The organism is Arhodomonas sp. SL1 (genome assembly GCF_052060015.1).
Taxonomy (GTDB): Bacteria; Pseudomonadota; Gammaproteobacteria; order Nitrococcales; family Nitrococcaceae; genus Arhodomonas.
On sequence record NZ_JBPODZ010000009.1, the window covers coordinates 54646 to 109440 of the forward strand.

General features: G+C 69.2%; 56 protein-coding genes, 1 pseudogene and 1 riboswitch (2 of these 58 cut by a window edge). Of the genes and pseudogenes, 37 read left to right on the forward strand and 20 right to left on the reverse strand.

Annotation, left to right across the window (positions count from 1 at the left end):
* Together wrbA and ACQ754_RS12960 are read left to right on the forward strand one after the other, a co-directional pair.
* Positions 1-486 carry the 3' portion of an NAD(P)H:quinone oxidoreductase gene (wrbA, locus tag ACQ754_RS12955; RefSeq protein WP_440997453.1) on the forward strand. The gene continues 117 nt to the left of window position 1, outside the view, so only the last 486 of its 603 coding nucleotides appear in the window; the start codon falls outside the window, past its left edge; the stop codon is at positions 484-486.
* Complete coding sequence (locus tag ACQ754_RS12960; RefSeq protein WP_440997454.1) at positions 483-845, forward strand: DUF2069 domain-containing protein; 363 nt, start codon at positions 483-485, stop codon at positions 843-845. The genes wrbA and ACQ754_RS12960 overlap by 4 nt, the downstream gene beginning before the upstream one ends.
* Positions 846-851: 6 nt before the next feature.
* On the opposite strand, the gene hda is transcribed toward ACQ754_RS12960, so the two are convergent.
* On the reverse strand, positions 852-1574 hold the full coding sequence (gene hda, locus ACQ754_RS12965; protein ID WP_440997455.1) for a DnaA regulatory inactivator Hda: 723 nt from the start codon (positions 1572-1574) through the stop codon (positions 852-854).
* Complete coding sequence (locus ACQ754_RS12970) at positions 1571-2611, reverse strand: DUF2066 domain-containing protein (RefSeq protein WP_440997456.1); 1041 nt, start codon at positions 2609-2611, stop codon at positions 1571-1573. Before ACQ754_RS12970 ends, hda begins: the two co-directional genes overlap by 4 nt.
* 102 nt (positions 2612-2713) lie before the next feature.
* Here ACQ754_RS12970 and purM point away from each other — a divergent pair, with 102 nt between their 5' ends.
* From purM to ACQ754_RS12985, 3 genes are read left to right on the forward strand one after another with little or no spacing between them, the layout of a single operon-like run.
* Positions 2714-3775, forward strand: coding sequence for a phosphoribosylformylglycinamidine cyclo-ligase (gene purM, locus ACQ754_RS12975; protein ID WP_440997457.1), 1062 nt, complete (start codon positions 2714-2716; stop codon positions 3773-3775).
* Positions 3772-4482: a phosphoribosylglycinamide formyltransferase gene (gene purN / locus ACQ754_RS12980; RefSeq protein ID WP_440997458.1), complete on the forward strand. Its 711-nt coding sequence runs from the start codon at positions 3772-3774 to the stop codon at positions 4480-4482. Before purM ends, purN begins: the two co-directional genes overlap by 4 nt.
* A complete protein-coding gene (locus tag ACQ754_RS12985; protein WP_440997459.1) occupies positions 4479-5207 on the forward strand; it encodes a DUF3108 domain-containing protein in 729 nt (242 codons plus the stop codon). The genes purN and ACQ754_RS12985 overlap by 4 nt, the downstream gene beginning before the upstream one ends.
* Positions 5208-5220: 13 nt before the next feature.
* On the opposite strand, the gene dcd is transcribed toward ACQ754_RS12985, so the two are convergent.
* Complete coding sequence (gene dcd, locus ACQ754_RS12990; RefSeq protein WP_440997460.1) at positions 5221-5790, reverse strand: dCTP deaminase; 570 nt, start codon at positions 5788-5790, stop codon at positions 5221-5223.
* Between the two features lie 69 nt (positions 5791-5859).
* A complete protein-coding gene (gene apbC / locus ACQ754_RS12995) occupies positions 5860-6951 on the reverse strand; it encodes an iron-sulfur cluster carrier protein ApbC (RefSeq protein ID WP_440997461.1) in 1092 nt (363 codons plus the stop codon).
* A gap of 155 nt (positions 6952-7106) precedes the next feature.
* Here apbC and ACQ754_RS13000 point away from each other — a divergent pair, with 155 nt between their 5' ends.
* From ACQ754_RS13000 to ACQ754_RS13065, 14 genes are all read left to right on the forward strand, one after another.
* A complete protein-coding gene (locus ACQ754_RS13000; RefSeq protein ID WP_440997462.1) occupies positions 7107-8258 on the forward strand; it encodes a hypothetical protein in 1152 nt (383 codons plus the stop codon).
* 153 nt (positions 8259-8411) lie between these two features.
* Entirely contained in the window at positions 8412-8930 is a 519-nt protein-coding gene (locus ACQ754_RS13005) for an N-acetyltransferase family protein (RefSeq protein WP_440997463.1), read from the forward strand.
* Positions 8930-9451, forward strand: a complete 522-nt coding sequence (locus tag ACQ754_RS13010; RefSeq protein ID WP_440997464.1) for a shikimate kinase — start codon at positions 8930-8932, stop codon at positions 9449-9451. Before ACQ754_RS13005 ends, ACQ754_RS13010 begins: the two co-directional genes overlap by 1 nt.
* Before the next feature lie 65 nt (positions 9452-9516).
* Positions 9517-9981, forward strand: a complete 465-nt coding sequence (locus tag ACQ754_RS13015) for a PaaI family thioesterase (protein ID WP_440997465.1) — start codon at positions 9517-9519, stop codon at positions 9979-9981.
* Complete coding sequence (locus ACQ754_RS13020; protein WP_440997466.1) at positions 9978-10781, forward strand: alpha/beta fold hydrolase; 804 nt, start codon at positions 9978-9980, stop codon at positions 10779-10781. Before ACQ754_RS13015 ends, ACQ754_RS13020 begins: the two co-directional genes overlap by 4 nt.
* A 60-nt stretch (positions 10782-10841) precedes the next feature.
* Positions 10842-12866, forward strand: a complete 2025-nt coding sequence (gene metG / locus ACQ754_RS13025; protein WP_440997467.1) for a methionine--tRNA ligase — start codon at positions 10842-10844, stop codon at positions 12864-12866.
* A 20-nt stretch (positions 12867-12886) separates the two neighbouring features.
* Positions 12887-13474: an electron transport complex subunit RsxA gene (gene rsxA / locus ACQ754_RS13030; RefSeq protein WP_440997468.1), complete on the forward strand. Its 588-nt coding sequence runs from the start codon at positions 12887-12889 to the stop codon at positions 13472-13474.
* On the forward strand, positions 13471-14016 hold the full coding sequence (gene rsxB, locus ACQ754_RS13035) for an electron transport complex subunit RsxB (protein ID WP_440997469.1): 546 nt from the start codon (positions 13471-13473) through the stop codon (positions 14014-14016). Before rsxA ends, rsxB begins: the two co-directional genes overlap by 4 nt.
* Positions 14016-15545, forward strand: coding sequence for an electron transport complex subunit RsxC (gene rsxC, locus ACQ754_RS13040; protein ID WP_440997470.1), 1530 nt, complete (start codon positions 14016-14018; stop codon positions 15543-15545). The genes rsxB and rsxC overlap by 1 nt, the downstream gene beginning before the upstream one ends.
* Positions 15545-16573 carry an RnfABCDGE type electron transport complex subunit D gene (locus ACQ754_RS13045; RefSeq protein ID WP_440997471.1) on the forward strand — a complete coding sequence of 343 codons (1029 nt, stop codon included), beginning with the start codon at positions 15545-15547 and terminating at the stop codon, positions 16571-16573. Before rsxC ends, ACQ754_RS13045 begins: the two co-directional genes overlap by 1 nt.
* The gene (gene rsxG / locus ACQ754_RS13050) at positions 16566-17306 is read left to right on the forward strand and encodes an electron transport complex subunit RsxG (RefSeq protein WP_440997472.1); all 741 of its coding nucleotides are present in this window, start codon (positions 16566-16568) and stop codon (positions 17304-17306) included. Before ACQ754_RS13045 ends, rsxG begins: the two co-directional genes overlap by 8 nt.
* A complete protein-coding gene (locus ACQ754_RS13055; RefSeq protein ID WP_440997473.1) occupies positions 17303-17983 on the forward strand; it encodes an electron transport complex subunit E in 681 nt (226 codons plus the stop codon). Before rsxG ends, ACQ754_RS13055 begins: the two co-directional genes overlap by 4 nt.
* The gene (gene nth / locus ACQ754_RS13060) at positions 17980-18624 is read left to right on the forward strand and encodes an endonuclease III (RefSeq protein ID WP_440997474.1); all 645 of its coding nucleotides are present in this window, start codon (positions 17980-17982) and stop codon (positions 18622-18624) included. Before ACQ754_RS13055 ends, nth begins: the two co-directional genes overlap by 4 nt.
* A gap of 74 nt (positions 18625-18698) precedes the next feature.
* Positions 18699-19220, forward strand: a complete 522-nt coding sequence (locus ACQ754_RS13065; RefSeq protein ID WP_440997475.1) for a DUF2478 domain-containing protein — start codon at positions 18699-18701, stop codon at positions 19218-19220.
* Between the two features lie 3 nt (positions 19221-19223).
* On the opposite strand, the gene ACQ754_RS13070 is transcribed toward ACQ754_RS13065, so the two are convergent.
* Both ACQ754_RS13070 and ACQ754_RS13075 read right to left on the reverse strand, forming a co-directional pair.
* The gene (locus ACQ754_RS13070; protein ID WP_440997476.1) at positions 19224-20438 is read right to left on the reverse strand and encodes an argininosuccinate synthase; all 1215 of its coding nucleotides are present in this window, start codon (positions 20436-20438) and stop codon (positions 19224-19226) included.
* 67 nt (positions 20439-20505) lie between these two features.
* Positions 20506-21888, reverse strand: a complete 1383-nt coding sequence (locus ACQ754_RS13075; RefSeq protein ID WP_440997477.1) for a sodium:solute symporter family transporter — start codon at positions 21886-21888, stop codon at positions 20506-20508.
* A riboswitch (TPP riboswitch) is annotated at positions 21878-21983 on the reverse strand. Its footprint overlaps the gene before it by 11 nt.
* Positions 21984-22106: 123 nt before the next feature.
* Here ACQ754_RS13075 and pyrC point away from each other — a divergent pair.
* Together pyrC and rnt are read left to right on the forward strand one after the other, a co-directional pair.
* The gene (gene pyrC, locus ACQ754_RS13080; RefSeq protein WP_440997478.1) at positions 22107-23168 is read left to right on the forward strand and encodes a dihydroorotase; all 1062 of its coding nucleotides are present in this window, start codon (positions 22107-22109) and stop codon (positions 23166-23168) included.
* 42 nt (positions 23169-23210) lie between these two features.
* Positions 23211-23876 carry a ribonuclease T gene (gene rnt, locus ACQ754_RS13085; RefSeq protein WP_440997479.1) on the forward strand — a complete coding sequence of 222 codons (666 nt, stop codon included), beginning with the start codon at positions 23211-23213 and terminating at the stop codon, positions 23874-23876.
* A 324-nt stretch (positions 23877-24200) separates the two neighbouring features.
* Here rnt and grxD read toward each other — a convergent pair whose 3' ends face one another.
* Positions 24201-24527, reverse strand: a complete 327-nt coding sequence (gene grxD, locus ACQ754_RS13090) for a Grx4 family monothiol glutaredoxin (RefSeq protein WP_440997480.1) — start codon at positions 24525-24527, stop codon at positions 24201-24203.
* 188 nt (positions 24528-24715) lie between these two features.
* Between grxD and ACQ754_RS13095 the strand changes: the two genes are divergently transcribed.
* Genes ACQ754_RS13095 through ACQ754_RS13105 form a run of 3 tightly spaced genes read left to right on the forward strand, consistent with a single transcriptional unit; the run spans position 24716 to position 27019 of the window.
* Complete coding sequence (locus tag ACQ754_RS13095) at positions 24716-25987, forward strand: DEAD/DEAH box helicase (RefSeq protein WP_440997481.1); 1272 nt, start codon at positions 24716-24718, stop codon at positions 25985-25987.
* Positions 25988-26003: 16 nt separating this feature from the next.
* Complete coding sequence (locus ACQ754_RS13100) at positions 26004-26426, forward strand: acyl-CoA thioesterase (RefSeq protein WP_440997482.1); 423 nt, start codon at positions 26004-26006, stop codon at positions 26424-26426.
* On the forward strand, positions 26423-27019 hold the full coding sequence (locus ACQ754_RS13105) for an ACP phosphodiesterase (protein ID WP_440997483.1): 597 nt from the start codon (positions 26423-26425) through the stop codon (positions 27017-27019). Before ACQ754_RS13100 ends, ACQ754_RS13105 begins: the two co-directional genes overlap by 4 nt.
* Here ACQ754_RS13105 and ACQ754_RS13110 read toward each other — a convergent pair.
* A complete protein-coding gene (locus ACQ754_RS13110) occupies positions 27016-28389 on the reverse strand; it encodes a sigma-54-dependent transcriptional regulator (RefSeq protein WP_440997484.1) in 1374 nt (457 codons plus the stop codon). The two genes, ACQ754_RS13105 and ACQ754_RS13110, sit on opposite strands and share 4 nt — an antisense overlap.
* Positions 28386-29846: an ATP-binding protein gene (locus tag ACQ754_RS13115; protein WP_440997485.1), complete on the reverse strand. Its 1461-nt coding sequence runs from the start codon at positions 29844-29846 to the stop codon at positions 28386-28388. Before ACQ754_RS13115 ends, ACQ754_RS13110 begins: the two co-directional genes overlap by 4 nt.
* A 171-nt stretch (positions 29847-30017) precedes the next feature.
* On the opposite strand from ACQ754_RS13115, the gene ACQ754_RS13120 reads away from it, so the two are divergent.
* The 6 genes from ACQ754_RS13120 to ACQ754_RS13145 all read left to right on the forward strand — a co-directional run bounded on the left by ACQ754_RS13120 (position 30018) and on the right by ACQ754_RS13145 (position 35619).
* Entirely contained in the window at positions 30018-30371 is a 354-nt protein-coding gene (locus tag ACQ754_RS13120; protein WP_440997486.1) for a DUF4168 domain-containing protein, read from the forward strand.
* A gap of 314 nt (positions 30372-30685) precedes the next feature.
* Entirely contained in the window at positions 30686-31336 is a 651-nt protein-coding gene (locus tag ACQ754_RS13125) for an invasion associated locus B family protein (protein ID WP_440997487.1), read from the forward strand.
* A gap of 99 nt (positions 31337-31435) precedes the next feature.
* Positions 31436-32113, forward strand: coding sequence for a TIGR00153 family protein (locus ACQ754_RS13130; RefSeq protein ID WP_440997488.1), 678 nt, complete (start codon positions 31436-31438; stop codon positions 32111-32113).
* 29 nt (positions 32114-32142) lie between these two features.
* Positions 32143-33396 carry an inorganic phosphate transporter gene (locus ACQ754_RS13135; RefSeq protein ID WP_440997489.1) on the forward strand — a complete coding sequence of 418 codons (1254 nt, stop codon included), beginning with the start codon at positions 32143-32145 and terminating at the stop codon, positions 33394-33396.
* Between the two features lie 146 nt (positions 33397-33542).
* Positions 33543-35009 (forward strand): glyceraldehyde-3-phosphate dehydrogenase, encoded by a 1467-nt coding sequence (locus tag ACQ754_RS13140; protein WP_440997490.1) that lies wholly within the window; start codon positions 33543-33545, stop codon positions 35007-35009.
* A gap of 64 nt (positions 35010-35073) precedes the next feature.
* Entirely contained in the window at positions 35074-35619 is a 546-nt protein-coding gene (locus tag ACQ754_RS13145; protein ID WP_440997491.1) for a DUF2058 domain-containing protein, read from the forward strand.
* Here ACQ754_RS13145 and ACQ754_RS13150 read toward each other — a convergent pair.
* Positions 35589-36521: a DMT family transporter gene (locus ACQ754_RS13150; protein WP_440997492.1), complete on the reverse strand. Its 933-nt coding sequence runs from the start codon at positions 36519-36521 to the stop codon at positions 35589-35591. The genes ACQ754_RS13145 and ACQ754_RS13150 overlap by 31 nt on opposite strands.
* Positions 36509-38161: an acyl-CoA dehydrogenase family protein gene (locus ACQ754_RS13155; protein ID WP_440997493.1), complete on the reverse strand. Its 1653-nt coding sequence runs from the start codon at positions 38159-38161 to the stop codon at positions 36509-36511. Before ACQ754_RS13155 ends, ACQ754_RS13150 begins: the two co-directional genes overlap by 13 nt.
* A 165-nt stretch (positions 38162-38326) precedes the next feature.
* Here ACQ754_RS13155 and ACQ754_RS13160 point away from each other — a divergent pair, with 165 nt between their 5' ends.
* Entirely contained in the window at positions 38327-38653 is a 327-nt protein-coding gene (locus tag ACQ754_RS13160; RefSeq protein WP_440997494.1) for a DMT family transporter, read from the forward strand.
* Between the two features lie 28 nt (positions 38654-38681).
* Here ACQ754_RS13160 and ACQ754_RS13165 read toward each other — a convergent pair whose 3' ends face one another.
* Positions 38682-39128 (reverse strand): EF-hand domain-containing protein, encoded by a 447-nt coding sequence (locus ACQ754_RS13165; protein ID WP_440997495.1) that lies wholly within the window; start codon positions 39126-39128, stop codon positions 38682-38684.
* 203 nt (positions 39129-39331) lie between these two features.
* Between ACQ754_RS13165 and ACQ754_RS13170 the strand changes: the two genes are divergently transcribed.
* On the forward strand, positions 39332-39841 hold the full coding sequence (locus ACQ754_RS13170; protein ID WP_440997496.1) for a hypothetical protein: 510 nt from the start codon (positions 39332-39334) through the stop codon (positions 39839-39841).
* Between the two features lie 64 nt (positions 39842-39905).
* Here the strand turns inward: ACQ754_RS13170 and ACQ754_RS13175 are convergent, their stop codons facing one another.
* The 6 genes from ACQ754_RS13175 to ACQ754_RS13200 form a co-directional block, all read right to left on the reverse strand.
* Positions 39906-40886: an FAD:protein FMN transferase gene (locus tag ACQ754_RS13175; protein WP_440997497.1), complete on the reverse strand. Its 981-nt coding sequence runs from the start codon at positions 40884-40886 to the stop codon at positions 39906-39908.
* A gap of 31 nt (positions 40887-40917) precedes the next feature.
* The gene (locus ACQ754_RS13180; RefSeq protein ID WP_440997498.1) at positions 40918-43125 is read right to left on the reverse strand and encodes a PepSY domain-containing protein; all 2208 of its coding nucleotides are present in this window, start codon (positions 43123-43125) and stop codon (positions 40918-40920) included.
* 11 nt (positions 43126-43136) lie between these two features.
* Positions 43137-43607 (reverse strand): DUF2271 domain-containing protein, encoded by a 471-nt coding sequence (locus ACQ754_RS13185; protein WP_440997499.1) that lies wholly within the window; start codon positions 43605-43607, stop codon positions 43137-43139.
* 45 nt (positions 43608-43652) lie between these two features.
* On the reverse strand, positions 43653-44261 hold the full coding sequence (locus ACQ754_RS13190; RefSeq protein WP_440997500.1) for a hypothetical protein: 609 nt from the start codon (positions 44259-44261) through the stop codon (positions 43653-43655).
* Between the two features lie 130 nt (positions 44262-44391).
* Positions 44392-45072, reverse strand: coding sequence for a response regulator (locus tag ACQ754_RS13195; protein ID WP_440997501.1), 681 nt, complete (start codon positions 45070-45072; stop codon positions 44392-44394).
* A 27-nt stretch (positions 45073-45099) separates the two neighbouring features.
* Positions 45100-46485: an ATP-binding protein gene (locus tag ACQ754_RS13200; RefSeq protein ID WP_440997502.1), complete on the reverse strand. Its 1386-nt coding sequence runs from the start codon at positions 46483-46485 to the stop codon at positions 45100-45102.
* A 127-nt stretch (positions 46486-46612) separates the two neighbouring features.
* On the opposite strand from ACQ754_RS13200, the gene ACQ754_RS13205 reads away from it, so the two are divergent.
* The 3 genes and pseudogenes from ACQ754_RS13205 to ACQ754_RS13215 all read left to right on the forward strand — a co-directional run bounded on the left by ACQ754_RS13205 (position 46613) and on the right by ACQ754_RS13215 (position 48582).
* A complete protein-coding gene (locus ACQ754_RS13205) occupies positions 46613-47164 on the forward strand; it encodes a cytochrome b (RefSeq protein ID WP_440997503.1) in 552 nt (183 codons plus the stop codon).
* 271 nt (positions 47165-47435) lie between these two features.
* Positions 47436-47489, forward strand: a pseudogene (locus tag ACQ754_RS13210) (hypothetical protein); the annotation flags it as partial.
* Between the two features lie 52 nt (positions 47490-47541).
* Positions 47542-48582: a ferredoxin reductase family protein gene (locus ACQ754_RS13215; RefSeq protein WP_440997504.1), complete on the forward strand. Its 1041-nt coding sequence runs from the start codon at positions 47542-47544 to the stop codon at positions 48580-48582.
* 73 nt (positions 48583-48655) lie between these two features.
* Here the strand turns inward: ACQ754_RS13215 and ACQ754_RS13220 are convergent, their stop codons facing one another.
* Complete coding sequence (locus tag ACQ754_RS13220) at positions 48656-49666, reverse strand: histone deacetylase family protein (RefSeq protein ID WP_440997505.1); 1011 nt, start codon at positions 49664-49666, stop codon at positions 48656-48658.
* A gap of 154 nt (positions 49667-49820) precedes the next feature.
* On the opposite strand from ACQ754_RS13220, the gene ACQ754_RS13225 reads away from it, so the two are divergent.
* Together ACQ754_RS13225 and ACQ754_RS13230 are read left to right on the forward strand one after the other, a co-directional pair.
* Positions 49821-50756 carry an AEC family transporter gene (locus tag ACQ754_RS13225; RefSeq protein WP_440997506.1) on the forward strand — a complete coding sequence of 312 codons (936 nt, stop codon included), beginning with the start codon at positions 49821-49823 and terminating at the stop codon, positions 50754-50756.
* A 129-nt stretch (positions 50757-50885) separates the two neighbouring features.
* Entirely contained in the window at positions 50886-53624 is a 2739-nt protein-coding gene (locus ACQ754_RS13230) for a bifunctional acetate--CoA ligase family protein/GNAT family N-acetyltransferase (RefSeq protein ID WP_440997507.1), read from the forward strand.
* A 69-nt stretch (positions 53625-53693) separates the two neighbouring features.
* Here the strand turns inward: ACQ754_RS13230 and ACQ754_RS13235 are convergent, their stop codons facing one another.
* A protein-coding gene (locus ACQ754_RS13235; RefSeq protein ID WP_440997508.1) for a S9 family peptidase crosses the window boundary here: on the reverse strand, positions 53694-54795 show its 3' portion. The gene runs 989 nt beyond the window's last position; only the last 1102 of its 2091 coding nucleotides appear in the window; the start codon falls outside the window, past its right edge; the stop codon is at positions 53694-53696.

A 54795-nucleotide genomic window follows, 5' to 3' on the forward strand; every position in this document is an offset into this window, starting at 1 on the left:
CCCCCGGTATCCACGGTCTGCGAGGCCGTCGCCGACGACATCCCGGCCAGCGGCCCACCCTACGCCGAGCGCGACGACTTGCTGGCCTGCGACGGCCTCGCCCTCGGCAGCCCCACGCGGTTCGGTAACATGGCGGCACCGCTGAAGTACTTCCTGGATGGCACCTCGGACCTATGGATGAGCGGTGCCCTTGCGGGGCGGCCGGCGGCGGCGTTCACCTCCACCGCCTCGCTGCACGGCGGCCAGGAGGCGACGCTGCTGACCATGATGCTGCCCCTCCTCCACCACGGCATGTTCCTCGTCGGGTTGCCCTACACCGAGGAGACACTGCGCTCCACCACCACCGGCGGCACGCCCTACGGCCCGAGCCACTACGCCGGTGCCGACAGTGACCGCCCCGTGGATGAGGACGAGGCCCGTCTGTGCCGGGCGCTGGGGCACCGGCTCACCGAAGCGGCGCTGCAGCTGGCCCGGGGGCGCCGGTGACCGCGGAGACGGCCTGCTACCGGACCCTGCTTGCCACCTGGACGGCGCAGTTCGCGCTGCTCATGCTTTGGTACCTATGGGTCGCGCCACCGCCGGAGTCGCTGCGCGCGCCGGTGCTCGTTCTCTTGATAGCCCCCTGGCTTTTGCCGCTGCGCGGGCTTCTGCGCCGGCGCCGCTACACGGTGGCCTGGAGCAGCCTGCTGGTGCTCGCCTACTTCATCCACGCGGTGCTGGCGGCAGCGGGGCCGGCGCCGGGACGCTGGCTGGGGCTCGCCGAGCTGGTGATCACCCTCACCTACTTCACGGCGGCCATGGGCTTCGTGCGACTGGGCCGGTACCGGGGTACGGCGGCCGGGTGAAACGGCTCACTGGTCGGCAGGGCCAAGCACGCGCTTGAGGAACGGGATCGTAAGGCGGCGGCGGGCCTGCAGTGAGGCCACGTCCAGCTCCTCGAGCAGGCCGAAGAGATACCGCGTGCGCCGCGGGTAATGGGCCAGCAGATAGCGGGCGGTCTCCTCGGGGAGCTCCATGCCGCGGCTGTGGGCGCGCCGCTGCAGGGCCACCAGCCGGTCCTCGTCGGAGAGCTCGCGCAGGCAGAACACCAGGCCCCACTGCAGACGCGAGACCAGGTCTGGCAGCGTCAGACCGATGCGACCGGGGCGCTGGTCGGCGGCGACGATCAGCTGGCCGCCGGCGTCGCGCAAGCGGTTGAACAGATAGAACAACGCCTCCTGCCAGGCGGGCCGGTCACGCAGGCGATGGAGGTCATCCAGGGCCACCAGGGAAACGTTCTCGAGGCCGTCGAGCAAACCGGCGCTCCACTCGAGCATCTCGCCCAGCGGGAGATAGACGGCCGTCCGCCCCGCGGAGGTGGCCAGCGTACAGGCCGATTGCAGCAGGTGCGATTTGCCGGTCCCCGGTTCGCCGTAGAGATAGACGGGCTGGCCGGGCCGCACCGCCGCCCGGCGCACCGCCGCCACCGCCTCGGCGTTGGGACCGGGGACGAAGGCGCCCAGCTCGGCCGACTCGTCCCAGCGGAAGTCCAGGGCCAGCTGGCGCCAGCCTCGACCCTCCCGGAGCCCGCTCATCCGCCGCCCCCGGTGCCGGCCCACTGGAGGTCCGCGCCCCCACTCCCGTCGGCGCCCCGGCGCCAGCGCGGGCTGCGAATCAGGAGGTCATTCAGCCGCCCGGCGCTCACCTCCGCCTGGACTCGAAACCGCGCCTCGTCACCCTCAATCACCTCCAGCCGGACGCCGGTCACGCCCGCGGTGCCCGCGAGGGTGCGCTCGGCGGCCGCGAAGTCCGCCAGTGAGGTGAGCCCCTGCACCCGCAGGGTCAGCGCTTCACCGGCGCCGCCGCGGCTGGTGTAGTCCTCCCGCAGGCGCTCGGCGATACGCCCCCAGAGCGGACTCGACAGGGCCGCCGGCTCGGCGTCGCGGAGCTCACCGCCGCCGATGCCGCGGCCGTCGGCGATGAGCTGCCAGCGCAGCCGCCAAGCACCGCCATCGCGGCGCAGCACCCCGGTCACCGCCAGACGGGTATCGTAACGGCGGGTGGCCTCGGCCACCGGCGCGCTGAAGCCGCCGGCGATGTCCTGGAACCCCAAGGCCTGACGGTCGGCGAGGTCCAACAGCGGCCACAGCACCGGGATGCCGTACTCCCGGGCGCCCGCCCGCATCGCCTCGGCCAGGCTTGTGTCCGCCTCCACCAGCCGGCGCCCGTCGCCGTCGTCGCGGGCCAGCCAGATCAGGACCGGCGGACGCTCGCGCAGCCATACCGCCACACCCTGATCCCGCAGGGCCTGACGCAGGGCCTCCGTCCGAAAGCCCAGCACGAGCTCCTCACCCTCCGCGCCCTGACGGGTGGCGCTTGTGTCGATGAACTCCCCGGCCCGGGGGAGCAACCCCGAGACCGCATCGGCCACCTCGCGACCGGTAAGCCGGCGGGCCATATGCTCCAGGGCCTGCCGGCGCAGCGCCTGTTCCTCCGCCTCGCCGGCATCGCCGGGCAGCGGCAACACCACCCGCTCGTCCACCGTGGCCGCCGGGGCTGTCGCCGCCGAGACCGCGATCAATCCGATCACGAAGATCCCCCAGAGCCCGAGCCGGGCCGCTGTTGCTTTCATGCCCTCTCCGTGCCGTTCACTGCACCGCAGCGTGCCGCCGCTTACGTTATCATGACCGTCCTCGAGCGACGACCGGCCCAAGTGCACGACGGGAGGCAAAGCGTGGCAGACCACGGCCAGGGGAACGAAGGGCTCACTTACCGCGATGCGGGGGTGGACATCGACGCCGGCGCGGCACTGGTGGAGCGAATCCGCGACGCGGTGGCCGCGACCCGGCGCCCGGAGGTGCTCGGCGGCTTGGGGGGCTTCGGTGGCCTCTTCGAGCTGCCGGTGGAGCGCTACCGCCGGCCCGTGCTGGTCTCGGGCACCGACGGCGTAGGCACCAAGCTCCGGCTCGCCATCGAGGCCGGCCGCCACGACGGCATCGGCGTTGATCTGGTGGCCATGTGCGCCAATGACGTGGTGGTCGCCGGCGCCGAGCCGTTGTATTTCCTGGACTACTACGCCACCGCGGCCCTGGACGTGGACGTCGCCGAGCAGGTCATCCGCGGCATCGCCCGAGGCTGCAGCGAGGCCGGAGCAGCCCTGATCGGCGGGGAAACCGCCGAGATGCCCGGTATGTACGCCGGCGGTGACTACGACCTGGCCGGCTTCTGCGTGGGCATCGTCGAGCGCGAGGCCATCATTGACGGTAGCGCCTGCCGGCCAGGGGATACGCTCATCGGCGTCGCCTCCAGCGGCATCCATGCCAATGGCTTCTCACTGGTACGGCGGGTATTGGCCGATGCCGGTACCCCGTTGGACAGCCCCTTCGAGGGCGCCACCCTCGCCGACGCCCTGCTCGCCCCCACGCGGATCTATGTCCCCGCCACCCTGGCGCTGCTCGACGCGGTACCGGTGCACGGCATCTGCCACATCACCGGGGGTGGCCTGCCGGAGAACCTGCCACGGGTGCTGCCCGAGGGCAGCGGCGCCGTCGTTGATACCGCCTCTTGGGAGTGGCCGCCGGTCTTTCGCTGGTTACAGGAGACCGGCGGCATCGCCGACACGGAGATGTATCGCACCTTCAACTGCGGGGTGGGTATGGTCTACATGGTGCCGGAGACGGCCGCGGATGACGCCATCGCCTGTCTGCGTGGGCACGGCGAGCGGGCCTGGCGGCTGGGACGCGTGGTGGAGGCGGACCCGGGAGGGGGCCGCGTCCGCCTGGAGGAGGCAGGATGACAGACAGGCGCGCCCGGGTCGTGGTGCTGATCTCCGGCACCGGCAGCAACCTGCAGAGCCTCATCGATGCCCAGGCGGACAGCGATTTTCCCGCCGATGTCGTTGGGGTGATCAGCAACCGCACCGATGCCCACGGCCTGCAGCGGGCCCGGGCGGCCGGTATCCCCACCGAGGTCCTGCCGCACCGGGAACATCCCTGCCGGGAGGATTACGACACCGCCCTCGCCCACGCCATCGATGCCTACGACCCGGACCTGGTGGTGCTAGCGGGCTTCATGCGCATCCTTACCCCGGGGTTCGTCGAGCGTTATTACGGCCGGCTGATCAACATCCACCCCTCCCTGCTCCCCGCCTACCGCGGGCTGCACACCCATGAGCGGGCCCTGGCCGACGGCGTCGGCGAGCACGGCGCGAGCGTCCACTTCGTGATCCCGGAGCTCGATGCCGGGCCGGTGATCGTGCAGGCACGGGTGCCGGTTCATCCGGACGACACCCCGGAGGCGCTGAAGGCCCGGGTGCAAGCCCAGGAGCACCGCATCTACCCGCTCGCGGTGCGCTGGATCGCGCAGGGCCGGGTACAGCTCAGCGACGATACGGTCGCCTTCGACGGACGCACCGACATCGCGGCACCGGTCATCGAGGCGGACACCGACCTCTCGGCCCAGGATCCACTGGAAACCGCCCTCGCCTCCACGGAGACCTCATGAAGGTACTGCTCCTTACCGGCCTGCTCGCCGTCATCGCAGCGACCCCGGCCCCGGCGGCGGAGGCACCGCCGCCGTTCGAGGCCGAGTACCGCTTGGACCGGGGGATCCTGACCCTGGGACGGGCAACACTCACCTTCAGCCGGCCCACGCCGGAGCGCTACCTCTACCGCATGTATACGCGGCCCACTGGCATCGCCGGCTGGTTCACCAGCGCCCGTATCCGCGAGCGCAGCATGGGGCTGGTGGTCGAGGACGGCTTCCGCCCCCTGCGCTATACCTATGAACGCAGCGGCGACGACCGCGCCCGCCGGGCGGAGCTCCAGTTCGACTGGGGTGCCGGCGAGGTGGTCAACGACGTCGACGACCCGCCCTGGCGCATGGAGGTCCCCCCGGACGCGCTGGACCGCGTGGTCAGCCCGCTGCAACTGATGCACGACCTCGCGGTGCGCGAGCCCGGCGAGGATTCCCTGACCTACCGCATCGCCGACGGCGGCGAGCTCAAGACCTACACCGTCACCATCGAGGGCGAGGAGACCATCGACACGCCCGCCGGCCGGTTCGAAACCGTGAAGGTGGTGCGCCGTGACGAGGAGGGGAAACGGGAGACCCGGATGTGGTGCGCCCCGGAGCTCGACTATCTCGCGGTACGCATCGAGCAGTGGGAACGCGACGACGGCACCTTCGAGCTGCTGCTCACCGGAATAGAAGGGCTGGCCCGCAACTGAGCGCGAACCGCAACTAGGGCCGCGGCAGGGTCACCCCACTCTGGCCCATGTACTTACCCCGGCGGTCCCGGTAGGAGTACTCACAGGGCTCATCGGACTCCAGGAACAACATCTGCGCCACGCCCTCATTGGCGTAGATCTTCGCCGGCAGCGGCGTGGTGTTGGAGAACTCCAGGGTCACGTGCCCTTCCCATTCCGGCTCCAGCGGCGTCACGTTGACGATGATGCCGCAGCGCGCGTAGGTGGACTTACCCACGCAGATGGTGAGCACATCGCGCGGGATGCGGAGGTACTCGATGGTCCGCGCCAAGGCGAAGGAATTCGGCGGGATGATGCACACATCGGCGGCCATATCGACGAAGCTCGCCTCGTCGAAGGCCTTGGGATCCACCATGGCGGAGTTGATATTGGTGAAGACCTTGAACTCGCTGGCGCAACGGACGTCGTAGCCATAGCTGGAGACGCCGTAGGAGATGATCCGCTGACCATCATCGCGCACGCGGATCTGGCCGGGCTCGAAGGGCTCGATCATCCCGGTTTCCTCGGCCATGCGGCGGATCCACTTGTCGGACTTGATCGGCACGGCGACGCTGCTCCCCAAATCGGCCCACGGCCGCGGCATTGTCCGCGACCCCGATAGTTCCGTCCAGCCTCAGTCGTCGTCGACCTGGATGTCCGGGAACCGGCTCTCGCCGGCCCCCGCCTGCCGGGACAGCCGCCCCGCGGTGGCCAGGGCCGCCTCACGGTACAGCGCCGCCACCCGGCCATCGGGCTCCGCGATCACCGTAGGCTGGCCGGCATCGGTCTGCTCGCGGATACCGATGTCCAGCGGCAGCGACCCCAGCAGCGGCACACCTTCGGCCTCGGCGAGCCGCTCGCCGCCGTGGGCACCGAAGATGTGCTCCTCGTGGCCGCAGTTCGAGCACACATGCAGCGCCATGTTCTCCACCACCCCGAGCACCGGCACCTTCACCTTCTGGAACATGCGGATCCCGCGCCGGGCATCCAGGGTGGCGATGTCCTGGGGCGTGGTCACGATCACCGCGCCGGCCACCGGTACCCGCTGGGCTAGGGTCAGCTGGATATCACCAGTGCCGGGCGGCAGGTCGATGAGCAGGTAGTCCAGCTCCCCCCAGCGGGTGTCATTGAGCAGTTGGGTCAGGGCCTGGGTCACCATCGGACCCCGCCACACCACCGCCTCCTCCTGCTTGACCAGCACGCCGATGGACATCACCTCCACGCCGTGGCCCACCAGGGGCAGGATGGACTTGTTGTCCGGGCTCTGCGGCGTCTGCCCCTCCACGCCCATCATCCGCGGCTGACTCGGCCCGTAGATGTCGGCATCCAGCAGGCCCACCCGGGCCCCCTCCTGGGCCAGCGCCAGGGCGAGGTTGGCGGCGGTGGTGGACTTGCCCACCCCGCCCTTGGCGGAGGCGACGGCGACGATGTTCTTCACCGACTCCATGGGCTGCAGCGCCGCCTGCACCTGACGAGGCGTCACCGCCCAGGAGGCCTCCACCGTGACGGACTCCGCACCGGCGGCATGCAGGCATTCGCTGACGGCGGCGGCCAGATCCTCGCGGTAGTGCTCCACCGGGAAGCCCAGCATCAGCCGCACGGTGACCCGCGCGCCGTCCACCTGGATATCCTGGACGGCACCGGCGCTGACCAGATCCGTCCCCAAGTGGGGCTCCGTCCAGCCGGACAGTGCCTTCTCCACGGCCCCCTGCGAAAGCTCAGCCATGTTTGCTCCTGTTCGCTATGTCGCCGATGGGGTACCGATTCTATCCCCTTACGGGACGCCAGGGCCATGGCGCGGAGCAGCTGTGGTGTAAGCCGCGGGTAAGGCCGGTGGGGTATGCAGTGACCGACGACAACACGACAAACAAGGGGGACCTCATGTCCGAGCATAAGTGGCTGCATATTCTCCTGTCCCGGGGCCTGCTGGCCGCCACCGTGCTGGCGCTGGTGGTGGGTTGCGGCGGCAGCGGTTCATCGTCCTCGAGCGAGGATTCCACCGACGACCCCGCCACGGAGGCACCCGATGACTCCTCCGACGACTCCTCGGCGGACGATGGCTCCGGGGACAGCCCCGATGACCCGGCCGACGGTGGTACCGGCGACGGTTCCACGGGGGGCGACGGCAGCGCACCGAGTGACGAGGAGATCGCGGCCATGGCGACCTCCATGGTGGGTGACCACGAGGACTGGCAGGACATGGTCACCAGCTGGGAGGACCCGGACGCGATCATCGGCCCCATGTCGACCACCTCAGCGCCGCCGGCTGATCGGAGCCGACGACTCACCGCCCTCGCCCTCGCCCGCACCGGCGTTGCGGCGCCCGCGGATCTGCAGCCCATGGAGATCGCCCAGTGCGACTCCGGCACCATGGAGGTCATCACCAACCCGGGGCCCGGCCTCAGCTACGAGGCAATCTACCGGGAGTGCACCATCGACAGCCCGTTCATCAGCATGTTCCTCGATGGCCGGGTTTCCTACTTCTACGACACGGACTCGGTGCGCCAGTGGCGGCCGGATGACGACGCCTACCCGGAACATGCCGCGGTCGTCTACGAGGACTACGTAATGCAGCTGAGCTCCTCGGAGGGCTCGCTGGACATGGAGATGGACGGGGCCATCGTTGTCTACTCCGATCCGTCCAGCGGTCGCGGTGTCATCGAGTTCAACCACTTGGATCTCAAGACCTCATCGCTGTGTGACGGTAGCGAAGAGACCGGGAGCTTTGGGCTCAACTACGAGATCAAGGTCGAGCCGGCCGGCGGCGGGATCATCCAAGTGGAGATGAACGGCACCATGACCGGCGCCGGGATCACCACCGAGGTAACGACTATAAGCCCCGTCCGGATCAAGGATGGGGAGGACCATCCCCACGACGGCGAGCTGCAGATCACCTATGGCGGCTCCAGCGTGCAGGTGCGCTACGAGAAGGACGGCATCTGGGTAAACAACACCTACCACCCGTGGGAGGACTTCAAGGCCACGTATATGGACGAGGAGGTACTGGTCGACGACGACGCCTGCCTGTTCTGAATCCGGTCGCCGTTGGCCGTCAGCCGCGGCCTGGCATACACTCGCCCCGGCGTCCCACGGGATAGCCGGGGCGAGATCTTTTCGTATCCCGTAACCGAGGCCGCGAACGACCTCGCGGCACGAAACGAGACCGAGCATCGAGCGATTGCCGCCATGACCGACCTCCCCTCGACCGGCACCGGCACGTGCCTGCGATTCGCCAAACCCGCGGACACCCCGACGATACTGGCCTTCATCCGCGAGCTGGCGGACTACGAGGACCTGGCGCACGAGGTGGTGGCCGACGAGGCACGCCTGCGGGAGACGCTGTTCGGCGCCCGCCCCTATGCCGAGGTGCTGCTTGCCGAGCGCGATGGGCGGCCCGCCGGCTTCGCGTTGTTCTTCCACAATTACAGCACCTTCCTCGCCCGCCCCGGGATCTACCTCGAGGACCTCTACGTGCGGCCCGCGCAGCGCGGGGCCGGTGTCGGCGCCGCGCTGCTCGGGCGGTTGGCGGCACTGGCGGTGGAGCGCGGCTGCGGACGGCTGGAGTGGTCGGTGCTCGACTGGAACACCCCGGCCATCGGCTTCTACGAGGGTCTCGGCGCCCGCGCCCAGGACGAATGGCGGGGTTTCCGCCTCTGCGGCGAGGCCCTGGAGCGACTGGCCAAGCGGCATCAGGGAGCGGGGTAATGGCGATGGCACGCAGCAACGTGGTCCTCATCGGCATGCCGGGGGCGGGCAAGAGCACCATCGGCGTGCTGCTGGCCAAGCGCCTGGGCAAGGCCTTCGTGGACACCGACGTGCTAATCCAGCAACGCGAGGGCCGCAGCCTCCAGGAGATCGTCGACTCCGGGGGCGCCGAGGCATTACAGACCATCGAAGCGCGGGCCCTGTGCGAGCTCGACGCCCACGACCACGTCATCGCCACGGGGGGGAGCGCGGTCTACAGTGATGCCGCTATGGCCCATCTCCGGCGCGATGGCATCATCGTCTACCTCTCCGTGCCCTGGACGGAGATCGACGAGCGCATCCACAACCTGGACAGTCGTGGCATCGCCCGCCGGCCGGATCAGAGCCTCTACGACGTCTACCAGGAGCGGGTGCCCTTATACCGTCGCGCCGCCGACATCACCGTCGACTGCGATGCGCTCTCCCAGCACGAGTGCATGGAGCGGGTTGCGAAGGCCGTGTTGCGGGGCGACGAGGAATGAGCCGGACAACCGATCAGGCCCCGGTTGCACTGACGTAACGTCACCCGGATAAGATCGCCGATAACTTGGCGGACGAGGCCGCGGCAAGGGAGGACGAGGTGGACGAGCAGGCCTTCAACCGCGCGGAGATCGAGCGGATCTTCTCCGACGCCCCGTTCATCCGCACCCTGGGACTCACCCCGGAACGGGTGGAGCGGGGCCGCTGCGTAACGCGCATCGAGCTCGCCGAACACCACCAGCAGCAGGACGGTTACGTGCACGCGGGCGTGCAGGCCTCCATGGCCGACCACAGCGCCGGCGCCGCCGCCGGGACCCTGGTGGCCGAGGGCCAGTTGGTGCTCACCGCCGAGTTCAAGATCAACCTCCTACGCGCCGCCGCCGGCGACTGGCTACGCTGCGAGGCCGCCGTCCTCAAGCCGGGACGCTCGCTGATCGTGGCGGAATCGGAGGTCTACTGCGGTGACACCCAGCGCGAGCGGCTGGTGGCCAAGGCCACCGTCACCCTCGCGGTGGCCGAGAAGGGCCGATGATGGCGACGGCGCCAGAGACCCTATGGCTCTCGGTCCATGGCCGCACCCTGCGGGCCGCGGCGTGGCGCAGGGACGCGCAGTGGCAGAGCGCACGCCCTGTGCTGGTGTTCCTGCACGAGGGGCTCGGCTGCATCGAGTTCTGGCGGGACTTTCCGGCAAGGCTGGGAGCTGAGCTGGCCCTGGACGCCTTCGCCTGGGACCGCCTCGGCTACGGCGGCTCCGAACCCCTCGACGAACCGCGTACCCCCGCCTATCTGCACCATGAGGCCCATGACTGGATGCCCGCGGTACTGGATGCCGCGGGGATTGAGGACGCCATCCTCATCGGCCACAGTGACGGCGGCAGCATCGCGCTGCTCTATGCCGCGCGGTTCCCCGTACGCGCGTGCATCACCATGGCGGCCCATGCCTTCGTCGAGGCGCACACCCTGGCCGGCATTGCGGCGGCCGACCGCGCCTTCGCGGAGACCGATCTGGCGAAGAAGCTGGCGCGCTATCACGGCGACAAGACCGAAAGCATCTTCCGCGCCTGGGTGGACACGTGGCAGCACCCCGATTTCCGGGACTGGAACATCGAGGCGGAACTCAGCGGCATTCAGGCCCCCACACTGGTCATGCAGGGCGCGTCAGACGAGTACGGGACCACGGATCAGGTACACCGGATTGCCGCTGCCTGCTCCGCTCCGACGCAGACCGCTCTGGTCCCGGACTGCGGACACACCCCTTACCGGGAACGACCGGAAGAAGTCCTTGAGGTGATGACCGGGTTCCTGCGCCCCCTGCTGGCCAGGCCGTTGTAACAACCGCCCGCGGCCATCTGGCATAATCGCGGGTCCCTGTCGACAGCGGCGAACCTCCGTATGACCCGAAAGATCCTGGTGACCAGCGCGTTGCCCTATGCCAACGGGCCCATCCATCTCGGCCACCTGGTGGAATACATCCAGACCGACATCTGGGCGCGCTTCCAGCGGCTGCGCGGCAACGAGTGCTACTACGTCTGCGCCGACGACGCCCACGGCACGCCGATCATGCTCAAGGCCCGGGAACAGGGCACCACGCCGGAGGAGCTCATCGAGCGCATGGGCGCGGCGCACCAGCGCGACTTCGCGGGCTTCGGGATCGCCTTCGACAACTACTACACCACCCACAGCGAGGAGAATCGCCACTTCTGCGAGCTGATCTACGAGCGCCTGCGCGATGCCGGCCACATCGAACGGCGCACCATCACCCAGGCCTACGACGAGCGCGAGGGCATGTTCCTGCCCGATCGCTACATCAAGGGCACCTGCCCGAGCTGCGGCGCCCCGGACCAGCATGGCGATAACTGCGAGGCCTGCGGCGCGAGCTACTCGCCGGACGAGCTCCGTGACCCGGTCTCGGTGATCTCCGGCGAGCGGCCGGTGGAGCGGGAATCCGAGCACTATTTCTTTCGACTGCAGGACTTCGAGGGCATGCTGCGGGACTGGGCCGCCTCGGGGGCGCTGCAGGAAGAGATGGCGAACAAGCTCCAGGAGTGGTTCGACGAGGGCCTGCGGGCCTGGGACATCTCCCGGGACGCCCCGTACTTCGGCTTCGAAATCCCGGACGCCCCGGGCAAGTACTTCTATGTCTGGCTCGACGCCCCGATCGGCTACATGGCCAGCTTCAAGGACCTCTGCGAGCGCGAGGGCATCGATTTCGAGCGGTTCTGGGCGGCGGACTCGGGCGCCGAGCTCCATCACTTCATCGGCAAGGACATCGTCTACTTCCACGCCCTGTTCTGGCCGGCGATGCTCCACGGCGCCGGCTTCCGCCGACCCACCACCGTGAATGCCCACGGCTTCCTCACCGTCGACGGCCAGAAGATGTCCAAGTCCCGGGGCACGTTCATTATGGCGGAGACCTATCTACGCCATTTGAACCCCGAGTACCTGCGCTACTATTTCGCCGCCAAGCTCGGGGCCAACGTTCACGACCTGGACCTCAACCTGGAGGACTTCAGCCAGCGGGTGAACTCCGACCTGGTCGGCAAGCTTGTCAATATCGCCAGCCGCTGCGCGGGCTTCATCACCAAGCGCTTCGACGGCCGGCTCGCCACGACCCTCGACGCCCCGGAGCTCTACCGGAAGTTCACCCAGGCCGGTGAACACATCGCCGACCTCTACGAGCGTCGTGAATTCTCGCGGATGGTGCGCGAGGTCATGGCGCTCGCCGATGAGGCCAACCAGTACATCGACGAGCAAAAGCCCTGGGTCATCGCCAAGGCCGGCGACGACGAGCCACGCCTGCAGGCCATCTGCACCCAGGGCATCAACCTGTTCCGGGTGCTCGCCATCTACTTAAAGCCCGTGCTGCCACGAATGGCCAGCGAGGCAGAGGCCTTCCTCGCCCTGCGGGAGCAGCGCTGGACCGATGCCCGGGAGCCGCTGCTCGGCCACACCATTAACCGCTTCAAGCCGTTGATGACCCGCGTCGAGCCGCAACGCATCCAGGCGATGATCGACGAATCCCGGGAGAGTCTTGCCCCCACGGGCAGTCAGGATCGAACGACCGGGGAGCTGGAGGGCCACCCTATCGCCGAGGAGATCGACATCGACACCTTCTCCGCGGTGGACCTGCGGGTGGCGGAGATTATCGCCGCCGACCAGGTGGAGGGCGCCGACAAACTGCTGCGCCTGACCCTGGACCTGGGCGGCGAGCGGCGCACGGTCTTCGCGGGGATCAAGGCCGCCTACCACCCCGAGGATCTGGTCGGCCGGCTCACGGTGATGGTGGCCAATCTGAAACCACGGAAGATGCGCTTCGGCACCTCCGAAGGCATGGTACTGGCCGCCGGCCCCGGCGGTGAGGCGCTATGGCTGCTTTCGCCGGACTCCGGCGCCCGGCCGGGGATGCGGGTGAAGTAGGCCACGGCGGGACTCGACCCATGAGTGAGCTGGCGCTGATCCTGGTCTCCACCGTGCTAGTGAACAACTTCGTGCTGGTGAAGTTCCTCGGGCTGTGCCCGTTCATGGGGGTCTCCCGCCGGGTGGAGCCGGCGGTGGGTATGGCCGCCGCCACCACTTTCGTGCTCACCCTCTCCTCGGTGGCGAGCTATCTGATCAACACCTACCTGCTGGTGCCGCTGGGCCTCGAGTATCTCGAGATCATCGCGTTCATCCTCGTGATCGCCGCGGTGGTACAGTTCACCGAGCTGCTCGTGCGCCACACCAGCCCGGTGCTCCACCAGGTGCTGGGCATCTTCCTGCCGCTGATCACCACCAACTGCGCGGTGCTCGGCGTCGCCCTGCTCAACGTCCGGCAGGCCCACGACCTGGTGGAATCGGCGCTCTACGGCCTGGGGGCCGCCGGCGGCTTCTCCCTGGTGCTGATCCTTTTCGCCGGGATGCGCGAGCGCCTGGAGCAGGCGGACGTTCCCGCGCCGTTCCGCGGCGGCGCCATTGCACTGGTCACTGCGGGGCTGCTGGCACTGTCGTTCATGGGCTTCAGCGGCATGGTCAGCGCCGGGGGATGAGCATGTGGGCAGCACTGGCGGTCCTCGGCGGCCTCGGGCTGATCTTCGGTGCCCTACTCGGCTACGGCGGGGTGCGGCTGCGTGCCAACGAGGACCCGCTGGTGGCGCGCATCGACGCCCTGCTGCCCCAGACCCAGTGCGCCCAGTGCGGCTATCCGGGCTGTCGCCCCTACGCCGAGGCCATCGCCCGCGGCGAGGCGCAGATCAACCAGTGTCCCCCCGGCGGTGAGGCGACGGTGTCCGCCCTGGCCGAGCTGCTCGGCCGCGACGCCCCGCCCCTGGACCGGGAACGCGGCGAGGCACCGACGGTGCCCCTGGTGGCCTGGATCGACGAAGACCTCTGCATCGGCTGCACCAAGTGCATCCACGCCTGCCCGGTGGATGCCATCGTCGGCGCCCCCCAGTGGATGCACACGGTCTTGCGCGCGGAGTGCACCGGCTGCGAGCTCTGCGTCGAGCCCTGCCCCGTGGACTGCATCCACATGCAACCGGCCCGCCAGGGCATCGAGGCCTGGCGCTGGCCCGTGCCGGAAGGGCAATAATGAAGGCGGCACCCTATCGCTTCCCCGGCGGTCTGCGCCTCGATGGCGCACGCACGATCTCTACCGGCCGCCCGGTCCGCCCCCTTCCGCTGCCCGGCGAGCTCGTGCTGCCCCTCGGGGAGGCGGTGGGCACGCCGGGGCGGGCGGTGGTCGCCGCCGGCGACCGGGTACGTGCCGGCACGGTGATCGCCGACGATCCCGACTCCCCCACTGCCCCCCTCCATGCGCCGGTCTCGGCCACCGTGACGGCCATCGAGCCGCGCCCGGCGCCCCATCCCTCCGGCAAGGCGGTCGTTGCCATCGTGCTCCGCGTCGATCCGGAGCAGGGCCCGCCACTGCGCCAGCCACCGCTGGATTGGCAGCGAACGGAGCCCGCCGCGCTATGCGAGCGCATCCACGAGGCGGGCATTGCCGGCCTCGGCGGCGCCGCCTTCCCCACCGCCGCCAAGCTGGCCGCGGCGGGGGAGCGAGTGCACACCCTGGTGCTCAACGGTGTCGAGTGCGAGCCCTGGATCAGCTGCGACGACATGCTGCTTCGCCACCGGGCCGAAGAGGTGGTCGAGGGCGGCCGGATCCTCGCCCGGATCTGCGGGGCGACGCGCTGCCTGCTCGCGGTGGAGGAGGACATGCCCGAGGCCCGGGCCGCGGCGGAGGCGGCGGCCGGCGCCGATGTCGAGGTGGTCACCGTGCCGGCCCGCTACCCCGCCGGTGGCGAGCGCCAGCTCATCCAGGCACTGACCGGCGAGGAGGTCCCCGCCGGCGCCCTGCCGCCGGCGCTCGGCCTGCTCTGCCAGAATGTGGGTACCGCCGCCGCCGTCTGCCGCGCCGTCCGTAACGGCGAGCCGCTGACCCGGCGCTATGTCACGGTCACCGGCGACGCCGTCACCGAGCCCCGGGTCCTGGACGCGCCCCTCGGGGCCAGCTTCGCGGCGTTGCTCACCGCCGCCGGGGGCACGGAGGGACTGGACCGGCTGATCATGGGCGGACCGATGATGGGCTTCGCCGTCGCCGAGGAAGGGGTGCCGGTGGTCAAGGGCACCAACTGCGTGCTCGCCGCCACGCGGGCGCTGTTCCCGCCACCGGCACCGGCGATGCCCTGTATCCGCTGCGGCGCCTGTGCCGAGGCCTGCCCCGCCTCCCTGCTGCCCCAGCAGCTCTACTGGTATGCCCGTGCCGGCGACCTAGAGCAGCTTGCCGGCCACCACCTCGAGGATTGCATCGACTGTGGGGCCTGCGCAGCGGTCTGCCCCAGCCATATCCCCTTGGTGCAGTATTTCCGCCATGCCAAGGGCGAGATGGCGGCAGCCGAGGAGGCCCGCATCCAGGCAGAGAAGGCCCGAGCCCGGTACGAGGCGCGCCAGCGCCGCCTCGCCCGCGAGGCCGAGGAGCGCGAACGCCGCCGGGCGGAGAAGCGGGCACGGCTGCGCGGCAGCGGCGAGGGCGACGACCGCAAGGCAGCGGTGGCGGCGGCGCTGGCCCGCCGGCGTCGGCGCAAGGCGGATACGGGAGACGAGGAGCCGCGGGGCTGATGGCCCTGCGCCTCGCCCCTCCCCCCCATCTACGCCCCCCGGACAGCGTGGGGACGACCATGCGCCGGGTGCTCTATGCGCTGGTGCCGGCCACGGCCACCCACGTCGCCTTCTTCGGTGCCGGTGTCCTGTGGCAGATCATGGCCGCCGTCACCACGGCCCTGGCCATCGAGGCCGTCATGCTGCACCTGCGCGGCCGGCCGCTACGGATGTTCCTCAGCGATGGCAGCGCCGCGGTCACCGCGGTGCTCCTGGCGCTGAGCATCCCCCCGCTGGCGCCCTGGTACCTGGTGGTGGTGGGTACTGCCTTCGCCCTGGTCTTCGCCAAGCATCTCTATGGCGGTCTCGGATACAACCTGTTCAATCCGGCGATGGTCGGCTACGTGATCCTGCTCATCGCCTTCCCCCAGGAGATGAGCCGCTGGCCGGCGCCTTCGGGGTTGCTCGACGGCGCGCCGGGCCTGCGGGCGGCGTTGGGGATCATCCTCAACCCGGCCGTGGATGCGGTCACCGCGGCCACGCCGCTGGATGCGGTCCGCACGGGCCTGGCACAGGCGCGCACCCTGGCGGAGATCCGAGAGGGGCCCCTTTGGGGCTCCCTGGGTGGTCAGGGCTGGGTGGCGCTCAACCTCGCCTTCCTGGTGGGAGGGCTCTACCTGGTGGTGAGCCGTACCGCGGACTGGCGCATCCCCGCCGGCGTGCTCGCCGGGATCGCCGTGCCGGCGGCGGCGCACTGGCTGGCGGACCCGGGCAGCCACCCTGGTGTCACCTTCCACTGGCTGAGCGGGGCGACCATGATCGGGGCCTTTTTCATCGCCACCGACCCGGTCACCGCGGCCACCACCCGCCGGGGCCGGTGGCTCTTTGGCGCCGGTATCGGGGTGCTGGTCTGGTTGATACGCACCCACGGCGGCTATCCGGATGCGATGGCCTTCGCCGTGCTGCTCATGAACGCGGCGGCACCCCTCATCGATACCTATACCCGCCCGCGTCCCTATGGCCACCGCAGTGGGGGCGGTGATGAGTGACCACCCTGCGCGAGCCAGCCTGGTCGCTGCCATCGTACTGGCCACCTGTGCCGCCACGGGGGCGGTACTGCTCGCCCTCACTCATCGCGTCACCGACCCCGCCATCGAGGCCAACCGCGAGGCGGCGGTCCGCCACCGCCTCGCCGATGTGCTGCCGGAGGGCCCCTTCGACCGACCGGTCACCCGCGATACCCTTACCGTTCGCGCCCCGGACGCCCTGGGCACCGACGAGGCCCTGACCGTCTATCGCGCCTACCGTGACGGCGAGCCCGTGGCGGCGGTGCTCACCGCCGTCGCCCCGGACGGCTACAACGGCGCGATCCGGCTGCTCATCGGCATCCGCGCCGAGGGCAGCCTGGTCGGTGTGCGGGTGATCGAGCACGGCGAGACGCCAGGGCTGGGCGATCTCATCGAGGCCGAGAAGTCCGACTGGCTCGAACAGTTTCGGGGGCGTCGCCTCGGTGATCCCCCGCAAGGGCAGTGGACCGTGGCCCGGGGCGGCGGTGCCTTCGACCAGATCACCGGCGCCACCATTACCCCGCGGGCGGTGGTCCATGCCGTGCGCCGGGCGCTGGTATACTTCGAGGCCCATCGCGAGGAGCTCTTCGCCCGAGGGGGGAAGCACACCGCCGATTCGCGCGCCGTGCGCGCCCCTACACCGGCACATCCCGGCCGTAGGAGCCTGCCTGCAGGCGAATCTTCGCCGGCACGGCGAAAGGGAGACAGATCATGACACCACCGGATTTCCGGCACATCGTCTCCGATGGCCTATGGCACAACAACGCCGGGCTGGTGCAGCTACTCGGGCTGTGCCCGCTCCTCGCGGTGAGCGCCACCGTGGTCAACGCCCTGGGGCTGGGGCTGGCCACCACGTTGACCCTGCTCGCCTCCAACACCACCGTCTCGCTGATCCGGCGGTCGGTCCCCAACGCCGTGCGCATCCCCGTGTACGTACTGGTGATCGCCACCTTCGTCACCGTCATCGGCATGCTGATGGAGGCGTACTTCCACGAGCTCCACGGCATCCTCGGCATCTTCATCCCGCTCATCGTCACCAACTGCGCCATCCTCGGCCGCGCCGAGGCCTTCGCCTCCCGCCAACCGGTGGGGGCGGCGGCGATGGACGGACTGGCCACCGGCGCCGGGTTCACGGCCGTGCTGCTGGCCCTGGGCGCGGGACGGGAGCTCGTCGGCCGCGGCACCCTGGGCCACAACGCCCACCTCCTCCTGGGGGACTGGGCACGGGAGCTGACCTTGGTGCTGCCGGGCTATGACGGCTTCCTGCCAGCGCTGCTGCCACCCGGGGCGTTCATCGGGCTTGGACTGCTGCTCGCCGCGCGCAACGTCATCGAGGGCCGGCGCTCCGCCGCCCGCCGCAACCCTGTCACCGCCAAGGAGGCCGCCGCTTGAACCGGGAGAAACGCACCGAGATCTTCCGCCGCCTGGCCGAGACCAACCCCGCCCCCACCACCGAGCTCCACTATGCCACCCCCTTCGAGCTGCTGGTGGCGGTGATCCTCTCCGCCCAGGCCACCGATCGGGGTGTCAACAAGGCGACGGCACGGCTGTTCCCGGTGGCCAATACCCCGGAGGCCATCCTGACCCTCGGGGAGGAGGGACTGAAGGAATACATCAGCTCCATCGGCCTCTATAACGCCAAGGCACGAAACCTCATCAAGGCCTGCGAGATCCTCGTGGAGCGCCACGGCGGCGAGGTACCGCGGGAACGCAAAGCGCTGGAGGCCCTGCCCGGGGTGGGCCGCAAGACCGCAAACGTCATCCTCAACACCGCCTTTGGCGAGCCCACCATCGCCGTGGACACCCACATCTTCCGGGTGGCCAACCGCACCGGCCTCGCCCCGGGAAAGAATGTCCGCGAGGTGGAGGACCGGCTGATGCGCTGGACACCCAAGGAATATCGCAAGGACGCCCACCACTGGCTCATCCTCCACGGGCGCTACGTCTGCACCGCCCGCAGGCCCCGCTGCGGCGCCTGCGTGATCCACGACCTCTGCGAGTTCCCGGAAAAGACGGAATACGCGGGGGAGTAACCCGGGCTGACGCGGATCAAGATCACCGCCGCGGCCCTGTGCTAGTGGTGCTCGCCATGGCAAGAGGTTCAGCAATGGAAGACGATGTGGTGCAGGCGGCGGCCATCCATCGCGGCGACGATGACGATGTCGCCGGGGTGTTCACCGCCGCGGCCGGGATGCTGGCCGCCGAGGGCATCACCGTGCGCGGACTGATCCAGTACCACGAGCGCGACCCCGATGGCCGCCTGCGCCGCCACCTGCGGGTGCTCGGATCCGGGGAGTCGATGCCCATCTCCCAGGTATTGGGACAGGGATCGACCGCCTGCAGCCTGGATACCGCCGCCCTGGCGGAGGCGGCGGCCTGGCTGCGGCGCTTCCAGCAGGAGGCGCCGGGGCTGGTGATCGTCGACCGTTTCGGGCCCCTGGAGGCGAAGGGCAAGGGCTTCGCCTCGGAGCTACTCGGGCTGCTCGCGGCCGGGATCCCCGTGCTCACCTCCGTGCGCGACGACCAGGCCACGGCCTGGGAGGCGTTCACCGGCGGGCTCGCGGAATGGCTGCCGCCGGAGGCCGCCGCGGTCACCGCCTGGGGGCGGGGCGCGGCGCACCGCGGCTGAGCGTCAGCCGCGACGCTTGGCAGCGACCCGCAGGCGCAGGGCGTTGAGCTTGATGAAGCCCTCGGCGTCCTTCTGGTCGTAGGCGCCGGCGTCGTCCTCGAAGGTGGCGATGCTGGCGTCGAACAGGCTATCGGTCTCCGAGGAACGCCCCACCACCGAAACGTTACCCTTGTACAGGCGCAGGCGCACCACGCCGTTGACCGTCTTCTGGGTCTCGTCGATGAGCGCCTGCATGGCCCGGCGCTCGGGGCTCCACCAATAGCCGTTGTAGATGGTCTCGGCATACCGCGGCATGATCTCGTCCTTGAGATGGGCCGACTCCCGATCCAGGGTGATGGACTCGATGGCGCGGCGGGCGCGCAGCAGGATGGTGCCGCCGGGGGTCTCGTAGCAGCCACGGGACTTCATACCCACGTAGCGGTTCTCGACGATGTCGATCCGCCCGATCCCGTTATCCCCGCCCAGCTGGTTCAACCGCAGCAGCAGTGCCGCAGGGTCGATCCGCTCGCCATCGATGGCCACCGGGTCACCGCCCTCGAAGGTAATATCGATCTCGGTGGGCCGGTCCGGGGCCTGCTCCGGGGCCACGCTCCAGCGCCACATGGACTCCTCGGCCGGGGTCCACGGGTCCTCCAGCACACCACCCTCGTAGGAGATGTGCAGGAGGTTGGCGTCCATGGAGTACGGCGAGCCGCCGCCCTCGGTCTTGCCCTCGATGGGGATGCCGTGACGCTCGGCATAAGCGAGGAGCTTCTCCCGGGAGTTCAGGTCCCATTCCCGCCAGGGGGCGATCACCTTGATGCCGGGCTCCAGGCCGTAGTAGCCGAGCTCGAAGCGGACCTGGTCGTTGCCCTTACCGGTGGCCCCGTGGCAGACGGCATCGGCCCCGGTCTCCCGGGCGATCTCGATCTGGCGCTTGGCGATGAGCGGCCGGGCGATGGAGGTGCCGAGCAGGTACTCGCCCTCGTAGATGGCGTTGGCCCGGAACATGGGGAAGACGTAGTCGCGAACGAATTCCTCGCGGAGATCGTCGATGTAGACCTCGCGCACCCCGAGCTGTTCGGCCTTGGCGCGGGCCGGCTCGAGCTCCTCGCCCTGGCCGAGATCGGCGGTAAAGGTCACCACCTCGCAGTTGTAAGTCTCCCGCAGCCACTGCAGGATCACCGAGGTATCCAGCCCACCGGAGTACGCGAGCACCACCTTTTTCACATCACTCATCGCGGGAACGCCCCTGAAAATCCCAGTTCGAAACGACCGGCTATGATCGGATGGCCACCCCGACAAATCAAGGGCGCCGCCCCGGGGCGATCGCGGCGACCAGTAGGCTCACCAGCGCGGAGGCAATGAGTGCGCCGGCGAAGGGGCCGAGAGTGGGCACGCCGTCCGGGAAGCTCGCGGCCAATGGCCCGCCGACGACGCTACCGGTGCTCACCCAGCCGGGGATGACGGCCCCCACGAGCCCGGCGAGGGCCCCGGCCACCGCCGCGGCGGGACCCATACGCGACCACAGCCCCAGGAACACCGGCACCACCGTGGTGGCACAGAGCAGATCGGCGATGAGGAAGAGCCGCAACACCGAGATCCCCTGCAGGGCGATGGCCACCACCGGGATCATCAGGGCGACGGTAACCCCCCGTGCCACCGCGAGGGAGAGCCCGCGCCCGCGGCCCTCGGTGACCAGCAGCGAGGCCAAGCCGTTCTGCAGCGTATCCACCGAGGAAGCCACCAGGGTCACCGCCAGGACCAGCGCGGGCACGGTCAGCCAGGCCGGGGCCTCGGCGAGGAGCGCGAAGAACGGCACCGGCGGCTCCCCCAGGGGCAGTCCCGCCGCGGCGGCGTAGAGGCCCAGGCCACCGATCACCGCCACCACCACGATGGTGGTCACGCCACCGAGCAGCGCGCCGCGTCCCAGCGCCGCACCATCCCGCGCCGCCCACACCCGCTGCCAGTAGCCCTGGTGAAATAGGTTCGCGGCGGTGACGGCGATGACCAGCGCCGCCGCCACCCCCAGGGCATCGGCCACGGGCACCGCGGGGAGGCTCAGCGCCCCAGCGTCTCCCTCCCCTGCCTTTGAGACCGCCACGCCGGCCACCAGCGCCACCAGCGCCAGCAGCAGCCACGCCTGCCAGCGGTCGGTGACCAGGCTCGCCCGAAGCCCGCCGAGGGCGGTGTACGCCAATGTTGCCGACGCGACACCGATCACTGCTGCCCAGCCGGGGATACCGGAGAGCATGCCGGTGATGGCACCGATGGCGGTGAGCTCGGCGGCCAGGAAGCAGAGCATATACAGCGCCGATATGAAGGCCACCCAGCGGCGCACCCCCTGGCCGTAGACGCTGGCGGCAAACTCGCCGATGCTGCGGCCCGCGGGCAACCGCCGTCGCATGGCCGGCCCCCAGAGGCCGAGGACGAAGAACGGCAGTGCTGAACCGAGGGCGTAGCCACCCAGGGCCACCGGCCCCACGAACGCCCCCACCTCCGGCGGCGCGAACAGGATCCAGGCACCCATGCCGGAGGCCAGGAAGGACAGGCCAATGACGCGGCCGCCCTGGCTGTTGCGGGCGGTCACATAGTCGTCCAGGCCGCCGTGGACGTAGCGGGCGCGCACGCCCAGCCAGGTGAACACGGCCAATGCCGCCACGACGACAACGAGGGTAAGAAGGGACATGTCGCGCTTCCTCCGCCGGTATGACCCGGTTCAGGTTCCAGGGTCTGCGCCACTGCGCACTCTCAGCCCTGTATAGGGCTCCCCTGGCGACTGTGAATGGTTTGTCGAGGCACAAGTCTGCCGCCACGAGGGGTGGGCTGGCAACCCAGTGGGCGGCACACGACCGACAGCGAGCCGTTACAATGGCCACCACATTCGCGCGTGCACGGGGAACGGGATTGGACAGTATCACCCTTACGCGGCCGGACGACTGGCACCTCCACCTCCGCGACGGCGAGGTCCTCGCCGACGTGGTCCCGGCCTCGGCGCGTCAGTTCGGCCGGGCCATCATCATGCCCAACCTCACCCCGCCGGTGACCGACGTGGACGCAGCCGAGGCCTACCGCCGCCGCATCCTCGAGCAGGTACCACCGGGCAGCGGCTTCACCCCGCTGATGACCCTGTACCTCACCGACAACACCACGGGGCAGATGGTGGAGGCGGCCGCGGCGAGCGGGGCCGTCCATGCCGTAAAGCTCTATCCCGCCGGTGCCACGACGAACTCGGATTCCGGGGTTACCGATCTCGGCCGCTGTGATGAAGCCCTCGCCGCCATGGCCGCGGCGGGACTGCCGCTACTCGTCCACGGTGAGGTCACGACGTCGGGGGTGGACATCTTCGACCGCGAGCGGGTGTTCTTGGAGGAGCGCCTCGCGCCGCTGCTCGAGCGCCATCCCCAGCTGAAGGTGGTGCTCGAGCATGTCACCACCGCCGCTGGGGTGCGGTTCGTGGAGCAGGGGCCGGAACGGCTGGCCGGTACCCTCACCGCCCACCACCTGCTGCTCAACCGCAACGACCTGTTGGTGGGCGGCATCCGCCCGCACCACTATTGCCTGCCGGTGCTAAAGCGCGAGACCGACCGCGAGGCGCTGCTCGCGGCGGCCACCTCCGGCAACCCCAAGTTCTTCCTCGGCACGGACTCCGCCCCGCATCCCCGCAGCGCCAAGGAGAACCCCTGCGGCTGCGCCGGGATCTACACCGCCCCCTACGCCCTCGCGCTGTACGCGGAGGCCTTCGAGGCGGCCGGGGCACTGAATCGACTGGAGGGCTTCGCCGCCCACCACGGCCCGGACTTCTACGGCCTGCCACGCAACGGCGAACGGATCCGGCTGGTCCGTGACCCGGAGCCCGTCCCCGAGGACCTGCCCCTGGGCAGCGGGCGGATCGTCCCCCTGCGGGCCGGGGGCCGGGTCGCCTGGCGGCTGGCCGACGAGGGCGAAGGGCCGGTGGGGCGTGTATGATGGGCGACCCCAAACCCCGCGAGCAGCACTGACGGAATCACCGTGAACCGTAACGCCCCCGACGCCGGCACCGTGCCCCATCGCCCCATCGCCAACCGCTTCCGGTCATTCCTGCCCGTGGTGGTGGATATCGAAACCGGCGGTCTGAACGCCGCCACCGACGCGGTGCTCCAGATCGCCGCGGTGATCGTACGCGCCGATGATAAGGGGCTGCTCTACCCCGCGGAGACCCACACCACCCACGTGGAGCCGTTCGAAGGCGCGAACCTGGACCCCAAGTCCCTGGAGTTCAACGGCATCGACCCGGATCATCCGCTACGCATGGCCAAACCCGAAGAGCAGGCCCTGCGCCAGGTTTTCAAACCGGTACGCCAGGAGATCCGCGAGACGGGTTGCACCCGCGCGGTGCTGGTGGGCCACAACGCCTGGTTCGATCTCGGTTTCCTCAACGCCGCGGTGGAGCGGACCGGCATCAAGCGCAACCCCTTCCACCCGTTCTCCTGCTTCGACACCGCCACCCTGGCGGGGCTGGCCTATGGCCAGACCGTGCTCGCCCGCGCGGTGAAGGCCTCCGGTGCCGGCTGGGACGGCCGCGAGGCCCACTCGGCGATCTACGACGCCGAGAAGACCGCAGAGCTGTTCTGCGCCATCGTCAATCGCTGGGACGAGCTCAACGGGTTCCCGGATTACGGGGCCTTGGCGCGCTAGTAAACCGCCCGCCAGCGCGCGGCGCATACGGGCGAGCCGGCGACGACCCCGCTACCAGAGGCCAACCCGAAAGGACCCGCCGCTCGCCGGTACAAATCCGCGGGTTACCGCACAGTCCGTCGGTGGGGCGGGAATCCGGCACGGGAGCGTCGGCGGCCAGGGATGGCCGCCGTCGAGCGTACAGGGAGGTGTTCACAGCGTCTCCCGTGACGGATTCCCGCCCCGCCGACGGTGACCAACACAATCAGCCCTGGCCGTACCGCGGGCGCCGCGGGACCGGCCCCGGTGCCGACGGTACGCCGGTCTGCTGCCGGAACGTAGGGCTCAGGCCTGGCTACCGGTGGCCTCCTCCACCAGCTTCTGGAGATCCCCGGACTCGTACATCTCCAGGATGATGTCGCAGCCACCCACCAACTCGCCGTTGACGTAGAGCTGGGGGATGGTCGGCCAATCACCGAACTCCTTGACCCCCTGGCGGATACCCTCGTCCTCAAGGACGTTGACGTAGGCGAATTCCTTGCCGCAGCCGGCCAGCGCCTGGGATGCCTTCATGGAGAACCCGCACTGCGGAAACTGCGGGGTGCCCTTCATGTACAGGATGATCGGATTGCTTTCCACCTGCTCGCGGATGGTGCCCTGGATATCGCTCATAACCTACTTCCTCGCGTGCCCGTGAACGGGTCAGTATCGTATGTCAGCCACATCTTATCGCTACGGCCGGGCCCAAATACACCGATCGGGCGCGGGGTTTTCCGCCCGCCCGCCGGTGCCCCTACATCGATGCCTCTCCCAAGTGCCGCGGAAATCCGTTATCCTGCGGCGGCATGGAAAATGACCATTTGACCGAAACAACGTTCCGTTCGCTAGGGCTCCACGAGTCCCTGCTCCTGGGCCTCGACGAGGCCGGATTCAGCCACTGCATGCCCATCCAGGAGTCCACCCTACCGCTGGCGCTGAAGGGCCGCGACGTGGCCGGCCAGGCCCAGACCGGCACCGGCAAGTCCGCCGCCTTCCTGCTGGCCACCATGCACTACCTGATGACCACGCCGGTGGCCGCGGACAAGACCGGCCCGTGGGCGGTGATCCTCGCCCCGACCCGGGAGCTGGCGTTGCAGATCCACCGGGACGCCGAGAAGCTCGGCTACTTCACCGGTATGGAGTTCGCCTGCATCTACGGCGGCACCGGCTACGAGAAGCAGCGCCGGCGCCTCGAGGAAGGGGTGGACATCCTCATCGGCACCCCGGGGCGGATCATCGACTTCTACAAGCAGCGGGTGTTCACCCTGGACAACGTGGAGGTCGCCGTCCTCGACGAGGCCGATCGCATGTTCGACATGGGTTTCATCTCCGATATCCGCTTCCTGCTGCGACGGATGCCGCCCCCGGAGAAGCGCATCAACATGCTCTTCTCGGCGACGTTGTCCCAACGGGTCAAGGAGCTGGCCTGGGAGCACATGAACGACCCGGATACCGTGGAGATCGAGCCCGAGCAGATCACCGCGGAGAAGGTCAACCAGAAGCTCTACCACGTGGAGAACAACCAGAAGATCGGGCTGCTGCTGGGGGTGCTGCGCAGCAAGGACGTGACCCGGACCATGGTCTTCGTCAACACCAAGCGCACCGCCGACCGGGTCACCGGCTATCTGCTGGGCAATGACATCAACACCGCCGTGCTCTCCGGGGATATCCCCCAGAAAAAGCGCGAGGAACTGCTCAGCGCCTTCCAGAAGGGCGAGCTGCCGGTGCTGGTGGCCACCGACGTCGCCGCCCGCGGCCTGCATATCCCCGGCGTCTCCCACGTGATCAACTACGACCTGCCCCAGGACGCCGAGGACTACGTCCACCGCATCGGGCGTACCGCGCGGGCGGGGGAGAAGGGCGACGCCATCAGCTTCGCCTGCGAGAGCTACGTCTACTCGCTACCCGACATCGAGGCCTTCATCGATCAGAAGATCCCCTCGGAGCTGGCCCCGCCGGAGCTCATCGTCGAGGACATCAAGCCCGCCAAACGGGTACAGAATCAGCGCCGCAGCGGTCCGCCGCGCAATGGCGGACGTGGCGGCGGCCGGCGGCGCAGTGGCGGCAACCGCCCCACGGCACCGCAGGGCTGAAACGGAGGGCGAAGCAGTGAGCGAGAAGAGCCTGCTCGCCGAGAGCGAGTTCCCGGTGCGCTGGGGTGATCAGGACGCCCTGGGCCACGTGAACAACACCGTGTACTTCCGCTATTTCGAGCAGGTGCGCATCGACTGGATGCACCAGGTGGGCATCGGCGAGGGCGTCGGCGCGGGCACCGCCACCGGCCCCGTGCTCGTAAACGCCTACTGCGAGTTCCGCCGCTCCATCGTCTACCCGGCCACCGTGCGCGTGCGCATGCTCGCCACCCCGCCGCGGCGCAGCAGCGTGGAGACCTTCTACGAGATCCGCGACGGCGCCGATGCGGAGGTGCTCTACGCCAGCGGCACCGCCCTCATGGTCTGGGTGGACCACCACGCGGGCCACTCCATCCCCATCCCCGAGGCGATCCGCACACTGCTCCCCGCGGCGGAATGAACTTCCTCGCCCACGCCTGGCTCGCCGGCGATGACGATGCGCTGCTCGCCGGGAACCTGATGGGCGATTTCGTCCGGGGCCGCCCGGACCCAGAACTACCGGCCGGCGTCCGCGCGGGCATCCATATGCACCGGCGGGTGGACTGCTTCACCGACGACCATCCCGTGGTCCGCCGGGCACGGCGCCGGTTCCCACCGCACCGCCGTCGCGCCGCAGGCATCATCCTAGACATGGTGTTCGACCATTTCCTGGCCCGCGACTGGGTACGCCTGCATCCCGAGCCCCTGTCGCAGTTCACCGCGCGGGCGTATGCCGCCCTGGAGGCACGGCACGGCCTGCTGCCGCCGCGGCTGGCCCGTCTCCTCCCACAGATGCGGGCCGATGACTGGCTGGCCTCCTATGCCTGCCTGGACAACACGGTGATGGCCCTGGAGCGTATGTCGACGCGCCTGCCCCGGCGCCCGGAGCTGCTCCGGGGCACCGGCGAGGACCTCGCCGCCCTCTATCCCGCGCTGGAGAGGGATTTCCGCGCCTTCCTGCCGGCCCTGGAAGCCTTCGGCGAGCACCAACGCCGGCGGCGCACCCACGGCTAATCCGCGGGCGAGCCCTCGAGCTTGCGGTACAGGGTCTGTCGCCCGATCCCAAGGATCTCGGCGGCGCGGCGCTTGTTGCCGCCCACCGCCTGCATCACGGCGCGGACGTGCTCGCGCTCCACCTCCGCAAGGGGGCGCAGGATAGCGGGCCCACTCTCCCCTTCCCCGGAATCTCGCCCCGCATGGCGCAGCAGCCGCGGGGGCAGGTCCTCCCGGCGGATTCTGCCGTCGCGGCTGAGGGTGACCGCCCGCTCCATGGTGTTGGCGAGCTCGCGGACATTGCCCGGGAACGGGTAGCGGGCCAGCAGCGCCACCACCTCGGGGGCCAGCTCCGGCGTATCGCGGCCGAGTGCCCCGGCGAAGCGGGCGGCAAAGCGGGCGGTGAGCAGATCCAGGTCGTCGCCGCGCTCGCGTAGCGGTGGCACCTCGATCCGGAAGGTCTCCAGACGGTAGAAGAGATCCTCACGGAAGGTGCCGTCGGCCACCGCCGCCTCCAGGTCCGCGTTGGTGGCCGCCACCACACGCACATCCACCTGCTCCTCGTGCTCGGCGCCCACGGGGCGGAAGCGGCCGTCTTCCAGCACCCGGAGCAGCTTGGCCTGGAGGGGGGCCGGCATCTCCCCGATCTCGTCGAGGAAGAGGGTGCCGCCGTCGGCGGCCCGAAACAGCCCCTCCCGGGCCCGCTGTGCCCCCGTGAAGGCACCGCGGACGTGGCCGAAGAACTCGCTCTCGAGCAGATCCGCCGGCACCCCGGCGCAGTTGACGGCGACGAAGGGCCCCTCCGAGCGGCCACTCTCGGCGTGCAGCGCCCGGGCCACCAGTTCCTTGCCGGTACCGCTCTCCCCGGTGATCAGCACCGAGGCCCCCACGGCGGCGATGCGGCGGATCACGTCAAACAGCGAGAGCATCGCGTCGCTGCGGCCGATCATGCCGTGGAAATCCGAGCCCTCGCGCGCCGCGGCCTCCATCTCCGAGACCCGGCGCAGCAACCGGCGGTGGGCCAGCGCCTTTTCCACGCTGACCAGCAAATGATCGAAATCCAGCGGCTTGGTCAGGAAGTCGTCGGCGCCGCGCTTGAGCGCGTCCACGGCCTGGCGGATGCTGCCGAAGGCGGTGATGGCGACGAAGGCGACCAACGCGCCATCCTCACTGGCGCGGACCCGCTCGAGCAACCCCATCCCGTCCTCTCCAGGGAGCCGCAGGTCGCTGACCACCAAATCGACGCCGCCGGTGGCCAGTCGCTGCCGGGCCGCCTCGGCGCTGGCCACGGACTCCGCCGCCAGCCCCGCTTCGGCGAGCTCGTCGACGATCAGTCCGGCCAGCGCGGCATCGTCCTCCACCACGAGCACCCGAGCGCCGTCGCCACTCATGCCCCCTCCTCGCTGGCTGCCGGGATCTCGAGCACCACCCGGGCACCGCCGAGCCATCCGGGATCCTCGAAGGCCACGGCACCGCCATGGGCCTCGGCGATGCCATGGACCACCGAGAGCCCGAGACCGGCCCCCTCCCCGGTGGGCCGCGTCGAGTAGAAGGGCTCGAAACAGCGCCCCCAGAGGGCCTCCGCGACCCCGGGGCCATCGTCCTCGATGGCGAACCGCACCTTCCCCTCCCCCGCGGTCACAGAGGCCAGGACCCGCGAGCCGGCATGGTCGGCGGCGTTGCCGAGGAGATAGCCCAGGGCCTGCTCGATCTGACTGGCATCACCGCTCACCCGCGGCGCCGCTTCGTCGGCGCAATCCTGCCGCTCGAATACGAGACCGAGGTGCCGCTCCCGTGCCTGCTGCAGGGCGCGCTCGAGGATCGGCCCGGCGGCAAGGTCGCGACGCCGCGGTGGGGTGTGCCGCGCGAACGCCATGAGCTGCTCGAGGATATCGCTCATGTGACCCACCTGCTCGCGGATGCGGGCGGTGGCCTGCAGGGTGGTTTCTTCATCGCTGCGACGGCTCAGGCGCTGGGCGGTGCCATCGACGACGCTGAGCGGCGTACCCAGCTCGTGGGCCACACCGGCGGCGAATTCCCCCACCACGGCAAGCCGGCGCGACTCCTTCAGGTCGTCGCGCAGGCTCGCCTCCACCGCCTGTCGGTGGGCCACCTCCCGCTCGTTGCGGCGCAGGGCATCGAGCATTCCGTTGACACTGTCGGCGATCCGGCGCAGCTCCAGCGGTCCGGAGGCCACGAGCCGGTGGTCGCGCTCGCCGGCGGCGACCCGGCGCAGACCCTCGAGGAGCCGCTCCACTGGGCGCACCACCACCTGACGATAGCCCAGGAGTATCACGCTGAGCAGCAGCAGGGCGAACCCGCCGATACCGACTGCGCCCCAGACCCGGATCCGCTCGAGGACGTCCTGCATCTCGCTGCGCTGGCGAGTGATCTGCAGCAAGGCCTCGAAACGGCCACCGCGGCCGACCAGGGGCACGAAATAGGCATACACCGGCTCGCCGGCACTGCGGGCATAGCCCTCCCAGTGGACGCGGCTGCGGCGGGCGGCATCGAAGGCCTGCGCCGGCAGCATCCGCTCGGCACCGCGTCCCGCGCCGGCGAGGACCTCGCCGTCGGCGCCGATGACATGGGCCCCGTAGACGCGGCCGAAGGCGAAGGCGGAGTCCAGGGCCTCCTGCAAGGCCCCTTCGCGGTCCCGGCCCAGCGCCCGCGTCAGCGGCGGTTCCAGTGCCCGGGCGATGAGCTGGATATCCTCGCGCAGCCGCCGCTCCGCCGCCTCCTCGACCAGGCTGAGGCTTACGGCCCCGCCGGCGGCCACCAGGGCCACGACGGGTAGCAGCACCATCACCAGCACTGCGCCCCGCAGACCCATGCGTGGGTGTCTCATAGCGATACACCTGTCCCGTTCTGAGCCATACGACCACGGGGGAGACGGTACGGTTCACGGCATCGAAGCCCCCACTGGCCAGCGCATGCCGATGCTGGCATGAGCCATGCAAAGGACAGTAACGGGTAACGACCCGACAGTCATTCGACGCACGAACGCAATGAGGTGATCATGCGACTCAATACCAAGCTCCTTTCCGCCGCCGCTCTCGCCGCATTCCTCGCCGGCGGGTCCGTCCACGCCCAGAACGAGAACCAGCAGGCCGCCGAGCCGGTGAATGACGCCCAGCTGGAGCGCTTCAGCGAGGCCATGGGCGAGATCCAGGAGATCCGCCAGGACTACTCCGGTCAGCTCGAGGGCGTGCAGGACCAGGAGAAGGCCCGCGAGCTTCAGCAGCAGGCCAACGAGGAGATGGTACAGGCGGTGGAGGACACCGGCATGTCCGTGGAGGAGTACAACAACATCTCCCAGCAGCTGCGCCAGAATCCGGAGCTCGCCGAGCGGCTGCAGCAGATGATGGAGTGACCCACGCCGCCGGGGCCGCCCGCCGGCTCCGGCTTCCCTTCCCCTGCCTGCGGCGTCCTTGATGACGAACCACCGGGAGACACTTCCATGAAGGGAGCCTCTGTCGGCGCGCTGGCCCTCGCCTTACCCCCGGCACCGCCCTGCCGACGAGCACTGGTCGCAGATGAACGACAGCGCCCGGGAACGGACTCGCGATCCCTACGCCGAGCTTGCGGACCCCGACGAGGGCGCGTAGGCACGCGAGGGGCCATGTCAGCGGCGCCGGCGTTGCTCTAGACTGTGGCCTTCCCAAACCACGAACCCACTGGAGAGACATGCGATACCGGAATGCTTGGATCGGCCTCGTTGTCCTGCTCGGCCTCGGCCTCGGGGTCGCGCAGGCCCAGGACGAAGGCGGCTTTCTCAACGGCAGCGACAGCGGCGACACCGGAGGCGCCGCGGACGACGATTTCCTGAGCCCCGCAGAGGACGGCGCGGCGGACGGCGGTACGCCCGGCCAGGACGGCATGGCCACGCCACAACGACAGGTCGACCCGGAGGACGTGGAGCGTTTCGACGACTGGGGCGTGCGTTGCGGCCTCGGCGAGCAGGGCCCGCGGGGCGGCTGCGAGATGTTCCAGGGCGTGACCCGTAGTGACAACGACGAGCTGGTCATGCGGGTTGCGGTCGCCTACCCGCCGCGGGAGCAGATCGACGCGCCGGTAGCGGTGTTCCAGCTACCCCTGGGGATCCACCTGCCCTCGGGGGTACAAATGCAGGTCGACGACAACGAGCCCGTGCGCTTTCCCGTCCAGGTCTGCTTCCAGGCAGGCTGCCGCGCCGACATCCCACTGGAGGACGAGCTCCTCAACCAGATGAAACGCGGCACCGAGGCGACAGTGACCATCCGCGGGCCGCGCGGGGAGATCGAGCTGCCACTATCGATGATGGGCTTCACCGCGGCCCTGGATCGGATCAGCTCGTAAACCGTGCCTTGCCCGGCCCCGCCGGGCGGCACGTCCCTGTTACACATCGCTGACGGAACGGGTACCATACGCCGCGTTCCGGTAACAGCGGGTGTGACCATGCCCCCGAACTTCTTCAGCCAGCTCTTCGGCAAGTCACCGGTCAGCCCCCTGCAACGGCACATGGCCGAGGTGAGCGCCTGCGTCGAGGAGCTGGTGCCCTTCTTCGAGACGGTGCGGCGTGAGGACTGGGAGGCGGCCGAGGCCCATCAGGCACGCATCGCCCGGCTCGAGAGCGATGCCGACCGCCTCAAGCACGAGCTGCGCCTACAGCTGCCCAAGGGGCTGATGCTGCCGGTGGCGCGGCGGGACCTCCTGGAGGTCCTGACCATGCAGGACAAGGTAGCCAACCGCGCCAAGGACATCTCCGGGCTCATCCTCGGCCGCCGCATGAGCTTTCCTGAGGCCATCGCCGAACCCATGGCCGCCTTCATACAGCGCGCCGTGGACACCACCCGCCAGGCCCGCAAGGCCATCGAAGAGCTCGACGAGCTCTTCGAAACCGGCTTCCGGGGCCACGAGGTGGATATCGTCAACGGCATGCTCACCGAGCTCGACCGCATCGAGAGCGACACCGACCGCCTGCAGGTAACCATCCGACAGGAGCTGTTCAAGCTCGAGGATGAGCTGCCTCCCGTGCACGTGATGTTTCTCTACCGGATCATCGACTGGATCGGCAGCCTCGCCGACCGTGCCCAGCGCGTAGGTAGCCGCCTGCAACTGATGCTCGCACGCTGACCACCCACCTTCCGGGCGCCGAGGGTTCCATGGAGTTCGAGATCACACTGCTGGTGCTGGCGACGGTATTCGGCCTGTTCATGGCCTGGGGCATCGGGGCCAACGACGTGGCCAACGCCATGGGGACCTCCGTGGGCTCCAAGGCGGTCACCATCACCCAGGCGGTGATCATCGCCGCCATCTTCGAGTTCGCCGGGGCCATCCTCGCCGGTGGCGAGGTCACCGACACGGTGCGCAAGGGCATCGTCAACCCGGAGGTGTTCGTCCAGGCCCCCCAGCTGCTGGTCTTCGGCATGCTCGCCGCCCTGCTCGCCGCTGCGGTGTGGCTGCTCGTGGCCTCCTACTTCGGCTGGCCGGTATCCACCACCCACTCCATCGTCGGGGCGGTGGTCGGCTTCGCCGCCGTAGGCATCGGCCCGGAGGCAGTACACTGGGACAAGACCCTATCCATCGTGGCGAGCTGGGTGGTCTCGCCATTGCTCTCCGGCACCATCGCCTTCTTCCTGTTCCTCTCCGTCCAGCGCCTGATCCTCGATACCGACACCCCCCTCGCCAACGCCAAACGGTATGTGCCCCTGTACATGTTCGCCGTCGGCTTCGTTGTGGCGCTGGTGACCCTAACCAAAGGGCTCAAGCACGTGGGCGTGGAGTTCGGCCTGGTGGCAAGCGCGCTCATCGCGGCGGGCACCGGCTTGATCGTCCTCGCCGCGGGGGTGGCGGGCATCCGACGGCTCGACATCGATCCGCGGGCGGATCTGGACTTCCACTACACCAACGTTGAGCGGGTCTTCGGTGTACTGATGATCATCACCGCCTGCGCCATGGCCTTCGCCCACGGCTCCAACGACGTGGCCAACGCGGTCGGGCCAGTGGCCGCGGTGGTCAGCGTGGTGACCAGTGGGGGGGAGGTCACCGCCACGGCGGACCTCAATGTCTGGATCCTGCTGCTCGGTGGCGTGGGCATCGTCATCGGGCTCGTCACCTACGGCCAGCGGGTGATCCGCACCGTCGGCCAGGGCATCACCTCCCTGTCGCCGAGCCGCGGCTTCGCCGCCACCATCGCGGCGGCCACCACGGTGGTCCTGGCCTCGGGGACGGGGTTGCCCATCTCCACCACCCACACCCTGGTCGGGGGCGTACTCGGGGTGGGCGTGGCCCGCGGCATCGCGGCACTGAACCTGCGCATGGTCGGCCAGATCTTCATCTCCTGGATCGTCACCCTGCCAGCGGGGGCGGTGCTCGCCGTACTGTTCTTCTACATCCTCGAGGCCCTGCTCGGCTGAGCCGATGGCCCCGGCGGAGACCACGATCGTCGGATCACGATCGCGGGGGACGGGACAATTCGGGCATTTTGTCGTAGCATTCGCGGCGCCGTAACCCGCCGTACGGCATCACAATTGCGGATGCAGGAAACCCAGGGGAACGATCCATGTCGATTACCGAGCGCGACGTCCACCTCCAGCAGTGGAAACAGGCCCAGGAGCTCGCCGAGCAGATGCTGCCCATCATCGGCCGGCTCTACCGCGACCGCGGCCTGGTCCTGCGTATCTACGGTCGCCCGCTCAACAACGTCAACACCATCGACATCCTCAAGGCCCACCGCTTCGTCAAGCAGTACGAGGGCAACCCCCTGGACATCCGTGACAGCTACGCCATGCTTGAGGCGCTGTCCGCCCTCCGCCTCGCACCGGCCCGGCTGGACCTGGGCCGGCTGGCGGTGGCCTACGGCAAGCTCGAGGAGCCACGGCCGGCGCTCACCGACTGGCTGCGCGAGGAGCTCGCCGAGATCGTCGACCGCGAGGGTCCGCTGCTCGAGGCGCCCCAGGACGTGGTCCTCTACGGCTTCGGCCGCATCGGGCGACTGCTTGCGCGACTGCTCATCGAGAAGACCGGCGCCGGCAACAAGCTGCGCCTGCGGGCGGTGGTGGTGCGCCCGAGCAACGACCCGGACGATCTCGACAAGCGCGCCAGCCTGCTGCGGCGGGATTCCGTGCACGGACCGTTCAACGGCTCCATCTTCACGGTACCCGAAGAGAATGCCATCGTCGCCAACGGGAACTACATCAAGGTCATCTACGCCGCCTCCCCGACGGAGATCGACTACACCGCCTACGGCATCCACGACGCCCTGATCCTGGACAACACCGGTAAGTGGCGCGACGAGGCGGGCCTGTCCCAACACCTCAGGGCCGAGGGCGCGGCACGGGTCCTGCTCACCGCCCCGGGCAAGGGGAACCTCAAGAACATCACCTATGGGGTGAATCATCGCGATATCGCCCCGGACGACCGTATCCTATCGGCGGCGAGCTGTACCACCAATGCCATCACCCCGGTGCTGAAGCTGATCAACGACCGCTACGGGCTGGAATACGGCCACGTGGAGACGGTCCATGCCTATACCAACGACCAGAACCTGATCGACAATTACCATAAGGGTTCCCGACGCGGGCGCAGCGCGGCGCTGAACATGGTTCTCACCGAGACCGGAGCCGCCAAGGCGGTCGTCAAGGCGTTGCCGGAGCTCGGCGGCCGGCTCACCGGCAACGCCATCCGCGTGCCCACGCCGGATGTGTCCATGGCCGTGCTGAAGCTCACCCTCAACGAGGAGGTCGACGAGGAGGGCCTGCGGCAGTTCCTCCGCGACGCCGCGCTGTACTCGCCGCTCGCCGACCAGATCGACTACACCGCCTCAACGGAGATCGTCTCCACCGACCTGGTGGGCTCCCGGCACGCCGGGGTCATCGACGCCGCCTCGCTGATCACCCACGGCCGTCATTGCGTCATCTACGTCTGGTACGACAACGAGATGGGCTACAGCTGCCAGGTGATGCGCATCGCCCAGGAGATGGCCGGGTTGAGCCTGCCCTACCTGCCGCGACCCCAGGGCCAGGGATAGGCGGAAGAACGCCGGCGCGTATACCCTGTCGAACAGGGATGAAACCGGATCGAGGGGTGCCCCCATGAGCAACTCGCTGCGCGAGCAGATGCTAAAGGCCGGTCTGGCCTCCGAGGACGACGTCAAGCGGGTCGAAGGCCAGAAGCGCCCCAAAAAGGGCGCGAAGAAGAAGAAATCCCAGCGTCGCCCCCAGCAGGACGAGGCGGCCCGCCAGGCCGCCCTCTACGATGAGGCCAAGCGCGCCCGTGACCGTGACTTAAACCGCCAGCGCGAGGCGGAGCGCCAACGACAAGCCGAGGAGAAGGCGGCCCGCAAGCGGGTGATCGATGCCGAGATCCCCCGGGATGAACGCCACTGCGACGTCACCTTCAACTTCAGCCACGACGGCCGGATCAAGAAGATCCATGTCAGCGCCGAGCAGCAGCGCGACCTCGCCGCGGGGAAGCTGGCCATCGCCCGCACCCGCGGCCGTTACCGGCTGATCCCCGGCGAGATCGCCGAGCAGGTGGGCCAGGCGGCCCCCTTCCTGGTGATTTTCCGCGCCGAGCCGGGCGCCGACGAGGACCCGGACTACGCCGACTACCCCGTGCCCGACGACCTCATGTGGTAGCCGGCCGGGCGCCCCTGGCTGGCCTCCCGCAGGGCCAGCCAGGAGTGGACGGTGATCGCCCCGAGGATGAGGAACCCGCCCACCAGGGTCAGCGGCGGCGGCTCCTCGCCGATGGCGGCCCAGACCCACACCGGCGCGAGCACCGTCTCGATGAGCAGGAACAGGCTCACCTCCGGGGAGGGCAGGTAGCGGGTGGCGGTCATCAGTAGCACCGACGCCAGTGGCATCTGCACCAGCCCCATGATGGCAAGCCAGCCGTAGCTCGCCGGCGCCAGGCTCCAGGGCTCGGCGAAGGGCCAGGCCAGCAGCCCGGCAACCACGCCGGCGCCGCAGGTCACCGGAATGCGGGGGATGTCCGGGAACCGCCGCAGCAGGGTCAGTGCGGAGGCAAGGGAGACGCAGAGCAGGATGGCCAGGCCGTCGCCCAGCATGGTGCCGCCACCGAGGGAACCGGAGAACACGATCACCACCGCGGCGATGCTCACGGCAATGGCCACCGCGGTGCGCAGCCGGATGCGCTCCTTGAGGAACACCCGGGAGAGCACGGCGGCGAAGAACGGCGCGCAGCTCAGGATCACCACGGTGTTCGCCGCCCGGGTATGGGAGACGGAGAGCACGAACAGCGCGTTGTTGATCCCGTAGATGACCATGGCGGCCACCACGGCGGTGATCTCCCGGCGGCCGTGGGGGCGCCAGGGCTCGCCACGCAGCAGCAGGACCAGCCCCATGGCGATGGCGATGCCCCAGCCCCGCCAGAACGCCACGTTCCAGCCCTCGGTGCCGGCCAGGCGTACCAATAGGGCATCGAAGCTAAGCGCCAGTACACCCGCGGCGGCGACCACGGTGCCGATGCGGTGGGGATCGGCCATGGCGGCGTCGGGCCAACGCCTCAACACGGCCATACCCGTTCCAGGATAGCGGCGCGGTCAAGGCCGCTCGGCAGGGTGCCGAAGGTCAGCCCACCGGGGCCGAGGCGGCCCGCACAGAAGGCCTCGGCCACCGCGGCCGGGGCCCCGCGCACCAGCAGACTGCCCTGCAACGCCAGCGCCATGGCCTCGGTGAGGTGCCGTGCCACGGCGGGGTTCTCCCCCCCCTCCGCCATCAGCCCGGGGATGCGGTCGATGGCTGCGTCTAGGCGCGGGTCGGCGCCCCGGGCGGCGGCGAGCTCCGCCAGCACCGCGTCGCCCGTTTCCGGCTCCCGGGACAGGGCACGGAGGACATCCAGGCACAGTACATTGCCCGAGCCTTCCCAGATGCCGTTCACTGGCGCCTCCCGATAGAGCCGGGGCAGCAGGGAGGTCTCGACGTAACCGTTGCCCCCCAGGCATTCCATGGCCTCGCCGATGGCCGGGACCGCACGCTTGTTGGTCCAGTACTTCGCCACCGCCGTGCCGATACGCGCGAGCGCGGCCTCCGCCGGCTCCTCGCGGCCGCGCTCGAAGGCGGCGGCGAGGCGCAGCACCAGGGCCAGGCCCGCCTCCACCTCCAGAGCAAGATCGGCGAGCACCTGCTCCATCAGCGGCTGCCGGGCGAGGACCCCACCGAAGGCACGCCGAGCACGGGCGAAGTGCCAGGCCTGCACCAAGGCCTGGCGCATCATCCCCACCGGCGCAGTGGCGGCGTCCAGGCGGGTCTGCTGCACCATCTCGATAATGGTGCGCACGCCCCGCCCCGGCTCACCGACCCGCTGCGCCCAGGCGCCGCCGTACTCGACCTCGGCGGAGGCGTTGCTGCGGTTGCCGCACTTGTCCTTGAGCCGTTGCAACCGGATGGGGTTACGGCTGGCGTCAGGGCGCCAGCGGGGGACCAAGAAACAGGTCAGGCCCTCGCCGGCCTGGGCCAGCGTCAGGAAGGCGTCCGACATAGGGGCGGAGCAGAACCATTTATGGCCGGTGAGCACGTACTCCCCGTCACCGCCGCTGTGGATCGCCTCCGTGGTGTTGGCGCGGACGTCGGAGCCGCCCTGCTTCTCCGTCATCGCCATGCCGAAGGTCACACCCGCCTTCTCCCCCGCGGGGAGCGAACGAGGATCGTAGCTGGTGCTCAGCAGCCGGGGCACCCAATCCTCGGCCACGGCGGGCTCGGCCAATAGCGCCGGCGCCGCGGCATGGGTCATGGTCACCGGACAGCACACCCCCTGCTCGGGCTGGGTAAACAGATACATCCCCGCCACGTGGGCGAGATGGTCGCCGGCCCCGCGGCGCCGCCAGGCCACGGCATGGAGGTCATGGCCGACGGCCAGCGCCATCAGGGCATGGTAGGCGGGATGGAAACGCACCTCGTCGACCCGACGGCCCCCCGCATCGAAGGCCTCCAGCTCCGGCGGGTTGCCCTCGGCGAGCCGTCCCTGCTCGAACCAGTGGTTCCGCCCGGTCTCGCCACCGAGGGTACGCAACCACTCACCGACCCATTCCGGGCCCAGGCGGCCGACTTGCTCGCGCAGCGGCCGGTCCGTGGCCCAGGCGTCATAGTCGTCCAGGGGCGGCGGCTGATTGAAGACCTCGTGGGTCCCCAGCCGGGTGCTCGGTCGATGATGGATCATGGCGGGCCTTTCTGCCGCGGGTCTCATGGCCATCCTAGCAAGCGCGCCGCCGCCACGGCAGCGCGACCCGACCGAGCACCTGACCCCGACGCCGCGCTCCGGTAGAATCCGGCCAGCACCAAGCCGCCCAATGGGGACACCTTTGCACGCATCAAAGGTAGGGCCATGAAGGCCCTCGTCTACCTGGCCATCGCCATTATCAGCGAGGTCATCGCCACCACCGCGTTAAAGGCCTCCGACGGCTTCACTCGGCCGCTGCCCGCGGCCATCGTGGTGGTCGGCTATGCGCTCGCCTTTCTACTGCTCGCGGCAAGCCTCAAGCAGCTGCCGGTAGGCTATGTCTACGCCATCTGGGCGGGACTGGGGATCGTCGGGGTGGCGATCACCGGGGCGATATTCTTCGGCGAAACCTTCTCGGCACTGAAGCTCGGCGGGATCGCGCTGATCATCGCCGGCACGGTACTGCTCAACCTGCCGGGGGCGAGGGGCTGACCTACGGCTAGCCCCTCCACGAGCCGGGTCAGTCGTCGTAGCGGCGATCCTTGCGCCGATAGTCGTCATCGTCGTCGTCATCCCAGCGCTCACCGCGACCCATCTCCCGGGGACCGATCTGGCCGTCGCCGTCGCGGTCCATTCGCATCAGCCGCCGCTCCATGGGATAGACGAACTCCTGCTCGCTGACGAGGCCGTCGCCGTCGCTGTCCAACCGCTGCACCCGGCGCTCGGCGCGCCAGCGCATCATCGCCTCCTGCATCTCGTCCGCATCCACCTGACCGTCGCCGTTGGCGTCCGCGGCGGCGAAGCGCTCCGCATGGCGGTTGCGCAGGTCCTCCACGCTTGCCGGCAGGTCCCCCGGGTTCAACCCCATTGCGTGGCCCCCGCCCATACGGCCCGGCCCGGCGATGGCGATGCCGGCGGCACCGACGGTGATGGCGAGCGCCCCAATGATCAGCTTGCCCTTGTGCATGACCACTCTCCTTTCGTCATCCTGTCTGCGGCCGCGACCCCGTGCCGCGACCTCGAGGACGATTCTCCCGGCTGCCGGTGAAGCGAATATGCGCGGATCGCGGAGGGAATGTGAAGATCGCCGGGGTCCGTTGCTGGTCGGCGAGGCGACGGCTATGCTCGCATTAATAAGTACTTACGCTACTTTTTAAGGAGGGCCATCCGATGCCCCGCAATACTCGGTCGTGCTTGCTCGCGTGGGCCAGCGCAACGACACTCGCTATTGCTGTATCCGTGCCGCTGCATGCCGCGGAGCCGGTCACCCCCAAGCTCACGGAGAAACTCGACCGGCTCCTTCGCGAGGAGATGCGTTCGGTCCAGGCAGCGATGGGACAGATCCATTCGGCCATGGTCATGGGAGAGCACGCCGCCGTAGCCGAAGCGGCCCAGCGCGTCCACGACAGCTTCATCCTCCAGCAATCACTCACCGACGAGGATCGCCGCGACCTGAAGGCCGCCGTCCCGCCGGGCTTCATCCAGCTCGACCGCGAGTTCCACGAGCTCTCGGCGAACCTGGCCGACGCCGGGCGCTCGGAGGACACGGCGAGCCAGTTTCGGGTCTACAACCGCATGACCCGCAACTGCATCCAATGCCATGCCCGCTATGTCTCGGATCGTTTCCCCGGCGTTGAGCAGCTGGGTGATGGCGACCGCGGTTCCAGCGCCTCCGAATGATCACCACGGCAGGCCAAACCATTGGGTGCCCTTGAAGGGGCGCGCAGATCCCCTCCGCTCCGAGTCAATTCGGCCGTGCGGCAGTTCGGTGCCCAGGTCCGGCCGACTCGGAAGCGACCCTATTCATCCGATCGCTAGGCGGGTCGACGGAGGAGAACAGGTCACCGATTCCGAGCGTGGACAGCCCCTCGGAGCCGCGGTCACAGAAAAGGAACAGCGCATTCAGCCCCATCGCCTCGGCGAGAACACGGCCGCGTTCGGCACCTAGGACCATGAGCGCGGTCGCCCACGCGTCCGCCTCGACACAGCGCCGGGCGAGGACGGTCACCGAGGCGGGCCCGGCGGCGAGCGGGGCGCCACGACTCGGGTCCATTGTATGGGACAGCCGGTGCCCCTGGATTTCAATCCAGTGCCGATAATCGCCGGAGGTGGCAACGGCCGCATCCTGGAGCATCAGGATGGAGTGCGGTGCACGGGCCGCCGGGTCCGGGGCCTCGACGGCGATGCGCCAACCTTCGCCATCAGAGCGCAGCCCCATGGCGCGCATTTCCCCGTCGATACCAACCAGTGCATCCCGGATGCCAAAGCTTACGAGCACCTCGGCGAGCCGATCCACACCATAGCCCTTGGCGATACCGTTGAGATCGAGCGTGATCGGTGCGCGCTTGATCACACCACCCTCCTCCAGGGTGAGCACCTCGTGGGCCGGCCTTCGGGGTGCCGCGAGCGCGGTGCGAATCCGCTCAACGCGCGCCTCAGTGGGCCCGAACCCCCAGGCGGCGACCGCGTCGCCCATGCCGATATCGAAGGCCCCACCTGAAGCGCGCCCGACTTCGAGACCGAGTGCCAGCACCTCTCGCAGGCGCCCGGGTACCGCGGTGCGTTCATGCACGGGCGCGTCGTTCAGCCGCATGAGGTCACTGTCGGGTTTCCAGGTCGACATCTGCCCATCCACCTCGTCCACGGCCGCCTGCAGTGCGACCCGCAATGCGGATGGATTGAACTCTGGCGCCGTGAGAAAGGTCGCCTGCCAGCGCGTGCCCATGGTTGGGCCGTTCAGCGCGTGGCGTACCGCATCAGTAGACGTCTTCGACATATTGCCCCTTCTCCTTCAGCACAGCCGGCGTCAAGCCTGTCGGGGCCAGGATCTCCTCCAGCGCCTCGGAAACCCCCCGGGCCATACCTCGTCCGCCGCAGACCACAACTCGCGCGCCTCTTCGGATCGCCTCGGCGACCGGCACGGCCTCCGCGCGTAAAGCATCCTGCGCATAGTGCGGGCGTGCCGCACGCGAGGTTGCGGTGGAGAGACGCTCGAGCCGTCCTTGCGCCTGCCACTCGGTCATCTCCCTGTCGTAAAGGAAATCGCTGTCCGGGTGACGCATGCCGAAGAACAGATGCACTGGGCGGTGCCCTGTGTTCTCGCGGATGAACCCCGCAAGCGGCCCCACGCCCGTGCCCGCGCCGATCAGGATCAGCGGCGCACGCCCCGAACCCGGTTTGAAGTCGGGGTGACGGCGCAGAAACGCACGCACCGTCTGACCCGGCTCCAGCCCCACGAGCTGGCCCGAACACAGGCCACCGGGGTGTTTCCGGACCACGATCTCAATGAAGCCGTCGCGGCGCCCCGAGGCCAGCGAGTACAGACGCGGTAGCTCCGAGCCTTCCGGCACAATGCCCAGGAGATCGCCCGCGGTGAACCGGCCGAACCCGTGCCCAGTCAGGCGCTGCCAGAGCCGCTCCCTTGGCAGGGCGAAACGCAGGATGGACGTGGGCGCCTGCACCTCGGTGCCATAGTCGCGACGCGAAACGAGTGTGAGATGGCGCGTAGCGTGGCCCTGGGGCTGGTGCGCCAGCTCCAGCTCGAGGCCCAGGGTGGCTCCGAGCACGCGCCCCCAGCGGGCGAAGTCCTGCGGCGACTGGCGATCGACGGTGTCCATCGGTAGAAGCATCTCCCAACCCTTCGCCTGGGCCGCCGCCTCGACGCGGCGGGCATAGGCGCAGAAGGCGGGGAAGTTGCGAGCGCCGAAGCCAAGGATGGCAAGCGGAGCGGTGGGCGCTGTCGCCATCGCCGCGAGCCGTTCGAGAAACCCGCTGGCCGAAGAGGGTGCCTCGCCGTCCCCATAGGTCGCAGCCAGCACGAGGACGCGCTCGGCGTTCGTGTACCGCTCGGGGGCAAAGCTCGACATCGATGCCGTGTGCACGGCTTGCCCGGCACCGATCAGCGCCCGGTGCAACGTCGCCGCGAAGCCCCAGGTACTGCCGCCCTCACTTCCGACAAGGATCACCGTTTGTGCCTGCGCGGCCGGACGGTTGTCGCGGATACGCGGCCGCGCGCGACGCCGACACCACCACAGAATCGCCCCAGTGATGCCCATCACCGGCACACCGAGGGCCGTAATCCCCAGCGCCAACCCTACGAAGGCCGCGCCCTGGCCGGTGTGGAGCATGTAGATCGTCTCGGAGAGCTGCTGCCAGACCGAAAGCGGCTCCCACGCTAGGAGCGCGCCGGTGCCCTGGTCGATGTAGCCCGTGCCATCGTTGCTCGAGAGCGTAAACACATCGGTGGGATCGCTGGGATACGGGAAGGTGAGCTCGCGCAGCGCGCGGACGGGCGTATCGCGCAGCGCCGGCATCTCCGCGGTCACGGCCCCTGTACTGCCGCTCACCTGATCGGGGAAGGTCGGCACCGCCTCGCCCTCGGGCAGGTAGCCGAAGGTCGAGGCAGTCATCCAAAGGGCTGTCACCGACGACAGCGCCAGCCCGAAGACCACGACGCGTGCGATTTCCGTGTGCAGCCGAGCGCTCGTGGACCCGCGCACCGGTCCGAACCAACGCCGCCAGCCACCGGTACGACGCGCCACAAGGCACGCGCCCGAGAGCGCCAGCACGAGCATCGCTGCGGCACCGCCCGCCGTGGTCCAACGCCCGAAATCGCCGAGGAACAGCGAGCGGTGCAGATCGGTCAGCCACCCCTGGACCGCGCTTGGCGCGGCAGCGGTGAGCGCCTCGCCCGTCCGTGGGTCGATGACACCGCTGCCGGCCTGACCGTCGGCGAACCAGTACGCCCGGATCCGCCCCGAGGGGGCACGCTTGATCTGCTCCACCCCGGGGTGGGCGGCCTGAATACGCGAGGCCAACTGCGCCACCGTCATTTCTTCCCCGGCCACCGGCGTCGCAATCCGCTCCATAGCAGGAAATACCGAGAGCGCGGCACCACTGACCGACAGAACGACAAGAAGGGCAAGGGCCACCAGCCCGGGCCATCTATGCAAGAGGCGAATCATGGCCCGCCCCCTTACAGGTCGTACTTGAAGCCGGCAACGTAACGGCGACCACGCACCATCTCACCGGCATTGGCACGGTTCAGGGGGATGTTGATCTCGCGCGGGGACTCGCGCATATCCTCAACCGCCGCATCGATATGCAACGTGTACCCTGCCTCGAAAAGTGCATCGTTGAGCTCCAGGGTGAATTCCAGGGTCTGCCCCTCGCCGACACTGGCACCGGTGATGCCGTCGACCTGTGCCGTATCACCACCGGTGGCGCGATACCAACCTCTCAGGTCCTTGTAATATTTCGATTTCTCACCAGCCATCCAAAGGCTGCCGACATAGTTGCCGCTGGCATCGGTGACGTAATACGCCAAGTAGGCGCCATTGCCACCGTAGCCGTTCAGCTGCGTGGTGAAAGTCACCGGCGCCGCCGAGGCCATCCCCGGCAGGGCCAGCGCGGCGGTTAGCGTGAGGGGGGCGAGGATCGATTTCATCGTGTCTTCTCCTTTCGGTTCGCAACCAAAGCCATCGCCACGGCCTTAGTTCGTATTCACCTTCGGGTTCGAGTCCGGCGCGAACAGGCCATTGTCCGGGGGCGCGGTAGTGCCGGCCGGGGCCGGTCCGGCCGTTGCACTGCCCTCGTCGTCCTCGTCGTCCTCGTCGTCCTCGTCGTCCTCGTCGTCCTCGTCGTCCTCGTCGTCCTCGTCGTCGTCGTCGTCGTCGTCGTCGTCGTCGTCGTCGTCTTCGTCTTCGTCTTCGTCTTCGTCGTAGTAGCGGTGGTCCCAGGCGGCATCGCGCCCCATGCCGACGCCGGGTTCTTCCGCCGACCTGGCGAACTCCGCCCGGCTGACCGCACCGTCGCCGTCTCGGTCGAGCCACTGAATGCTGCGTTCGGCACGCATACGCATCAGCAGCGCCTGCACCTCGTCGACGTCGAGCCGCCCATCCCCGTTGCCATCCGCCTCGGAGAAGCGGCCCGCGAGCCGTTCCTTGAAGGTCCGAGCCTTCATGGACGAAGCGCCCGCCGGGACGGCGCGATCCATCATGACGGCATCATGACGCGGGCTCCGCTCCGGACCAGCACTGGCCAGACCCGCAACGGCGACGGTGAGGACAGTGGCGCCGATAAACAGTTTGTCGTTCCGCATGGGGCATCTCCCGTGAGTACTGCGAGAATCGCGGTCGCGGTTCGCCGCGACCTCGCAGACGATTGTGCTCACGGGCAGTGGAGGGAATATGCGTGGAGCGCGGAGATAATGTGAACGCCGCCCCCGGCGTTCAGTCCAGCGCCTCCAGGCGATAGCCGACACCGTAGACCGAGCGAATCAGCTCGTCGTCGGGGCGGACCGCGGCGAGCTTGCGCCTCAGGTTCTTCACGTGGGTGTCCACGGTGCGGTCAGTGACCACGCGGTGGTCGTCGTAGAGGCGGTCGAGGAGCTGATCCCGGGAGAACACCCGCCCCGGACGCGAGGCCAGGGTGGCGAGCAGCCGGAACTCCACCGGTGTCAGACCAAGATCCTGGCCATCCAGGCTGGCCCGGTAGGCGGCCTCGTCCACCGCCAGGCCGCGCGCCGAACCCGGTACAGGCTCGCTGCGCCGCGCGCGGCGCAGGATGGCCTTCACGCGGGCGACTACTTCCCGGGGGCTGAAAGGCTTGCAGATATAGTCGTCGGCGCCGAGCTCCAGGCCCAGCAACCGATCGATCTCCTCCACCCGAGCGGTGACCATCACGATCGGCACGTCACTGAACCGGCGCAACTCCCGGCACACGCTCATGCCGTCCTGCCCCGGGAGCATCAGGTCCAGCAGAATGAGCTCAGGGTCGTGGGCACGCACCCATTCCACCACCTCGCTGCCATCGGCGAGGCAGTGCGGCTCATAGCCGGCGTTGCGCAAGTAATCGGCGAGCAGCGACGCGAGGCGCTGCTCGTCCTCCACGATCAGGATCCGTCCGTTCATCGTTCCGCTACGCCCCTTGCGTTGCCCCTATTGACGCGGCAGCCGCACCAGGATTCCCAACCCGCCGAGCGGCGAGGCATAGGCCTCGATGCTGCCGCCGTGAGCCTCGACGATGCTGCGACAGATCGCCAGCCCCAGGCCGGCGCCCCCACTGGCGCGGCTGCGTGAGCCTTCCACCCGGTAGAGCCGCTCGAAGATCCGCCCAAGGGCGGCCTCGGGGACCGCTGGTGCGGAGTCCTCCAGGCGCACCGTCACCCGCTCCGCCCCGAACTCCAGGCGCAACCGGGCCTCGCCGCCGACGTCGGTATAGCGCAGGCTGTTCTGTAACAGGTTGCCCCAGAGCTGCTCCAGTCGGCGCCGATCACCACGCACCGTCACCGCTTCGGCGGGCAGATCCAGCCCCAACGCCAGGCCCGCCTGCTCGAAGCGCGGCCGCCACTGCTCCACCAGGGCGGAGAGCAGCCCGGTCAGCTCCACCGCCTCCATTCGGTAGCTAAGCGCCCCGGCATCGGCCAGGGAGAGCTCGTAGAGGTCGTCAATGAGCCGGCCCAGGGTGGCCACGCTCTCCTGCAGGCCCGCCACCGCCTCGGGGGTGAGCGGCCGGACCCCGTCCTCCATGGCCTCCAGCTCGGCGCGCAGCACGGACACCGGCGTGCGCAACTCGTGGGAGAGGTCGGACATCACCTCCCGGCGCAGGCGCTCGTTGCGCTCCAGCGTCTCCGCGAGGCGGTTGAAGTCCCGCGCCAGCTGGCCGAGCTCGTCGCGGCGGTCCTCGCGCACCCGGGTCGCGTAATCGCCGGCGGCCAACGCCCTGGTGGCCGTCGCCAGTCGCCGCACCGGTGCCAGAAAGCCCCGTGCCAGCAGCAGGCCGAGCAACGCGGCCAACGCCGCACTGATCCCCGCAATGGCCCAGGCCGTCTCCAGCTGCTGGTGCTGGAAGCGCAGGGCGATGCCTTCGGTCACCTCGCTACTGGGGCGGTAGACGAGCCAGCCGAGCGTCCGGTCATCCTCCTCGATGCGGATGCGCACGGCACTCTCCGGATCCAGACCGGGCCCCGCCACCCGGTCCCCATCCGCATCCAGCAGCGTTGGGCCCGCCCCTGGAGGGGGCACGGCGCGCCCCCCGTCGCGGCCCTCGTGTTCCTCATCATCGCGCTCCCGCCACAAGCCGTGGCGCACCGTTCGTCGCCAGCGTCCCTCCTCTCGGAGCCCCGCCCAGCCCTGGTGATCGTCGTAGTAGTCCTCCAAGGCCTCGGCGAGCTCCTCCATGCGCTCGCCCTCGCGCTCGCGCACGTACTCCAGGAAGTCGCTGCGGAAGGTCCATTGGACCGCCCCCGCCATCAGCACCACCACCAGGAGGGCGATGCCGAGGAAGGCGACGAAGAGCTTGGCAGTAATACCCGGGCGTCCCATGGGGCCTTCCTACCGGCCGGCGCCGGGCCTGGCAAGGGTCATCACCGCAACTACTCCGTTTCTTCGAAATTCCCTCACCTTTGCCGTCGAATCTGGCGGGGAATCCCGACCCGACATGGAGGCAACGATGCAACTAATGGACTCGCAAGCGGACTACGGCAGCCTGACGCGGACCCTGCACTGGCTCACCGCCGCGCTGATCGCGGCGATGCTGCTGCTCGGTTGGTTCATGGAGGAGCTCCCGGAATCCATGGAGGAGACGGCGGTGGGCCTGCACATCAGCCTGGGCGTGTCCGTCCTCGCCCTCGGTGTGCTGCGCCTCGCCTGGCGGCTGGCTAATCGGCGCACGCCGGCCCATGACACCGGGCTGCTCGGGGCGGTGGCGGTCGCCGTGCAGTGGGCGCTGGTCACCGCCCTCATCGTCCTGCCCCTGAGCGGCTGGTTGCTGGTCTCCAGCGGCGGACACAGCGTCGAGTTCTTCGGGCTGTTCACGCTGCCGCCGCTCACCGGCGCCAGCGAATCGCTCCACGAGCTCGGTGAGGAGGCCCATGAGCTGCTCGCCTGGGTCCTGGTGGGGCTGTTGGTGGTCCATATCGTCGGGGCACTGAAGCATCACCTGCTCGATGGCGACGACACCCTGCGGCGAATGCTCCGCGCCACCGCCCGGCCATCTCAGTAGACCCGTCGGCCACCGGTGTGACGTTGATCCGCATCACCCGCGTCGGTGGCCCCTTCTGTGATAATCCCCCGGCATACCCAGTCACCGCTGCGGCACGGAGAAGCCGGCTATGCGCCCCATCAAGATCGCCCTGTGGAGCTTCCTCGTCGGGTTGACCCTGCTGTGGCTGCTCGCCGACACCCTGCTACCGGATCCGCTCACCTACTTCTCTTTCCGGCACGTGTTCGTGCAGTACAGCGGTGTCCTCGCCATGGGCGTCATGAGCCTGGCGATGGTGCTGGCCCTTCGGCCGGCATGGGCCGAACGCCCGCTCAACGGGCTCGATAAGATGTATCGCCTGCACCGCTGGCTTGGCATCACCGCGCTGGTGGTGGGCATTGGTCACCAAGTGGATAGTCGGCTGGGGCTGGCTCAGCCGCCCGGGTCGAGGCGGCGGGGGTGGCGACGGTGCGCAGGAGTCGTTACGCCACGCGCTGCGCGGCCTGGCGGAAACGGTGGGCGAGTGGACCTTCTACGCGGTGGTCGTGCTCATCGCGATCGCGCTGTTGCGCCGCATCCCCTACGGCTTCTTCCGTTGGAGCCATCGTCTGCTCGCTCTCGGCTACCTGGCGCTGGTGTTCCATACCCTCGTCCTGACCGAGCCGGAGTACTGGGGCCAGCCCATCGGCTGGGTGCTGGCGGTGTTGCTCACCGCGGGCACCGTCGCCGCGGTCATCTCGCTCGCCGGCCGCATCGGCCGCTCGCGGCAGGTCGGCGGCACCGTCCGCTCGGTGACCCACTTCGAGCCACTGCGGGTGGTGGCGGCCACCGTGGAGCTGGACCCCGACTGGCCCGGTCATCGCCCCGGCCAATTCGCCTTCGTAACCCGCGACCGCAACGAGGGGGCCCACCCCTACACCATCGCCTCACCGTGGGACCCGCAGACCCGCCAGGTGGAGTTCGTGGTCAAGGCCCTGGGCGACTACACGGCACGGGTACAACGGGAGCTCTGCGCGGACACGCCGGTGACGGTGGAGGGGCCGTACGGCTGCTTCGATTTCAACGACGACCGCCCTCGGCAGATCTGGATCGGCGCCGGGATCGGCATCACCCCGTTCATCGCGGGGATGAAGTACCTGGCCCGTCACCCGGGCGGGCCGCCCGTCGACCTGTTCCACCCGACTACGGACCACGATCCCGCCGCCATCCAGCGAGTCGCCGAGGACGCCCGCGCCGCGGGCGTGCGCCTGCACGTGAGCATCACCCCGCGGGATGGCCGGCTCACGCCGGGGGGCATCCGGCGGGCGGTGCCGGACTGGCGCGAGGCGAGCATCTGGTTCTGCGGACCGACCGCCTTCGGGCAGGCATTGCGCCAGGATTTCATGGCTCATGGCCTGCCAACCGACGCCTTCCACCAGGAGCTCTTCCAGATGCGCTAAGCCGCCTGCAGCGCCGTCGGGACGGGCACGAGCGTCCCGTCCCATACTCCGGCGCGGCCGATGAGGGCCAGGGCTAGCGGCCCAGTAGTCCGGAGAAGAACTGGCGGGTGTTCTCGGCCAGGCTCTCCAGGTGATAGCCCCCTTCCTGGACCACCAGCACCGGCAGCTCGGTATCCCGCAGGATGCCGCCCATACGGGCGAACCCTTCCGAGGTCACCGCAACCTTGGCCTGAGGGTCATCCTTGTAGATGTCGAAGCCGAGGGTGCAGATGATCACATCCGGGGCGAACAGCCGGATGGCGTTCATGGCGTCGTCCAGGCGCTCGAAAAAGGCCTCCTCCGGCGAGCCGTGGGGGATGGGCATGTTGATGGTGTAGCCGTAGCCCTCACCACCACCACGCTCGTCCTCGAATCCGCTGACCACCGGGTAGAAATTGGTGGGATCCCCATGGATGGAGATGCAGAGGACGTCATTGCGCTCCCAGAAGACCTCCTGGATGCCCTGGCCGTGGTGCACGTCCGGATCCAGGATCGCCACCCGGGGATAACGGGACTGCAGGACCTTAGCAGCGATGGCGGCGTTGTTGAGGTAGCAGAAGCCCCCGGCGGCGTCGATGCGGGCGTGATGCCCCGGCGGCCGGCTCAGGGCGTAGGCGTGGCGCTCGCCGTCAAGGACCGCCTGGGCCGCGGAGACCGCGCTCTGTGCGCCCCAGTAGGCGGCGGTCCAAGTGTGCTCGCCCACCGGGCAACTGCCGTCGGCGAGGTAGCGCGCCGCCTCGGCGAGGATGCCGCGCATGGGATTCGGCGAGCGCATGAACACGTTGGAGAGCACCTCCTCGCCCCAGTCCTTCGGCCAACGGCGGTGGCAAGACTCCAGGAAGCGCAGGTAACCGAGGTCGTGCACCGCATTGAGCGGGCGCAGGCCATGATCCTCCGGTGCCACCACGGGGATATCCAGGGCCTGCAGCCCCTCACGGATGCGTACGGTGCGCTCCGGCAGCTCCTGGGGGGCACGCATCTGCCCGCGGCTGAAATAGGTCCGTGGGTGGTGCTGGTCCTGGGCGGAATGGAAATACGCCTTCATCGTGTGTTCTCCGCTGACTTGCCTCGGTTGCGCTCACTGGCCTTACAATCCCCGGACCGGCGCCGTGCGGCGGGTCGGGCCCCGGGTCCGACAGCCCAGAGTACCAGCGAATGGCCGCCGTTGGGATCTCCCACCACAACCCCTGAAAGGCCCCATGCTCAGCACCAGCCTCCAGGCGGTCGTCGCCGCCTTGGTCCCGATCTTCGCCCTCATTGCCCTGGGCCACGGACTCCGGCGCACCGGTTTCCCGGCCCGGGGCTTCTGGCCGGAGCTCGAGCGCCTGGTCTACTACCTTCTCTTCCCGGCACTACTGGTGGAGACCCTGGCCACCGCCAACGTGGACGCAGGCCGCGTCATGCCGGTGGCCGCCGCGGTGGTCACGACACTGGCCGGCATGTCCCTCGGCCTGCTCGCCCTGCGACGGCTGTTGCCGCTGGACGGCCCCGGCTTCACCTCCGTGTTCCAGGGCGGCATCCGCTTTAATACCTATTTGGGCGTGGCCACCGCCCTCGCCCTGTACGGACCGGCGGGTGCGGCGGTGGCGGCCTTGGTCATGGCGCTGCTGATCCCCCTGGTCAATGTCATCAGTGTCGCGGTGCTGCTTCGCTACGCCGACGGCCGTGGCTCGCTGACGGCCACACTCCGCGGCATTGCCCGCAATCCCCTGATCCTCGCCTGCGTGCTGGGGATCGCGCTCAACCGCACCGGCATCGGGTTGCCGGCGGGCTCGGATGCAGTGCTCGAGATCGTGGGCCGGGCGGCGCTGCCACTCGGGCTGATGACCGTCGGCGCCGGGCTGCAACCACGTACCGCGGTGGGTAACACAATGGTGATTGCCATCACCACGGCGGCCAAGCTCGCGGTGATGCCGCTGCTCGCCTGGATGGCGGCCACGGCCTTCGGCCTAGGCGGGCTCGAGACCCGGGTGCTTATCCTCTTTGCCGCGCTCCCCACCGCCAGCTCCGCGTTCATACTCGCCCGACAGATGGGCGGTGACCACGCCCTGATGGCCACACTCCTGACCGCGCAGACCCTGGTCTCGGTGGTCAGCCTGCCATTGATCGTGCTGCTTTCCGGACCACCGGGCTGATCGCGCCACCACTCGCACGCCAGTCCTCGGCGTACTATCATGCGGCAGTGCAGCATGGCGGTCACGGCCGCACACTGCTTGAATTTCCACGAACGATATCCGCCGGCGAAAGCTGCGAGGGAACAACCCATGACGGTCCGCAACCTAGAATACCTCTTCGAGCCCCGCTCAGTGGCCCTCATCGGGGCCAGCCGCAAGGAGGGCAGCGTCGGCAGCGTGGTGGCGCGTAACCTGTTCAAGTCGGGGTTCGAGGGGCCGGTGATGCCGGTCAACCCGAAGCACCGGGCGGTCCAGGGGGTGCTCGCCTATCCGGACGTGGCCAGCCTGCCGATGACCCCCGACCTCGCAGTGATCGCCACGCCGCCCAAGACAATTCCGGGCATTATCGGCGAGCTTGGCGAGCGCGGGACCCGGGCGGCCATCGTGATCACCGCGGGCTTCGGCGAGGGGGACGACGAGGAAGGCCGCGAGCTGCGCCAGCAGATGCTCGACGCTGCCCGGCCCCATCTGCTGCGGGTGCTCGGACCCAACTGCCTAGGGCTCATCGTGCCTGGCTGCGGGCTCAACGCCAGCTTCGCGCACCTGGATCCGCCCGAGGGGAAGATCGCCTTCGTCACCCAGTCCGGTGCCATCGTCACCGCGGTGCTCGACTGGGCCCACAACCACGGCATCGGCTTCTCCCACATGGTGTCACTGGGGGACATGGCCGACGTGGACTTCGGCGACACGCTGGATTACCTCGCCAACGACCCGGACACCGGCGCCATCCTCCTGTACGTGGAGGCCATTAGCCACGCGCGCAAGTTCATGTCGGCGGCGCGGGCGGCCTCACGGATGAAACCGGTAATCGTGGTCAAGGCCGGCCGCCACGCCGAGGGCGCCAAGGCGGCCGCCTCCCACACCGGCGCCCTGGCGGGCTCGGATAAGGTCTACGATGCCGCCTTCCGCCGCGCCGGCATGCTACGGGTGGACACCTTGGGCGAGCTGTTCGCCGCGGTGGAAACACTGGCACTCGCCCCCACCCCCAAGGGTGATCAGCTCGCCATCCTCACCAACGGCGGTGGCATGGGCGTACTCGCCACCGACGCCCTGATCGGTCGTGGCGGCCACCTCGCCGAGCTCTCGGAGGGGACTCTGGAGCAGCTCAACGGCTTCCTGCCGACTACCTGGTCCCACGGCAATCCCGTGGACATCATCGGCGACGCACCCGGCGAGCGCTACGGCAAGGCCCTGGAGGTGCTGCTGTCGGCGGAGGAAGTGGACGCCGTGCTCACGCTGAACTGCCCCACCGCCGTGGCCGACCCCCAGGACGCCGCCGGGGCGGTAATCTCCACACTCCGTCAGCAACCCAAGCGCGGCGGCAAGCCGGTGCTCACCAGCTGGGTGGGCGATCACCTGGCCGTGCCCGCGCGACGGCAGTTCGCCGCCGCCGGCGTACCCACCTACACCACGCCGGAGGCGGCGGTGCGCGCCTTCATGCACGTGGTGGAGTTCCACGAGAACCAGCGCGCCCTGCTGGAGACCCCGCCCTCCGTGCCGGAGGCATTCACCCCGGACACCGACCGAGCCCGGGCCCTCATCGATGGCGCCCGGCAGGAGGGCCGGGAGTGGCTGAGCGAGGCGGAGGCCAAGGAGCTGCTGGCCGCCTACGGCGTGGCGGTGGTGCCCACCCGGATCGCCGCCGACCCGGACGAGGCGGCCCGGGTGGCCGCGGAGATGGAGGGACCGTTCGCGGTGAAGATCCTCTCCCGCGACATCTCCCATAAGAGCGACGTGGGCGGCGTGGCCCTGGACGTCCGCGACCCCGAGGAGGTACGCGCCACCGCCGAGAGCATCCGCGATCGGGTCAGCCGCCACCACCCCGAGGCCCATCTCGAGGGCTTTACCGTCCAGCCCATGGTCCACCGACCCGACGCCTGGGAGCTCATCGTCGGCGTCAGCGAGGACGCCCAGTTCGGTCCGGTGATCCTCTTCGGCCAGGGGGGCACGGCGGTGGAGGTCATTCAGGACCAGGCCCTCGGCCTGCCGCCGCTGAACATGAAGCTCGCCGACGACATGATTCGGCGCACCCGTATCGACCGCCAGCTCCGCGGCTTCCGCGGCGTCGCCGCCGCCGATCGCGACGCCCTGGCCCTGACCCTGGTGCGCATCTCCCAGATCGTCGCCGATCTGGCCGACGTCGCCGAGCTCGACATCAACCCACTGCTGGCGGACCACCAGGGGGCCATCGCCCTCGACGCCCGGGTACGCATCGGGGAGACCCGCGGCAGCGGCACCGGCCGGCTCGCCATCCGGCCCTACCCCCGGGAACTGGAAGAGACGGTCACCCTGGACGACGGCCGCGAGTTCTACCTCCGGCCCATCACCCCCGAGGACGAAATGCCCCTGCGGGATTCCTTCGCGCGCCTGAGTCCCGACGAGGTACGACTGCGGTTCTTCATGCCCATGAAGCGGCTGACCCATATGCAGGCGGCCCGCTTCACCCAGCTCGACTACGACCGCGACATGGCCCTGGTGCTCACCGAGCCCGGGGTCCCCGGGGAGACCCCCATCCATGGCGTGGTGCACATCAACGCGGACCCGGACAACACCCGCGCCGAGTACGCCATCATCATCCACCGGGAGCTCACCGGCCAGGGCCTCGGCCGGCTGTTGATGCAGCGGATCATCGACTATGCCCGCGACCGCGGCATCCGTGAGATCTTCGGCGACGTCTTGCGGGAGAACCAGGTGATGCTCAAGCTCTGCCGCGAGCTCGGCTTCCGCCGCAGCGCCCATGCCGACGAGCCGGACGTCGTCCGCGTCACCCTGGATCTGCAGCCCGACAGCGCTACCGAAGAGACGACGGCGACGGACGGGAGCGGCTAGGACCCCGGGGCAACATCGCCGCCGCGCCGGCGCCGGCCACCAGCAGCCGGCAAGGCGTCGTCGGATGCTTCACTGCTCGGACGACGCCCCCAGGAAGTGGAGCAGGAAGGCGTAGCGGTGTGCCACTTCCTCCAGGTACTGGAAGCGCCCACCCGGCCCGCCGTGACCGGCGCTCATATTGGTGCGCAGCAACAGGGGCTGATCATCGCGCTTGCAGTGGCGCAGCCGCGCCACCCATTTCGCCGGCTCCCAGTACGTCACCCGGGGATCCGATACCCCGGCGGTGACCAGCAGTGCCGGATAGGCCTGCTCGCGGACGTTGTCATAGGGGGAGTAAGACAGGATTCGGAAATAGGCCTCCTCGTCCGCCACGGGGTTGCCCCATTCCGGCCACTCCGGCGGTGTCAGGGGGAGGCTGTCATCGAGCATGGTGTTGAGCACATCCACGAAGGGCACATCGGCCACCGCCGCACCGAACAGCTCCGGGCGGTAGTTGAGCACGGCGCCCACCAGCATGCCGCCGGCGCTGCCGCCGTGGGCGACCACCCGGCCGGCCCGGGTATAGCCCTCGCCGATGAGATGCTCCGCGCAGGCGATGTAGTCGCTGAAGGTGTTGGGCTTACCCTCCAGCCGCCCCTCGCGATACCAGCGATAGCCGCGCTCCATGCCGCCGCGGACATGGGCGATGGCATAGACGAAGCCGCGATCCACCAGGGACAACCGGTTGGGGCTGAACGCCGGGAGATCACTGATGCCGTAGGCGCCATAGCCATAGAGCAGCAGCGGTGTCCCAGGGCCGGGACTATGGTCGCGACGGTGGAACAGGGAAATGGGGACGGCCTCGCCGTCGGCGGCGGTGGCCGTCAGCCGGTGGCTGACGTAGGCGTCAGGGTCATGGCCCGAGGGCACCTCCTGGCGCTTGCGTAGCCGGCGCTGCCGCTTCGCCATGTGGTAGTCGTACACCTCCGTGGGCGTGGTCAGCGAGCTATAGGAGAAGCGCAGGGTATCGGTGGCGTACTCGTAGCCCGCCGTCAGCGCCACGCTGCAGCAGGCCTCCGGGAGCTCGACGGTGTGCTCGGCGCCGCTGTCCAGCCGCCGCACGACGATGGCCGGCTCCGCCTCCGCGAGCTCCTGGCGCACGAGGTAGTCGCGGAAGACCAGCATCCCCTGA

What these genes read in the sequence shown, in the direction of transcription:
- grxD (WP_440997480.1), bottom strand. Translation starts at nt 24,527, where the DNA reads ATGAGCGATATCCAGGGCACCATCCGCGAGCAGGTGGAAAGCAATCCG.
- ACQ754_RS13170 (WP_440997496.1), top strand. Translation starts at nt 39,332, where the DNA reads ATGCCCCGCAATACTCGGTCGTGCTTGCTCGCGTGGGCCAGCGCAACG.
- ACQ754_RS13105 (WP_440997483.1), top strand. Translation starts at nt 26,423, where the DNA reads ATGAACTTCCTCGCCCACGCCTGGCTCGCCGGCGATGACGATGCGCTG.
- ACQ754_RS13010 (WP_440997464.1), top strand. Translation starts at nt 8,930, where the DNA reads ATGGCGATGGCACGCAGCAACGTGGTCCTCATCGGCATGCCGGGGGCG.
- ACQ754_RS13145 (WP_440997491.1), top strand. Translation starts at nt 35,074, where the DNA reads ATGAGCAACTCGCTGCGCGAGCAGATGCTAAAGGCCGGTCTGGCCTCC.
- ACQ754_RS13165 (WP_440997495.1), bottom strand. Translation starts at nt 39,128, where the DNA reads ATGCACAAGGGCAAGCTGATCATTGGGGCGCTCGCCATCACCGTCGGT.
- purN (WP_440997458.1), top strand. Translation starts at nt 3,772, where the DNA reads ATGACAGACAGGCGCGCCCGGGTCGTGGTGCTGATCTCCGGCACCGGC.
- apbC (WP_440997461.1), bottom strand. Translation starts at nt 6,951, where the DNA reads ATGGCTGAGCTTTCGCAGGGGGCCGTGGAGAAGGCACTGTCCGGCTGG.
- ACQ754_RS13020 (WP_440997466.1), top strand. Translation starts at nt 9,978, where the DNA reads ATGATGGCGACGGCGCCAGAGACCCTATGGCTCTCGGTCCATGGCCGC.
- ACQ754_RS13185 (WP_440997499.1), bottom strand. Translation starts at nt 43,607, where the DNA reads ATGAAATCGATCCTCGCCCCCCTCACGCTAACCGCCGCGCTGGCCCTG.
- ACQ754_RS13135 (WP_440997489.1), top strand. Translation starts at nt 32,143, where the DNA reads ATGGAGTTCGAGATCACACTGCTGGTGCTGGCGACGGTATTCGGCCTG.
- hda (WP_440997455.1), bottom strand. Translation starts at nt 1,574, where the DNA reads ATGAGCGGGCTCCGGGAGGGTCGAGGCTGGCGCCAGCTGGCCCTGGAC.
- ACQ754_RS13200 (WP_440997502.1), bottom strand. Translation starts at nt 46,485, where the DNA reads ATGGGACGCCCGGGTATTACTGCCAAGCTCTTCGTCGCCTTCCTCGGC.
- rsxG (WP_440997472.1), top strand. Translation starts at nt 16,566, where the DNA reads ATGAGTGACCACCCTGCGCGAGCCAGCCTGGTCGCTGCCATCGTACTG.
- rsxB (WP_440997469.1), top strand. Translation starts at nt 13,471, where the DNA reads ATGAGCATGTGGGCAGCACTGGCGGTCCTCGGCGGCCTCGGGCTGATC.
- ACQ754_RS13150 (WP_440997492.1), bottom strand. Translation starts at nt 36,521, where the DNA reads ATGGCCGTGTTGAGGCGTTGGCCCGACGCCGCCATGGCCGATCCCCAC.
- ACQ754_RS13000 (WP_440997462.1), top strand. Translation starts at nt 7,107, where the DNA reads ATGTCCGAGCATAAGTGGCTGCATATTCTCCTGTCCCGGGGCCTGCTG.
- ACQ754_RS13115 (WP_440997485.1), bottom strand. Translation starts at nt 29,846, where the DNA reads ATGAGACACCCACGCATGGGTCTGCGGGGCGCAGTGCTGGTGATGGTG.
- ACQ754_RS13155 (WP_440997493.1), bottom strand. Translation starts at nt 38,161, where the DNA reads ATGATCCATCATCGACCGAGCACCCGGCTGGGGACCCACGAGGTCTTC.
- ACQ754_RS13125 (WP_440997487.1), top strand. Translation starts at nt 30,686, where the DNA reads ATGCGATACCGGAATGCTTGGATCGGCCTCGTTGTCCTGCTCGGCCTC.
- ACQ754_RS13065 (WP_440997475.1), top strand. Translation starts at nt 18,699, where the DNA reads ATGGAAGACGATGTGGTGCAGGCGGCGGCCATCCATCGCGGCGACGAT.
- ACQ754_RS13230 (WP_440997507.1), top strand. Translation starts at nt 50,886, where the DNA reads ATGACGGTCCGCAACCTAGAATACCTCTTCGAGCCCCGCTCAGTGGCC.
- ACQ754_RS12985 (WP_440997459.1), top strand. Translation starts at nt 4,479, where the DNA reads ATGAAGGTACTGCTCCTTACCGGCCTGCTCGCCGTCATCGCAGCGACC.
- rsxA (WP_440997468.1), top strand. Translation starts at nt 12,887, where the DNA reads ATGAGTGAGCTGGCGCTGATCCTGGTCTCCACCGTGCTAGTGAACAAC.
- ACQ754_RS13220 (WP_440997505.1), bottom strand. Translation starts at nt 49,666, where the DNA reads ATGAAGGCGTATTTCCATTCCGCCCAGGACCAGCACCACCCACGGACC.
- ACQ754_RS13225 (WP_440997506.1), top strand. Translation starts at nt 49,821, where the DNA reads ATGCTCAGCACCAGCCTCCAGGCGGTCGTCGCCGCCTTGGTCCCGATC.
- ACQ754_RS13140 (WP_440997490.1), top strand. Translation starts at nt 33,543, where the DNA reads ATGTCGATTACCGAGCGCGACGTCCACCTCCAGCAGTGGAAACAGGCC.
- ACQ754_RS13205 (WP_440997503.1), top strand. Translation starts at nt 46,613, where the DNA reads ATGCAACTAATGGACTCGCAAGCGGACTACGGCAGCCTGACGCGGACC.
- ACQ754_RS13175 (WP_440997497.1), bottom strand. Translation starts at nt 40,886, where the DNA reads ATGGGCACGCGCTGGCAGGCGACCTTTCTCACGGCGCCAGAGTTCAAT.
- metG (WP_440997467.1), top strand. Translation starts at nt 10,842, where the DNA reads ATGACCCGAAAGATCCTGGTGACCAGCGCGTTGCCCTATGCCAACGGG.
- ACQ754_RS13160 (WP_440997494.1), top strand. Translation starts at nt 38,327, where the DNA reads ATGAAGGCCCTCGTCTACCTGGCCATCGCCATTATCAGCGAGGTCATC.
- ACQ754_RS13005 (WP_440997463.1), top strand. Translation starts at nt 8,412, where the DNA reads ATGACCGACCTCCCCTCGACCGGCACCGGCACGTGCCTGCGATTCGCC.
- ACQ754_RS12970 (WP_440997456.1), bottom strand. Translation starts at nt 2,611, where the DNA reads ATGAAAGCAACAGCGGCCCGGCTCGGGCTCTGGGGGATCTTCGTGATC.
- ACQ754_RS13070 (WP_440997476.1), bottom strand. Translation starts at nt 20,438, where the DNA reads ATGAGTGATGTGAAAAAGGTGGTGCTCGCGTACTCCGGTGGGCTGGAT.
- ACQ754_RS13120 (WP_440997486.1), top strand. Translation starts at nt 30,018, where the DNA reads ATGCGACTCAATACCAAGCTCCTTTCCGCCGCCGCTCTCGCCGCATTC.
- ACQ754_RS13190 (WP_440997500.1), bottom strand. Translation starts at nt 44,261, where the DNA reads ATGCGGAACGACAAACTGTTTATCGGCGCCACTGTCCTCACCGTCGCC.
- ACQ754_RS13110 (WP_440997484.1), bottom strand. Translation starts at nt 28,389, where the DNA reads ATGAGTGGCGACGGCGCTCGGGTGCTCGTGGTGGAGGACGATGCCGCG.
- ACQ754_RS13195 (WP_440997501.1), bottom strand. Translation starts at nt 45,072, where the DNA reads ATGAACGGACGGATCCTGATCGTGGAGGACGAGCAGCGCCTCGCGTCG.
- ACQ754_RS13180 (WP_440997498.1), bottom strand. Translation starts at nt 43,125, where the DNA reads ATGATTCGCCTCTTGCATAGATGGCCCGGGCTGGTGGCCCTTGCCCTT.
- rsxC (WP_440997470.1), top strand. Translation starts at nt 14,016, where the DNA reads ATGAAGGCGGCACCCTATCGCTTCCCCGGCGGTCTGCGCCTCGATGGC.
- ACQ754_RS13075 (WP_440997477.1), bottom strand. Translation starts at nt 21,888, where the DNA reads ATGTCCCTTCTTACCCTCGTTGTCGTCGTGGCGGCATTGGCCGTGTTC.
- ACQ754_RS13055 (WP_440997473.1), top strand. Translation starts at nt 17,303, where the DNA reads ATGACACCACCGGATTTCCGGCACATCGTCTCCGATGGCCTATGGCAC.
- ACQ754_RS13130 (WP_440997488.1), top strand. Translation starts at nt 31,436, where the DNA reads ATGCCCCCGAACTTCTTCAGCCAGCTCTTCGGCAAGTCACCGGTCAGC.
- ACQ754_RS13045 (WP_440997471.1), top strand. Translation starts at nt 15,545, where the DNA reads ATGGCCCTGCGCCTCGCCCCTCCCCCCCATCTACGCCCCCCGGACAGC.